Raw genomic sequence first — 57671 nt, 5'->3', positions numbered from 1 at the left:
GCCCATCGTATAGTGAACTGCCGGAGCAACATGAATTGCATAAAAAGGTGCAGTATCAAGCGTACGCATCCCTGTTTGACGTCCAAATTGGGCGTCTTTTTGATTTTCAACCGCGGTATTCCATTCAGTAATCGTTTCATTCAAAACTTGTGAGTCAATTTTAATTTGATCAGCTAACGCTTTAAGGGTATCAGCTTGCTTAACTAAACCAACACTTTGATAAAATTCAAGAGCTTTTACTCGCTGAAAAACTTTCTGGTCCAAAATGAGGAATGCATGTCCTGTTGGCTGAGCAATAATTGCATTTGAAACCTTTTTACGGGTAGTCAACTCGTTTACAAATCGTTTTCCATTATTATTCACCAAAATAGCGCCTTCCCCGCGAACCGTTTCGCCGATTAAATATGTATGCGGATTATCTTGTTGAACTGTAGGGTGAATTTGAACAAGGTTAAGTTGAATCAACTGCGCTCCCAAATTGTGAGCTAATTCAAGTCCATCTCCCGTTGCTCCCACTTGGTTAGTAGTTTTAAAATCTGCATACTGCGGTGCATAACGACTAATTAGTCTCCGCGAAGCTCCAAAACCACCAGTAGCTAAAATTACATTCTGACACTCAAAGTGTAGTTGCTGTTCATTTTGATTAACTAATATTTGATATCCTGCTTGGGTACGTTGAAGTTTAATTACTTTACAATCGGTTTTGATCTCAATTTTAGCCTTTTCGACCGCTGCTGCCAACTTTTTAACAAGATAAGCCCCAATTGGTGAGGTATCAGTTGGACGATGGGTCCGCGCACAACTCATCCCTCCAAGGGTAGTTAAATCCCCTAAGTCAATCCCATATTGTTTTAACCATTCAATTGCACTATTGGTATGAGTTGTAAAATAACGCAACAATTCAGGATCATTCATTTTCCCGCCCGCTTGGAAAGTTTCGTCATAAAACTGATCGGAACTATCAATTATTCCATTTTTAAGCTGCAAATCCGTTTCTGATGCATTCATTCCTGAAGATGCTCGCATTGAGTTACCGCCAATCTTTAGCATTTTTTCTAAAATCATAACCCGCTTCCCGATTTCATGGACTTGTAAAGCAGCCGTTAATCCCGCACACCCTGCTCCAATAATGATTGTTTCGACTTGGTCGTTCATATAAATTCCTCCTAAATAAAACAAAACGGCAATAGAACTGCCTATTCGGACAGCCCTATTGCCTTATGTTAATTTTCATTATTTTCATCAATTACATCAAGTGTTCTTTCAAGAACCCGCTTGAAAATTGCCAAATCTGAAGGTGAGACTTTTTTCTCAAGTCCATCTTGCAATTTTTGCCAAAACTCAGTGTTGTTATCCATCATTTCAACATACTTCTTCGTAACTGTAAGATGGTATACTCGCCGGTCCTGTTGATCAACTTTCTTTTCAATCAAACCCAGCCGCATTAATTTTTTTATGTGATAATTAGTGTTAGGTGTTGATTGATTTAACATTCTTGAAACTGCACCAATCGTTGTATTGTTTGATTGGTTGATAGCTTCAAGATAGTACATATCAATTGCACCCAATTTTTCAAATTCTTTATACTGATTTAAATGATTGTGAAGTTGAACTTTTTGTAATAAATCGATCATTGTTTTTTGCATTGACAACATAACTTAACACTTCCTATCTATTCTTATTCTCTCTTAAGTGACTATTTATTATACATCGGAGCTCAATCCTTTGTAAATAAACAAAACTACTGCCGAGATCAGACAGCTACTCATTTCTTGAAACATCTTAATTAAAAAATACTGTAAACAATCCGCCTCATTAATCTGCTATCCTAACCATTAGCGTCTCAATCAGCTTATCGTTAAATAGCAATTCGCTTCCTTCCACCTAGCTTTTCGACTGAGAGCAAGATAAACAATTACACTCCAATTCAGTTGGTGCATTCTTTGATTTTACTTTTAACGTTTCCTGCAAACGCGCAATATCATTTTGCGTCAGCGGAACCTCCTTAATCACTTCATCAAGAGTTTTTCCTACATGCATTTGACAAATTTTTCCTACAGAATCCATCAATTGATGTTCGATCGTCTCTTGTTCAGGGACATTTGGATAATATGTGAATGCTCGTCCATTTTTTTCAATCCGGACAATCTTTTTATCAGCAAGGCGGCGTAATAAAGTCTTTACAGTTGCTGTTTTCCATTGAAATTTAGCAGAAAGTAACTTCGTCAATTGGCGGCTTGTCGCGCTTTTCAACGTCCATAGTAACCGCATGATTTCCCACTCAGCATTACTAATTTCAACCTTTGCCGACATGCTTAACTACCCTTCTTTGTCCTAACTTTTTTACCTTAGATTCTACAATATAAGGCAATGGTTTGTAAACGATAACGTTCGTGGATTTTAAAGAGTCTTAAAACTTAAAATCAACAAAAATTGATCTAACATAGTATAATATAAATGTAATCGTTAACAACATTTTAGGAGGGATTTGCATGATTAAAAGCAAAGCTGTAATGATCGGTGCTGGAATCGCCAACATGGCTGCAGCGGTCTACTTAATTCAAGAAGGTCACTGGAACCCTGAAGATATTACTTTCTATGCGCTCGATAAGCATGGTTCAAATGATGGTTCAACCGCTTCAGAAGCTGCCACCGAATACTGGAATAAAAATCACCCTATGGAAAATACAAAGGGGTTTATTGCACGGGGCGGTCGGATGTTAAACTACCGGACATACGTTGATTTAATGGACTTACTAGACCGGATTCCATCAGTTACGGAACCTGGAATGACCGCCGCTGAAGATACCCGTGATTTTGATGCTCAACATCGGACTTATGATGTAGCGCGACTTCTTCAAGGCGGAAAAGGCATCGTCGATGGTCATAAATTAGGATTGAACAATACGGATCGGCTATTACTGACCAAGTTGATCTTAATGCGGGATGATGAAGAAACGAAACTTGATAACGTTTCAATTGCCGAATACTTCAAGGACGATCCCCACATTTTCCAAACTAATTTCTGGTACATGTGGGAAACAACCTTTGCATTCCGAACCCAATCATCTGCTCAAGAATTACGGCGCTATATGCACCAAATGATTTATGAATTCACCCAAATCGAACACCTCGTTGGGGTCAACCGGACACGTTACAACCAGTTTGAAAGTATCATGCTTCCGTTAATCAAATACCTTGAAGGCGCAGGGTGCAAATTTATAATGAACCGGCGGGTAACTGCCTTTGAATTTAAGGACACCAAGATGCAAGATGAAATTACGGTTACTGGGTTAAAGATGTTAAATACTGACAGCGGACTTGAAGAACACGTTGCCATTGATGATGAAACCGCCATCTTCTTTACCAACGGTTCAATTACTGATTCCGCAACGTTGGGTGACTACAATACGCCTGCTCCTGAAAATCCAGATTACGGCGCAGCTTCGTCGCTTTGGAAACAAGCAACTGAACACTTCTACAACCTTGGTAATCCAGATAAATTCTTTGCTGACCGAGACGCATCCGAATGGGTAAGTTTCACGTTGACAACGAAGGATCATACTTTGATCAATGAAATTACCCGGATCACCAACCAGGTTCCTGGAAATGCATTGAATTCATTTATTTCAACCGAACCGATTACCCCGTTAGGTCAAAAAGACGTTAACATGTCGATCGTGGTTCACCACCAGCCGCACTTCACAACGCAAAAGCCAAATGAAACGGTTATTTGGGGTTACTTCTTATATCCGCGGCGTGAAGGTGAATTTGTTCACAAGCAATACATCAAGATGACCGGGAAAGAAATGCTCGAAGAATTGCTTGGGCAACTTTCAAAAGTTGATCCTGGACCAACGAATATTATGAAGAAGAAAGATCAAATTCTTGAAAGCGTCATTAACTGTATTCCTGTATACATGCCATACGCTTCTGCCCTTTTCAACAACCGAGCAAAGACTGATCGGCCAAAGGTAATTCCAGACTTTTCAACAAACTTGGCATTCACCGGTGAATTTGTCGAACAACCATATCAAATGATCTTCACCGAAGAAAGTGCCGTTCGTTCTGGTGAAATTGCCGCCTTCCACTTTGCCGGTGTTCCTGACTCAAAGCTTGTTAAGACACCGCGATATGACCATGATCCGGTAACCTTAATGAAGGCTGCCAAGCGGATGTTCGATTAACATTTAAATCAATTTTGATATTTAAGAGGCCATGACTAAAGTCATGACCTCTTTTTTGGTTTTTTATTAAATTCGTTTTTTCTACTCGCTTTTTAACGCCAATTCAGGTACACTATCAATACTTTAGTAATGAAAGGATTTCTATGAACACAACAATCATTGATTTTATCAGTAATTATGGCTACTTTGCGGTGGCTATCTTAATTGCCGTTGAAAATATTTTTCCGCCGATTCCATCTGAGGTTATTTTAACTTTTAGTGGTTTTTTATCACTGTCAGCTCACTTGAATCTCGGAGGATTAATTATCGCATCAACGATTGGAGCGTTAATTGGCGCAATTATCCTTTATCTTTTAGGAAAATTAATTTCCTTTGAAAGATTAGAACAGCTGATCAATGGAAAATGGGGAAAAATTCTTCATTTTAAAATGGCACATCTTAAAAAGGCACAACATTTTTTTGAACAGCATGGAAGTTCAACTGCGTTTTGGGGAAGATTTCTTCCAGTTATTCGAAGTTTAATTTCGGTTCCTGCTGGAATGGCTGAATTTTCAATCAAGAAATTTTTGCTTTTTACCGCTGGTGGTTCTTTAATTTGGAATGCCGTTTTAATCTTGATTGGCAGATTTGCTGGCGCATCATGGGAAAACTTTTCTGTTTTGATTGAAAAATATAGTTTTATTTTGCTTTTACTTGTAATCATTATTATTGGATGTGGGTATTTAATTTATCGGCGAAAAACCAAAAGGAGCATTAAATGACATCATATGCAAAGAAAACATGCTGGCTGATCGTTGCTGCAATCTTCTTTATTCTCGGTATAATTGGAATTGTTTTACCAGTTATTCCTCAAATTCCATTTTTAATTATTGCGTTTTTCTGTTTATCTAAAGGCGCACCTAAATTCCATCGCTGGATTCGAGAACGTAATTTTTACCAAAAGTACATTTTAAAGTTTGAACGTAAATGTACTCAAATTATCGCGCAACATCCTTTTTTACAGCGAATTACGCAGCATTGGCATCATTAAATTTAATAATAATGAACTTTGAAAAAATTCAATGCTTCATTATTATTTTTTTATTATTTTGTCAATCTTTTTTACATTACAAGAAAATAACAATTCGTAAAAAACAGCGAAAATATCAAAAAAAATGGTATCATATTCGTTATGATACCTTTTGTTTAATTAATTTAAATATATGCAATTATTCTTATATCCATAAGGAGGAAAATTACTTTGTTAAAGAAATATGGCAAAGAATACTTCTTGGGAGCCATTATTACCTTAGGAATTGTTTATGGTGATATCGGAACATCCCCCTTGTATGTTATGAACGCTCTTATCGGCGATCAAGGCGGAGTAACACATGTAACTCCAAATTATATTATTGGCTGCTTATCATTAATTTTCTGGACGTTAATGATTATTACAACTATCAAATACGTCGTAATTGCAATGCGCGCCGATAACCACGGTGAAGGAGGAATTTTTGCTCTTTATGCTCTTGTAAAAAAAAGGGCTAAATGGCTGATTATTCCCGCTTTAATTGGAGGAGCTGCAATCCTTGCAGATGGGACATTAACCCCAGCCGTTACTGTTACAACCGCAATTGAAGGGCTAAAAGGATTTAAGTTTGGTAACGTCATTCCCGTTACTAATCAAAATGATGTTGTTTTGATTACAATCACAATCCTGCTGATCCTTTTTCTTGTTCAACGATTAGGAACTAGTTCAATTGGGAAAACCTTTGGAATCGTTATGGTATTCTGGTTCGGTTTTCTTGCTGTATTCGGGTTTGCTAATATGTGTAAGGATTTAACCGTTTTACGAGCACTAAACCCCATCTATGGATTGCAGGTTCTTTTCAGTCCTCACAATAAAATGGGTATTTTTATTTTAGGAAGTATTTTCTTGGCAACTACTGGGGCAGAAGCCTTATACTCAGATATGGGCCACGTTGGTCGGCGAAACGTTTATATTACCTGGCCATTTGTTTACCTGTCATTGATTTTAAACTACTTCGGTCAAGGTGCTTGGATTATTCACCAAATCAAACACCAAACCGTAACGTCAAACATCAATCCGTTTTATGATATGCTTCCGCACTCGGTTTACCTTGTCGGGGTTGTTATTGCAACCCTAGCTGCAATCATCGCTTCTCAAGCCTTGATCACCGGTTCATACACTTTAGTTGAAGAAGCAATTGGATTGAAGATTCTACCACGGTTAAAGGTTTACCACCCGAATGTGTTGAAGGGCCAAATCTACATCGGAGTTGTTAACTGGATTCTGTGTGCAATTACCTTAAGCATTGTCTTCTTCTTCAGAACATCTGAACACATGGAAGCAGCTTATGGATTAGCAATCACGTTAACAATGTTAATGACGACATTCTTGCTGTTTGAATACATTCGCGGACGATGGTCAACGCCGCTTGCATTAATGTGCCTACTGTTTTTCGGTTCGATCGAAACCATCTTCTTCATTTCAAGTTTAGTTAAATTTGTTCACGGTGGTTACGTAACAGCATTAATTACAGCCGTTCTGATCTTTATCATGGTTATCTGGTATTACGGTAACCGCGTTCGTGATGACTTAATGGATGCTACTGAAGAGGTTTGTTTAGATGATTACGTTGATCAACTTGTTGCCCTTTCACAAGATGAAAGTATTCCATTATATATGAGTAACTTAATCATGCTAGCTAAGGTTAAACCTAATCACAAGGTTAAACGAGAGATTCTATACTCGATTTTAGATAAACAACCTAAACGGGCCAAAGTATACTGGTTTGTAACAATCAATACTACAAATGAACCATATACTAACTACTATACGGTTGATATGATGGGGACCCGTAACGTTGTTAACTTACAACTTTACCTTGGATTCAAATCGAATCATAGTTTGAATCTTTACTTACGGCAAATCGTCAACGACTTGATGGACCAAGGAGTCATCGACGAACAACCACAAGAATACACCACAACTCCTGGCCGGAAAGTCGGCGACTTTGTCTTCGTTTTGATTCGGGAATTGCTTTCACCAAACACCAATCTTTCACCGTGGAAACGGTTCTTGATTTCATCACGGATCTGGTTACAGAACCATTCAACCAGTCCGGTTCAATGGTTCGGGCTTGAGTTTAGTGACGTGAAGGTTGAACGTGTTCCGCTTTACTTAAAGAAGCGGCAAATGCCGTTTGTTAACCAGCAAAAGATCATCAACGCTGAACTTCCAGATGAATCTGAAAAATAATTGTTTGAATGAATAAAAAAGCTTGCCAATCTTGGCAAGCTTTTTTTGATTGTTAAAATTACGGTTCCTGATAGTTTTGTGCAATTGTATTCCAATTGTCACTTCCAGGAGTTCCTTCTTGTAAGTATCCTTGAGCGTTGATTCGATACCATCCAATTGTCGGAGTAGATTCCGGATAAGCATGAATGCTCTTCATAAATGCACTTTGATGATTTTCTTGAACTTGAATTTCGACGCATCCCTGATCATCGGTACTTTGATTAAAAATAAATGCATCCTGATCAGCCGACGTCAACGGCGGTTCATTCGTATTATTCTTATTCCAGTCCGCCATGATATTAGCATACACCCACCTATTAACTTGATGGGTCGTCAAATTTTTGGTATCAACGTCCGGCATGGTTTGAACTGTCGTTTGTCTTTCTGAACTAGAACTTGCAACATTTGCAGACGTCGAAGCCGGCGACCTGGGCGCTTCCTTTGCAGTCGAGGAAACTTTTTTCTCCGTTTTAGAGGTATCCGAAGAAGATAACTTAGACGAATGTTTGCCCGTTGCTTGAGCAATTCCAAAAAGCACAAGAATTAAAATTAAAATAATTGCAATTACAAGATAGATTACTTTGCGCTTTTGTTTGCTATTCTTCTCCTTCGCAGCTTCCCGCGTCATCGGTTGATTTTCATCAGCTGTTAACTTAGCCCCACATTGTTTGCAAAACTGATTATGCGGTTGATTTTCAAACCCACACTGCGGACATTTTTTCATTGATCCATACTCCTTTATTTTTTATCTTGAGGTCCAACCCATCCGGCAATATCTTCTGGATGAAAATCATATGTTAATTTCTTTCCATATGCTTTTTCATACGCTGCTTTCTTTTGCTCATAATCCTGTTGCATCATACAGATACTATTTTCACGGGCTGATTGGTGTGGATCAGGATAAATCACCGGTAGAATATGCAATTTAGCTTTTACTCGATGAATTTTTCCTTTAGCGTTGGGTTCAAAGCTTTCAAGATCATGAAGCTCAACAAAGCAAGAAATAATTGGAGCTCCTGCCTGAGCCGCATAATAATATGTCCCGCGTTTAAATGGACGCGGTTTTCGATAATTAAACCACATTTCTTCTTCAGGATAAATTAAAATATAATTTCCAGCATTGATTGTTTGCTTTATTAATTTGGGAAAAGTTCGTCCTAAATACTCAATGCTCGTATTTAATGGAATAATGTCAACATTATTCAGCAAAAAACCCACTAAACCTTTCATTCCAAAATTAGTATCTTGGCTTACGATATACAATCTTTTATGAAGCTTTTGCGTCATCTTGCGAATAATCGTATTTTCCAACGGGTTAAAGTGATTGCTGGTAATTACCGCTCCTTTATGAGGATCAAGGCCCTTAAGGTTTTCCCAACCAACAATTTCCGTCTTAGTATTTTCAGCCCAGGTAACTGCCCGATAAATTGTTCGTGCAATTATATTTTCAACCTTTCCAAAAAAGGTTTTTCGGCGATCAAAGTATTTACTAATTAACTCAAGCCGTTGTTGATTTGTCATTTGCGGATCATCAACTTCAACCTTCTTGTTGAAGTTTCCGTCCTTAACATTTTGCTTGATATTTTCAATTACTTGATCCCGATTTGGAAAAATTAACATTTCTAATTCATTCTCCTTATCCAAATTTCGTTAGCGAATAACCTTATGATTTATTCACTCTTTGTCAACTCGGGGACAAGCTGTTGATATTCATTTAAAATATCATCATATGCGTGAATTCCCAAAACTTGATGAACCTGATTAACTTCCCATGGTTTGATTGTTTGGATCTTGAACAATGGGAAAAATTTAAAGCTTGTTGTGAAATGCTGAAAGACAGTATCTGCATGAAGTTTATGCTGTTCATTATATTTTCGTGGAACGATCCGTTTTTTTTCAGCCAATTTATTGAGGGCCGATTGGTCTGGCATAAACATCCAGTGATTTTCACAGCGTTTGCGAGCTCGTTCAAATAATCCTGTTTGGTGGATTTTTTTCATATTAAGTAGTAAAACCCCTGAATTGATATAATCCAAATGGGTGAGGCTATGATGAAAAAACCATCTTCCGTAGTAATCAAGTACGCCAACTAACTCAACGTTCTTAAGGTCTTGATAATAAAATTCCGTTGGATCCCGGTGACAAACTACGTCACTGTCTAAATATAACAATCGTTCAGGCAAATCAAGTTGATCGGCAAATAACCGCAGCATTGCATATGGAGTAAACCGCGTTTCCATATTTTTACGCGGCAATTGATTAGTAAACATTGATGTACAATCAAACCGCTTTACGAAACTTGCCGAATTTTGCCGTTGAACCACCTGATTAAGAAATACAATTGCCTGTTCAGAAATTGCATGGTAATCCTTTTTTACAGTATGAAGGTCCATTGTCATGATGTAAATATGAAGTTCTTCAGATACATGTTTCAGCAGTGACAAAATTGAAATCAGCAATCCATCCTGAATATTTTGATCACCGCAATATAAAAGATTCATCCCGTTATTGTCACTTTTCCTTTCGTTTCACATACTTAATATACTCAACATTGCTTAACATTGCCCTTTTCTTCATCATCACTTCAACATCATGCATTAATTTTTGTTGACGCGCTTTTCGTGCTAAAGTTTTATCAGGATAAAAAGGACCATCAATATAAGTAACCATTTGCGGACGTCTTCCCCATTTAGCAACTTGATATGTATTCGTCATTGTAAATGTTGGAGCATTTACTGTAACCGGAAAATGAAAGGCAGCTTCTGAAAACGGACGAATTTTTGAATAATACGGCCATACATGTGCTTCTGGATAAATCGTGATAAAATCGCCTCGATTAATATGATAATCAACTGCTTCAATAAGCTTTGGTAATTGATGAATATCACTTGGTATCGGTAATGCGCCACCATATGGTAAAAGCGGCCCCACTACCGGAACACCTAAATTTGCCTGAGCGCAAATCGCATAATACCGGCGTGCACCTCCAGCTAACATTGGCAAAAAAACATCACCAACTGGTTGTGTGTGATTAGCATAAATAAAATAGCCCTGGTTTCGGTAAGGCTTCAGGATATCTAAGTTTACAAATCGTTGTTTTAAAAAAAATTTGCAAAACCCATATCCAAAAACCTTCGCCAATACCGATACACTAGAAGCTATAGCCTTAAATCTCCAATCTGTTCGAATCCATTGATAGTTATCGCTAAGCCGATAACTTTGATCAGCATTTTCAACTAAATCTTGATTAAATTCAGTAAAATACTGAACTTTTTTCTTTATCAAATCCCGATCCCGTCCTTAAATTCAGCCTATTCTCCTTTTAAGTATGATACCCAAATTAGCAATAATCGTCAAACTAGCAGAGCCGGTTTATGCTATAATTAGCATGATTTTAGATTAGTAAATTAGAAATTCGAGGAATAAGATTGAAAAAGCAACAGTACATTAAATTAATCTCCCATAATGATTTGGATGGATTTGGAGCTCCGTTACTTCTAAAAGCGCTTCAGCCTGAATTATTTAGTAATGTGACGTTTGATTTAACGACATGCTCTGCCGGAAAACTTGATCAAAAACTTGAACATTTTTTCCGACAACCTGATATCCAAAAATATAGTGACATTTATATTATGGACATGACTCCTGATAATGATTATTCATTTCAGCAACTTGAACAGCACTTTGCTAACCACTGGTTAATTTTTGATCACCATGAAAGTGAGGAAGAACTCCGAAAGCAATACGCCAGCAACTGTATTCTTCCTTCTAATCCGGCAATTAATCCAAGTGCGGTCAGCTTAGTGTGGGACTGGGTCAGCAAACAGGTCAATTTTGCTAATGTTTCAACGGCGCGCCAGCAGGAATTACAAACAATTGTTGAACTCATTCGCGCATATGACACCTGGGATTGGCAAAATGATCCCAATATGTGCACTGCTGAACGCAAAGCCGCAGATGAATTAAATCAGCTTTTTTGGTTTTACCCTCTGAGCCAATCAGAATCGTTTGTTAGCACTGTTTATCAAATGGGATGGGAACAGTATCGAAATCAAAATACCCTATTGATCAATACTTTAAACGGTCGCCGTCAACGTTATCTTGATAAACATTTAAAAAACGTTATTGAATTTTCGATTGATGACCACTCATTTGGAGTAGTTTATGCAAGCGACTTTAAATCAGAAATTGCTCACGCCCTGCTTCAACAACATGATGTTGATGCCGCCTTGGTGATCGATGCTCATAGTGTATCACTTCGGAGCAATGGCAAACTTGACGTAGCTGAATTTGCGACCAAATATTTCAACGGCGGCGGCCATGCCGATTCAGCTGGGGGAACATTACCAATCAATCCCATTGAAACGGCTGAAAAAAAGGTTGTTGAAGCCGTCAAAGAACAAGCTCAAATCAATGCCGAAACGCAGAAACAAGAAAATAATGAAGTTGGCAATTTTGCAGATTCAATTGATGAAGAAACGGCTGCTAAACTTGCAACTTTATTCAAAAGCAAACACTAGGAGTTCAATATGATTAAAAAAATTATTCATGATCCGCACTTGTTATCACAACCATCATCGCCGGCAACTTCAGCTGATATTCAAGCAATCCAAGATTTAAAAGATACTTTTATTGCCAATGCTGATCAAGCTGCCGGACTGGCTGCGAATATGATTGGTATCCAGAAACGGATTATTGTTCTGGGATTAGGGAAACTTCCAGTAATGATGATCAATCCACAAATCATCACTCAAGATACTCCATATTCAACAACTGAAGGGTGTTTATCGCTTGACGGAGTTCGTCCTACTCAACGGTTTACTCATATAAAGGTTAAATTTCAAGACGAACAATTTAAATGGCAAACTCAAACTTTCAATGATTTATTTGCTGAAGTTATTCAACATGAAATCGACCATTGTAATGGTATTTTAATTTAATAGCAATCCAAAAAAGGCTGTCATAAATATGACAGCCTTTTTAGGATCCGTTGTTTAATTTGATTCTTGTTTCTTAGCCTTAGCCGCTGCTTTCTGCTGCTTTTCAAGCCGCCGAGCCATCAAGAATGTGGTGATCACAATGACACAAATAACAGCGACAGCGGAATACAATACGAGCATACATTCGGAAACAAAAATCTTCGCGTTGATACAGTATCCTATTCCAGCATGAACCTTCGCCAGCAGAACAAACAGCGCCAAGTCACTTCCAAACATTCCAAAGAATAACGTGTTAAAAGTCATTCCCATAATTTGCGAGCCAATATTGCTTCCGCTTTGATAAAGCTTTTTCTTGGTAATATCAGGGTTTTGATCAATAATTTCTTGCAACCCGCTTGAGATTGCAATCGCTGCTTCTGAAATGGCCCCCAATGTACTTAAAATCGCCGTTGAGATCGCCAATTTTTCAAAATTGATTCCAATCAACAGGTTGAATGCTTCAATTTCATCTGACTGTTCCGTTGAAAAGCCTTTGATCTGAGCCCAGTGATCCATGGGAACGATCATAATGATCATGACAACGAGGACAATGATCGTTGCTTCAAACGCAATGTTAGTTGAACGGTCATCGTTATTCCCCATGTAAATTGTTGTTGCTAAAATACAAATTCCAGCAAATAACGAAACTAATAACGGTGGAAAGCCACTTGAAATTAAAATCACAGTTACGAATAAAATTCCGAAGTTCAGCAAAACGCTAAAGAACGATGACGTTCCTTGCTTTCCGCCAAAAATCATCATTAAAACAGCTAATACGATTGTTAATGCTAAAATTGACGGCATTAATCAGCCCTCCTTCCGCTTAAGAAACGCGAACAGAGGAAACTGGCAGTCGGAATCACCAAGGTAATTCCGATCCCACTAATCAGCGCTTGAGCAACGCCAAGCCCCATCGCCCATGCAAAGGTGTAACCGTAAGTATTGCCTGTTCTAAAGTAAAGAACAGCAATTGCAAATGTTTCAGCAAAGAAAATCATTAACAGAACATTGATAAGCGGTCCCATGATCGCGTGGCCAACCCCTTGTCCTGATTTAAACAGCTGTTTAGCCGAAATTTTCGGTTGCGTCCGTTTGAGTTCAAACAATGTTGAAACAATATCGGTCGATGCATCCAGGACTGCCCCTAACAGCCCAATAACCGTTGCTGACAGGAAAAGTTGTTCTGGTTGCTGGGTCGCGTAATCAAGCGCTTCATAATGAATTCCGTTATTTCCTGTCAAATTCAAAATACCAATTCCGATCGCCATTGCCATCGTTGTTCCAATTATAATTGACAGGAATGAAACCAGCGTTTGCTTATTCCACCCGATAACAAGAATCAGTGACAACCCTGTAAATAACACCGCACTGATTGCAAACAACCAGAAGAAGTTCGTAAAATCAAAATCAACGTCCATTTGAACGAAAATCAAGAAAATCACAAAGTTAATTGCCACACTTAACAGTGCCCTTAATCCTTTTGTATGCATTGTGAGGTAAAGCAATCCAACAACTAGCCAAAGCATCATAATTAAATATGTATCCCGCTTATAGTGCGAAATAACAGCGGTCAACTTGCCGCCATCATGGTGCAACTTCAAGAAGACCTGTTGACCCTTAAAGTATTCCTGATCATACGCGCCTGACTTGGAGAATTGATTCTTCAAGTGAATGGTTTGCCCCTTGCGTGAGCCGTTAATAATTTTAAGGGTTAATGACTGCTCGGTCGTTTCGTCCTTATTTTCGTATGCGTCTTCAGTTTGAACCGGCTTGGCATTGGCAACCTTAATGACCTGTCCAATATCTTGCTTGTACAAAAACGCATCATGCGAAGTGAAGAAGTAAAGTACTAATCCACTTAATAAAAGAACAATTACCTCAATCAATGTTCTTTTTTTACTCATAAATATCACCTCGATGACAACCTCTAAGATAGCATTCATTTAAATAAAATAAAAGTGATATTCATGTTAAATTTTGAACACAAAAAAGAAGAATCCGTGAACCAGATTCTTCTTCCAATTTTCAAAGCTTTTTACTAATTTAATTTACTCCGATCAAGCAACGCTGCAGCAGCTTCATCAATGATGACCGTCACGTTTGGATGATTTTGCAAGACGCTTGCCGGGACATCCGTTGTAACAGGCCCTTGAACCATCTTTTGAATTGCTTCAGCCTTCTTGTCACCATATGCTTCTAACAAAATATGCTTAGCTGTCATAATCGAACCAATTCCCATTGAATATGCTTCTTTCGGAACATCTTCTTCGCGGTTAAAGAAGCGAGAATTTGCATCGATCGTTGATTGAGTTAACTTGATTTTATGCGTTGTTGAATCAAATGGTGTTCCTGGTTCGTTAAACCCAATATGACCATTCCGCCCGAGTCCTAACAATTGCAAATCAATTGGATTTTTTTCAATGATTTTGTCATACCGTGCTGTTTCAGCTGCAGCATCCATGTTCGTCCCGTCCGGAACATATGAGTGTTTAAACTTCTTGTACTTAAAAAGATGTTCATTCATAAAATAGTGGTAACTTTGATCGTTATCTGGCGTTAATCCGACATATTCATCCAAATTTACTGAAACACAATCTGAAAAGTCCAAATCGCTAGCAACAAGTTCTTCATAAGTTGTAATTGGCGTACTTCCAGTAGCTAAGCCAAATACTTTAGCTCCATTTTGCATTTCGTTTTCGTATAATTTGAGAGCTTCTTTTCCGCCTTCATTTTGATCCTTAACAATAATAACTTTCATCAAAATAACTCCCTTTCGTCCATTCGTTTGGTATAGTCCAATTATACAATGGACTATACCTTTTTTGCAACCGCTTTTTTAATTCATTTTAATTGATTCATCAACTTTGTTATCGGTTTCTTAATATGCTATGATAAAGACAAGAGGAAGCATTGGTTTGATGAAGGGAGCAATGAGTTATGAGTGAAGATGTATTTTTCAACCCCGGGCAATCAATTTCAAGTGATTTTGATTACAATAAGGCATATGTAGCCGCCCAAATTTATCATGAAAAAGTTAAAAAACCCGTCTTAGTTGTAAAGGAAGAAAAAGATAAACCTTATATTGTTTTTAATGAAGAAGCAGCAATTGAAGAAGAAAAACAAGAGAAACTTAAAAACGCTAAACAATATAAAGTTGTTGAGCGAATTGATGATTAAATGAAAAAATAATAAGGCTGTGACATAAAAGTCACAGCCTTATTTTATTATCTTTTAAATCAATTCATTTAATCCTTTTATTTTTACTACACTTCCAACAGGTAAAAATTTCTTCATATGTAGTATCGCCCTTAATTTATTTTTCTTCATCAATCACCAAGTTCATTAATTGACCAAATACAAATATTAAATCACTACATAAAAAATCTGCATTTTCTAAGGCATATAACCACATCTCTGTATTATTAGATATCTTTTCATAATCTTTAAGTGTTTTTTGACTATCCTGCGCAACACCATATGAAAACCATATTAAGATCAAAACATCCACAATAATACGTAAAAATCGATATTTTACATTAGCCATATTCATTATTAATATTAGCACTAAGCAAATTCCGCCGAATACTGTCATAAATTTAAAATTATTTAAATTATGCGTTGATAGTATTCCGTATATAAAATTTAAAATAAATACTATTCCTGTAACTAGCAGTATTTGGTAAATAAATAAATTATATATTCCCAAATATTTTAAGATACTACCAATTACTGCAGTCATCCCTGATAATCCCCATATATTAATTACTGTTAGTATAATCATTAAAGGAATTTCCCAAAGATGTTTTTTCTTGATGAGAGACATTAAACATGTTGCAATAAGTGAAGTTATTCCATATTTAATAGCTAAATATTTTCCTTCACCATCAAATAACATTGATAATTTAATAGCATTAAATGCTGTTAAATAACACTTAATAGCAATTAACAAATATACAAAACATATAAAATACGTTAGAGTAAAATAAAATGTTTTTTTCATCTTCCTATTCCTTATCAATAAATTTATCTGAAATGATACTTCATACAATTAATCTTACAGCTCCGTATCTGCAACAGTCCCTGCTCCTGGAACAATTGATTCGATGAATCATATCAACCAATCTTCCACCTTACATATTCCGTTACCCCTTTAACGCATTCCGCTCATCTTCCGTTACCTGAATAAAATCATCCCGGAATTGATGTGAAATCGTGGCTAATTGATTTTTGGCATTTTCAATTAACTGTTTATCCTCATTCGATTCCACCACGTTATCGTCTAGATCCACAATTGCTTTGACCTTATCCACATAGTCTTTTAAGTGCGAGTATAAAAATTCATTCATTTTCAATAACATCCGTGGTGAATCAATCAGTTCGTTGAAAATGGCATGAATAACTGCCAAATCCTTATCATAAGATTCTAACTTATGTTCCATGATAATCTTTACAGATTCTAAATATTGGTAATCTTTATAATATTTTCGCATTTCAGTTTTAAAAAATGATAATTCATCATTTGAAAGATGCGAAGCCCGTAATTTTTCTTCGTTAAAATGAAGTTTATCATTTGAAAAACCATTAACAATTTCTGAATATTTTCCAAGTTGTCGCAATTGAATAAAATATTTAATTCCTGCGATAACAACTCCTGTTACAAGCAATATAATGATCATTAATAACGACTTTTGATAATTCTGATTTTTAAGAATTTCCTGAAAACAAGTTGCCAAAACTCCTAAAATTGTTAATGTCGGTGCAATTAAAAAATACGATTGAAAAATGCTGAAAAATATTAAACTAATCAACACCGTTAACATGTAAACTGGTAAAAAGTTCCCTTCTGAAGAAGTTAGAAAAAATAAAATAAACAAAACAAATGCAACAATCATTCGAATGGGCCTAATGTTCTTAATCACATCCTTCACTTTGCATCCTCCTTTGCATATGTTGCTAATGAATCATCAGAAGTCAACGTTATTTTATTTTTCGATTTTGGTCGATGAATATCAACAAAACGGGTTCCATTGTTAAAATCAAGTGTTATTAAATCGTAAGGAAAAACAACCCCGCATATATCAAATTTATATGTTTGATTAGGCTTTAAATTATTTATTTCATTATCGTTTTCAACATTTTGAAATGGGGGTTGTGCTAATTTATCTTTTGAAATTGCGTCTCCAACCAAATTCGTTTCAGTTTCTCCTTTATTATCAAGAATTTTAATATTTGATGTTGAAATTTCTTGATATTGAAGCTTTTTCTGATCCCAGCCATTTGTATTAACCTCACAGTGGATTATTAAAAAACGAGCATGTTTATTTCCTGACGGTCGAGGATTTTTCACATACTGATATCCTGTAATCTTATATTCAATTCCATCGTTATCTTTAAAAGTTTCATTAAGAGGATGATTATTATAAAAGTCATCTGAGGCACTTAGCGGCTTTCCAGCTAACGTAATGATTAACAAAATTAATGATAACATTCCTAAAATTACTTTTTTCATTACTTAATTTCCTCTAATCTATTTGGATCAAACCTCAATACATACATTGGAAAGTCTGAATTTTTATTATCGGGCTTCCAATAAAGTCCAAAAGCATTGTATATAAGGTAATTACTCTTGTTTGTATCTTTAATATCAAAAACAATATTATAATTTGCACTCTTAGAATCCCTTGGTCCAAAAAGGCAATATCCATTTTCTCCTGTATTTAATTGATTGATAACCGGCATTGATTGCCCATCGATCTTAATTACGGTTGATGTCAACGGATCTTGAGTTCTATCAGAGTTATCTTCTTCAAGCTCATCGTTTCGATTAGCAATAAAACTCAGGGTATTAGATTCCATAAATGGATCTGTATCTAATGAAATATCACTTCTCTTATAATTAACACTGACATTAAAAATAGCAACCTCTTTATTTTTCAAAGTATGTGCCTTATATGCTTTATTAACTTTAAAATCAATCGCCTTAGTTGAATAAGTATGATTTAACTTAAGGTTTTGAAACTTTACATATTTTGTACTCTTATTCGATCCAATTAAACTAAAATTAGCAACCGAATCTTGGTTATTATTTCCAAAATAAGGTGAAGTATACACAACTAATGCTAAACCTGCAATTCCTATATATCCAATTAAACTTGATGAAAGTTTTAAAGAATCTTTTTCAACTTCATCAAGTTGGACTTTATTATCGTTAGTTGTCAATTCATTATACCGATCAATAAATTCTTCTGACTGATCCTTCTGTAACCGACTAGTAGTAACTTTCTTACTTCCACCATTAATAATTCGAACTTTATTTTGAACATTAAAGTAAAAAGCTTTTTGGTATTTAATTTTAAGCGTTTCACTTGAAACCGAAATCCGTAACATTGACAATGGAATGTAAATCATTTTTAAGCCAAAAAAAGAATTTAACCAAATTCCACGAAAATCCTCGTCAAATGCAAAAGCAATTCTACTTTTTTGTATCTTTATTAGCGTAAAAACTGTCCATCCAATAAAAGCCACAATTACTATAAAGAAGGAATTATTAATTGCACTTCGCCAATTTGGACTGGCATTAATAAACTTCCATAAAAATTGGGCAACTCCTAAAAGAAGGATACCAGCAACTACAATTATCCAAAAAGATGTATTTTGGAAAACTTCCCAAATCATTCTTGAATTTCTACGTAATTCTTTTTCCTTGTAATAAACTTCATTTTGATAAATTTTTTTCATTTCAACTTGCTCCGTTACCCCTTTAACGCATTCCGCTCATCTTCCGTTACCTGAATAAAATCATCCCGGAATTGATGTGAAATCGTGGCTAATTGATTTTTGGCATTTTCAATTAACTGTTTATCCTCATTCGATTCCACCACGTTATCGTCTAGATCCACAATTGCTTTGACCTTATCCACATAGTCTTTCAGATGCGAATATAAAAATTCATTCATTTTCAATAACATCCGTGGTGAATCAATCAGTTCATTGAAAATCGCATGGATCATTGTTAAATCCTTATCGTACGAATCAACTTTATGTTCCATCAAGTCTTTTACGGATTGGAGATATTGATAACTCTTATAGTATTTCCGCATTTCATTTTTGAAAAAGGAAAGTTCTTCAGCTGAAAGCTTCGATTCGCGTAGCTTCTCTTCATTAAAATGCAGCTTGTCATCTGATAAACTGTTAACAATTCCGGGATATTTTCTGAGCTTTCGAATCATAACAAGCCGGCGAGCGAAACATATCGTTCCTCCTATAATTAAGATAAAAATTGTCAACATAAAAGTGAGGATTAAAAAACCATCCCCTTCCTTGATTATTCGCGAACCAAAAACCATCATTGTGCTGATAATTGTTAATATTGGACCTACAATCATATATGATTCAAATGGACTAAAAAACAATAAACTCCCTATAACCGCCACCATATAAACGGGGAAAATTACTCCATCTGTGTTTAAAACAAAAGAAAGGATCAATAAAATTAATGCCGTTCCAATTTGAACCGGTCGAAAATTGTCAATCATGCGCCGCATTTATTTTCCCTCCTGTCCATAGTTTGCTAATACATCTTGGGAATCCATAACTACTCCATTAGAACTTTTAACTTGGTGAATCTTTATTTTTTCTCCATTAGAGCCATCATTTGGAGCAAATTTAAGTTCAATATCATCATAAGGGTACACGATACTGCATATATCAAATTCATACGTTTTATTTTCACTTATATGTGAAAGCGAATCTCGTACATAATTAAAAGGTGGCCGTTGAAGACGCTTTTTTGAAAATTCAACATTTATTCTTGTTGCTTCACTGTTATTATCGTAAACCTTTAAAAAATCGTTGCTTACATATGCATACTTAGCCTCATCACTATCTAAGTCATCTGTATTAATTTGACATTTTACTAGAAGAATGCGAGCGTGATCGTTTGATGATGGCAACGGGTCTTTAAGGTATTGATATCCTAGAATCTTAAACTCTATACTTTCATCACCAAATTTAACTTTATTTAACGGATGAAATGCATATATATCATTATTATTCACTTGGCTTTGACTACTACTTACATCAGTAGCGTCGATACTTCCAATTGAAAAAAACATCATTAAAACGGCTGAAAGTAAATAACATATCCTTTTCATTACTGTAAGGCCTCCAATTTTTGAGGATCAAATTTTAAAATATAAGATGGTCGATCATCGTCTTTATCATTAGGCTCAGAATCCAAATTAAATGCACTATAAATAAAATAATTTGATTTCTTAGGTTCTGAAAGATTAAACACAATGTTCATTGTTTTTTTATTAGTACCTTCACTTTCAAATGCCGGATCACAGTAATTTTGATCATCATTCATCTGATTAACAACTGGAGTTTCCTTGCCCCCAACCATAATAAACGTTGAATTCATTGGGTTATGAGCATAATCTGTCCCATCTGAAATAATATCTTTATCAGTTGTAATATAAAAATCATCTTTATCAAGATAATCATACTTATTTTTTGCTGATACTGTTACATTAAAAATTACAACTTGTTTATTTTGTGCCGTTTTAGCTCGATACCCTTTATTTATTACAAAATTAAATTTCTTAGTAGCATACACCTTATTAAATTTTAAATCATTGTATTTAATATATTCTGTACTTCTTGTTCCCGTGTCTGATGTATCATGATTAGAATCATCAGAACTTCCGCTGCCTGATCCTAAACCGCATATTAAAGTAAGCATCAATATTAATCCGGTAAATAACAAACCTTTTCCAAACATTGGTTCATATTTTACCAATACTGATGTTGCTTTTGCTTTTTGAGGAAGTTTGATATTTTTATCATGACTTGTTAATTGATTAAATTGTGCAACGAAATTTCTTAACTCATTCCTATTAACAGCAGTTACTCGCAGGCTTTCATTTCCTAGTGACCGCATTCTCAATTTACTTTTTTTGTTATAAAAAAATGCCTTTTGATATTTAAAAGTTATCATTCCATGAGTAAATTTAATTTCTAACATTGAAAAGGGAACATAAATCATCCGGCTTTGCCATCCCGAATTAATCCAAACCCCTTGGTCATTACTATCAATTGCAAAAGCAATTGCGTTCTGAGATTTCTTATATGAACAAGCTAACCCCCAAATTGTAAAAAAGACTGTAATCATTACACATATACCCAGGCATCGACTATACCATCCTTGATAGCTATCCACCCATTTAATCTGCATTTCAACTAATGCTGATACTAATCCCAATACAAAAACAAAAATTGAAATTCCTAACGCAAGAGTCGATTTATTTTCCTTTTCATAATGAACAACACTTTGATATTCTCTTTTCATCGCTTTATTGCTCCGTCTTTGAATCAGAAGGAATCAAAGCGGTTTTCAGATGGTCTTCCATTTGCGCTAATTCACCTTCAATTGCTTGGCGCTTTTGGGTTCCTTCACTTTGAATCTGCATTACTTCTTGAATTGTTGAGATTAAGTTTTCTTGAGTTTCTTTCAACGTATCGACATCTACTAAACCGCGTTGTGAAGCTTTGGCGACATCCACCGTTGATTCATGCAACATTTCACTATTCTTTTTCAATAATTCATTCGTGGTATTTGCGACTGCATCTTGTGCTTTAACTGCATCTTTTTGACTTAACAATGACAATGCAATTGCCACCTGATTTTTCCACAATGGAATTGCTGTTGTGATCGATGAGTGAATCTTTTCACTTAAAACTGAGTTATTATTTTGAATCAACCGGATCTGAGGAGCTTGCTGAATCGTAATTTCCCGCGTCAGCATTAAATCTGATAAGCGGTGATCTAACCGATCAGCTTGCGCTTTCATATCTTGAAGGTTTTGAACATCCATTTGATCTGCATTGCCAGCATCCACATTTGCTTGAAGCGCAGCCATTTCCTTATTCAATTCATCCCGCCGAATTTGACCGCCGACAATCAAGGTATTTAATTGTTGGAAATATTTTTGATTAGCTGTATACATTTCATCCAGCATATCGTTATTTTTCAACAAATCATTTTCTTGATTTTCAAGTTTGGTTGCGATTTTTCCGATTTGCGCACTGACTTCTTGATACTTCGCCGTCATTTCAAAAACGGAATCCTTAATTTTTTTGAATAGCCGGAAAATTTTCGGTTTCTTATCACCGGAAAGCTTTTCGGGGTCTGCACTGTTTAAGCTAGTAACTAAACTTTGAAGGGTATCGCCAATTTCACCGACTTCCTTGCTTTTGACATTACCAATCACTTCGTCAGTAAATTGCGACATTTTATCTTGAACTTCCTTACCGTAATCGGTAATTGCGTTTTGCCGTGAATCTTTTAACGCTACCGCATAGTTTTGTGCTTGAACTAACTGTTCCGGCGTTAATTTTGATTTAATCTTTAATAGGTCTTCATCTTTAACAGTCGTTGCAGTTGGTAAAGATTGACCTTGGGTTACTGTTAATGATTTGCCCTCATTATCCATATATAAATCTCCCTCTAATATCTTCATTAAAAATTCATAAAATTAACTAGTAAAAATTATATCTTAACTAAAATCTAGTTTTCAACACTTGATTAATCGTAATTAACTAAATATTAAAAATATAATAAAAAAGCCATGGACAAAATCCATGACCTTTGTTCGATAATATGAAGTAATATTAACGCTTTGAGAATTGTGAAGCCTTACGAGCTTTCTTAAGACCTGGTTTCCGACGTTCCTTCATCCGAGCGTCACGTGTTAATAAACCGCTCTTCTTTAATGCAGGACGGAAGTCTGGGTCAACTTGAAGTAAAGCACGTGCAATTCCGTGACGAGTTGCACCGGCTTGACCTGAGAAGCCACCGCCATTAACGTTAACTAAAACATCGTATTGACCTTCTGTTTCAGTAACCTTAAATGGAGCGATCATAACTTCACGTAAGTTTGCAAATGGAATGTATTCTTCTGCTGGTTTACCGTTCATCGTGATTTTTCCTGAACCAGGAACTAAACGAACACGAGCAACGGAATTTTTACGACGGCCTGTGCCTTGATATTGTACTTGAGCCAATTTAAAATTCCTCCTACTAGATTAAGTTTGTGATGTCTAATACTTCTGGTTGTTGTGCTTCATGCTTGTGTTCTGCACCACGGTATACATGCAACTTCTTAAGTTGTTGCTTACCTAAAGTACCCTTTGGAAGCATGCCGCGAACTGATAATTCGATTAATTTTTCTGGATCTTTTTCACGGTAATCACCAGCTGTGCGTGCCTTCAATCCACCTGGATGCAATGTGTGGTGGTAGTATACTTTCTTTTCGGCTTTCTTACCTGTTAATGCCACCTTATCAGCATTGATAACAATCACAAAGTCACCTGTATCAACGTTTGGTGTAAATTGTGGTTTGTTCTTACCACGTAAAACTGAAGCAACGACTGTAGATAAACGTCCCAAAGGAACATCTGTAGCATCTACGACATACCATTTACGTTCTACTTCACCTGGTTTTGCAATATATGTTGTACGCACGGTTAATTCCTCCATCTTTTATGCTTGTTTGACATACAATAGTTTTAACGGGGCTATTGTGGGGCAAACAATACCAAGTACTATATTACGATTAATCCCTTTATTAGTCAATATTTCAAGGAAATTTTATCTTTTAGTCGTAATAAACTTCTTTTAAATATAATCCTGAAGCCGGAGCGGTTTCCCGTGCCTCATTCCGGTCTTTGACTTCGTATAACCTTAAAAAATCATGCACCGGTCGTTTTCCCCGCCCAATTTCAAGCAGCGTGGCAACCATAATGCGAACTTGATTATATAAAAAGCCGCTTCCTGCAAATTCAAAGATCAATTCATTCTGAACTTCATCTCGCCGAACTGTCGCATCATAAATCGTCCGCACATGACTTTTAACGTTGCTGCCAGATGCACAAAAGCTTGTAAAATCGTGAGTTCCAATCACGTCTGGCAACGCAGCCTTAATTTTTTCAAGGTTGACTGGATATTTGTAATGCCCCGTATAATTACGTTTAAACGGGTCAACAAAATAGCTTTGACTAACACGATACATATACCGTTTGCCATGGGTTGTGAACCGAGCATGAAAATCATCCGGGACAATTTCGCAATCAACCACAACACAGTCTAACGGCAACATACTGTTCAATGCCTTCAACATGCTATCGGCACTCATTTCATGCGGGAAATCAAAATGAACGACTTGTCCCAATGCATGGACCCCGGAATCAGTTCGGCCAGAACCAAAAATCGGGATGAACTCGTCCTTTTTGCTCATCTTATTCACAGCCCGTTCAAGAACTGATTGCACTGTTCGTTGGTGGGGCTGAGATTGAAAACCGGCAAAATTCGTCCCGTCATATGCAATTGTAATTTTATATCTCTTCGTCATCTTAACCTCTCAATAATACTAGTCCGCCTGTCAACGCTAAGAATACAACGATTCCAATCGTATCGGCCAAATGCCAATGTTGTTGCCGATACTTTGTTCGGTTCGGTCCGCCTTGATAACCGCGAGCTTCCATTGCAACTGCCAAATCTTCAGCTCGTTTGATTGAATTGACAAATAACGGAATTAAAATTGGAATCAGCATTTTAGCCTGCTTAAATAGGTTCCCTTCACCAAAGTTTACCCCCCGCGCACGTTGGGCATTAATAATTTTTTGCGTTTCATCCATTAAGGTCGGAACAAACCTTAATGCAATTGAAATCATCAGCGCAATTTCATCAACGGGAACCCTGATTTTCCGTAACGGCGCCATCAAGGATTCAAGGCCGTCAGCAATTTCCAACGGAGTTGTTGTGACTGTCAGCAACGTTGACATCAACACAATCAAAACGATCCGACAAAAAATATAAATCGAATTGATAATTCCAAAACTCGTCAGTTTGAATGGCCCCCATTGCCAATAAACAGTTCCCCCGCTTGTGAAGAAAAGCTGCAGCAGGACTGTGATCAAAATTAATCCGATCAAAGGCCGGACTCCTTTGATAAAGAAACTCATTTTGATTTTTGAAAGCAGGACACATCCAAGGGTAAAAATTCCCAATAAAGCATATGTTTGCCAGTTATTACACAGGAAAACAATCACAATAAAGTACAAACTGAGAATCAATTTCGCCCGCGAATCCATCCGGTGAATTATAGAATCACCATCAATATACCTTCCAAGAATAATATTACTCATCTTTCGCTCCTACCTGATCACATTAATTCAGCTTTGTTACTAATTGCTGAGCCAGTTCATTAACATTTAACGGCAAAGCATCCCATTGCATTCCCTTTTGCATTAAGCGAGCTGCAAACTCCGCTGCCCGAGGTAATCCAAGGTGATGCTGATAAAGCCACTGTGGATCACTGAAAAATTCTTGCTTGCTTTGGGCGGCAATCAGTTTCCCGCGTTCAAGAGCAATTACTTGATCAGCATAATCAGCAACGTCATCCATATTATGAGTTACAATGAGAATCGTCATTTTTTCACTTTCGTGCAATTGCTTAAAAATTCGCATTGTTTCTCGTTTTCCGATTGGATCTAAGCCAATCAATGGTTCATCCAATACTAAAATCTGCGGTTCCATTGCTAAAATTCCCGCAAGCGCAACCCGGCGCATCTGCCCACCTGAAAGTTCAAACGGTGACCGTTCAAGCAATTGATCATCAAGTCCGACCAATTTTGCTTTTGCCCGTGCAAGGTCTTCAGCTTCTGATTCACTCTTACCAAAGTTTTTCGGAGCAAATGCAATATCTTTCAAAACCGTTTCTTCAAACAGTTGATTTTCAGAAAACTGAAACATTATTCCGACTTGGTGACGTAAATCATCAAGTTCTTTATTTTTCGTTTGCGGCGTGATCAGCTGATCATTAATATGAATTTCACCCGCCGTTGGTTTAAGCAGCCCGTTTAAATGCTGAATAAACGTTGATTTTCCGCTGCCAGTATGTCCAACAAGCGCCGTAAAACTTCCATCCACAATTTTAACCGAAATGTCATTAAGCGCCTGCTGTTCAAACGGAGTTCCTGCTTGATAAGTATAACTTACATGTTTGAATTCAATTGCCATAATTTTGCTACCATTTCTTTTTCGTCTAATATTTCATCATCTTTTAATTCAGCTAAACCATTCTCCTGAAGTTTAAACTTCAATTTTTCAACAAATGGTAAATCCAATCCTAAATCCATTAACTGATCACGATTTCGATAGACATCAGCCGGTCGACCTTGCATCCGAATTTTCCCTTGATCAAGAACAATGATTTGATCAGAAAAGACCGTCTCATCAATATCATGTGTAATCGCAATGACCGTAAAATGATATTGATCTTTAAGATGACGAATTAGTTGGATCAACTCCCGCCGCCCTTCAGGATCAAGCATACTGGTTGCTTCGTCTAAAATAATGATCTGCGGACGGATTGCTAAAATTCCGGCAATTGCGACCCGTTGCTTTTGTCCACCTGAAAGTCTTGAAGGTTCATGCTTAGCAAATTCCGTCATTCCGACCGCCTCAAGTGATTCACTGACCCGCTTGACCATTTCAGCATGACTGAGCTGCCGGTTTTCCAATCCAAAGGCAACATCATCTTCCACATTAGCGCCCACAAATTGATTATCAGGATTTTGAAAAACAACGCCAATCTGAGAGCGGATCTGCCATACATTTTGTTCATTGACTTCAAGTCCATCAACAGTAACTGTTCCTGACTGTGCTTCAATTAATCCGTCAATCAACCGTGCTAGCGTGCTTTTCCCGCTTCCGTTCCGTCCAATAACTGAAATCCACTGATCTTTCTCAATCTCGAGATTCAATGGTCCCAGTTTGAAGTCATCGTATTCATATGTTAAATCTTGAATTTGAATTAACGGCATTCTTCATTGTCCTCCGAAAATAATTACCTGTATTATATCATGAAAAACAAAAAAGGATTGGACATTCATCCAATCCTTCCAATTCACAACCATTTGAAAACAATATCTAACAAAAAAATCACTTTTTATAACGATTTTCGTACAATCATACTACTTAGGACTAGACTAGGTTTCCCACCATCGTAACGCCCGTTGTCGTTATAAAAGTGACACAAAATATAATTTATTTTAGTATTAGTAATTAAATTAGTCTACTAATTCAAGAACTGCCATCTTAGCAGCATCGCCACGCCGTTCTTGCATCTTGATGATCCGTGTGTAACCACCATTCCGATCTTTGAACCGTGGAGCTACTTCATCAAATAACTTTTGTAAAGCTGTTTGAACAACAATGTCATCGCCATCTTCCTTAACGTCTGCAACAACATCCATTAAGTAAGCTGCTGCACGCCGGCGTGATGCTAAATCACCTTTTTTACCTAAAGTGATCATCTTTTCAACTTGACGACGAACTTCTTTAGCACGTTGTTCTGTTGTAACAATCTTGCCGTTAACGATTACATCTGTTGTTAAGTTCCGTAACATTGATTTACGATGTCCGCTTGTGCGACCTAATTTCCGGTAAGCCATGAATAGTTTCCCTCCTTTAATTCTAATTAGTCATCATGACGTAATGAAAGACCTAAATCAGCAAGTTTTGACTTAACTTCTTCAAGTGACTTCCGGCCCAGATTCCGAACCTTCATCATGTCAGCTTCAGTCTTGTCAGTTAATTCTTGAACCGTATTGATTCCAGCACGCTTCAAGCAGTTGTATGAACGAACTGATAAGTCTAAGTCTTCAATTGTCATTTCGAGCATTTTTTCCTTGTGTGTTTCTTCTTTTTCAACCATGACTTCAGCATTCTTAGCTTCATCAGTCAAGTTAACGAAGATTGACAAGTGCTCTGTTAAAATCTTAGCTGATAAACTGATTGCTTCACTTGGAGTAATTGAACCGTTTGTCCATACATCCAATGTCAATTTATCATAATCATTCTTTTGACCAACACGTGTTTTTTCTACTTGGTAGTTTACACGTTCAATTGGGGTATAAATTGAGTCGATTGCTAAAACACCAATCGGCATATCATCTGCTTTAGCTTTGTTTTCTGTAGCAGAAACATATCCACGACCTTTATTAGCAGTCATTCGAACATGGAATGAAGCTCCTTCAGCAACTGTACAGATGTACAATTCTGGATTCAAAACTTCAACATCAGCACCGCAGTGAATATCGCCTGCTTTAACTTCTTTGGCACCTGTAACATCAATCTCGAGGATTTGAGGTTCTTCAGTGTTCATCTTTAAAGCAACCTTCTTCAAATTCAAAATGATGGTTGTAACGTCTTCCATGACACCTTCAATAGTTGAAAATTCATGTAAAACACCATCAATTTGAACATCAGTAATCGCTGCCCCTGGTAATGATGAAAGTAAAATTCTCCGTAAAGAATTTCCTAACGTAGTACCATAACCACGTTCCAACGGTTCGACAACAAATTTACCGTAGTCATTGTTTTCTTCAATTGTGTGAATCTTTGGTTTTTCGAATTCGATCATGCTATTTGTCTACCCCTTTCAAAACGTAACGTGTAATCTGGCAAAAACAAAATGAAGTTACCCTCAAAATGAATACGAATCCACATTAAACACGACGACGTTTTGGAGGACGGCATCCGTTATGAGGAACTGGTGTAACATCTTTAATTGATGTAACTTCCAAACCAGTTGTTTGAAGAGCACGAATTGCTGCTTCACGACCTGAACCAGGACCTTTAACTGAAACTTCAACAGTCTTCATTCCGTGATCCATTGCACCCTTAGCTGCAGCTTCTGAAGCCATTTGAGCAGCAAATGGAGTTGACTTCCGTGAACCCTTGAAACCTAATGCACCTGCTGATGACCATGCAACGGCATTACCGTGAACATCAGTAATCATAACAAGTGTATTGTTGAATGTTGAGTGAATGTGTGCAACACCCGTTTCAATATTCTTCTTTACACGACGCTTACGTGATTTCTTAACAGCCATGAACGTTTTCCCTCCTTCTAATTATTATTTCTTCTTCCCTGCAATTGAAATTGCTGGGCCTTTGCGTGTCCGCGCATTGTTCTTGGTGTTTTGACCACGAACAGGCAAGTGGCGACGGTGACGCATGCCACGGTAAGAGCCGATTTCTGAGAGACGCTTGATGTTCATTGATACTTCACGGCGAAGATCACCTTCAACCTTGTAGTTATCAACTTCGGCACGAATCTTATCTTCTTGGTCAGGAGTTAAGTCGCGTACACGAACGTCTTCTGAAACACCAGCAGCAGCAAGGATCTTCTTTGCCGTTGTATTACCGATTCCATAAATGTAAGTTAATCCGATTACGATACGCTTGTCACGTGGTAAATCGATACCTGCAATACGAGCCATTACAATTACACCTCCTTAAAAATTAACCTTGACGTTGTTTGTGCTTTGGATTGCTGCAAATAACCATAACGCGACCTTTACGCTTGATAACTTTGCAGTGTTCGCACATTGGTTTAACTGATGGTCTTACTTTCATGAATCATACCTCCTATAAATTACTGAAGTACAATCTATTTAAAGCGATAGGTAATGCGACCCTTAGTCAAATCGTAAGGGGACATTTCAACGGTAACCCGATCCCCAGGTAAAATACGAATATAGTGCATACGAATCTTACCGGAAACGTGAGCTAAAATTTCGTGTCCATTTTCGAGTTCAACTTTGAACATCGCATTTGGCAACGTTTCTTTGATCGTACCTTCAATTTCAATCACATCATCTTTCGCCACGCAAAAGTACCTCCTTAATATGGTTTGAAAACTTTAAACGAAAACAGTTATTTTCGCTGATCCAGTAGCTTTTGCGGCAAACTAGACCTATTGAAAAGATAAACCTGAATTATGATACCACACGCAAATTCAAAATGCAATACGTTATGGCTTATAATCCAGGTTTTCTGCTTATTATTTAATTGAGTCTAAAACTTTCTTAATATCAGCAAACACATCATCGATTGCTTGATTCCCATTTACTTCATGTAAAATTCCTTTTTCACGGTAGAAATCTAACAATGGAGTATTCATCTTGATGTTAACGTCTAACCGATTCTTAACGGTTTCTGGCTTATCATCGTCCCGTTGGAAGAATTCATGACCGCCACAACGATCACAAGTACCTTCAACCTTTGTTGGGTTGAACAATTTGTTGTAAGTTGCGCCACAATTCTTACAAATGTAACGGGCGGTTAACCGTTCCATTAATGAATCAGGATCAACCTTAATGTTAATCACACAGTTAAGTGGTTTACCTAATTCAGCCCCAAACTTATCCAACGCTTCAGCTTGTGCCATGTTACGCGGAAAACCATCTAACATGTAACCATCATTCACATCATCTTCGCTCAAACGATCCTTGACGATTCCATTGGTAACTTCGTCTGGAACCAATTCACCTTTATCAATATATTTCTTAGCTTCAAGGCCCATTGCAGTTCCATTTTGCATTGCAGCCCGGAAAATATCACCCGTTGAAATGTGCGGAATATGATATTCATCAATGATCTTTTCAGCTTGAGTACCTTTTCCTGCACCAGGAAGACCCATTAACATTAAATTTAATGCCATTTAAATTTCTCCTTTAAATAAATTCACTAACGTATTATAACCCAATTTTTTTAAAGATAAAAGTTTATCATAAATAAAAAAGATGAGACAAAACGTAAAAAACAAGCGTGGTGAAAGCAGAAAAACAAACGAATTGCGGCAACATAAATTCGGAGGTTTTCAAACTTCACTAGCTTCGCGTCGCAGCTCATTTGTTTTGGAACCCGATTATACAGATATAGCAAAGAGACTGTGACTTATGTCACAGTCTCTTTTAATAACTAACTTAACTACTCACGAATAAATCCAACATATTCGCGTTTCATCATCATACCTTCAATTTGCCGCATTGTTTCAAGGGTTACCCCTACAACAATCAGCAAACTAGTACCACCTAAACCGATTGATTCATTCAATCCCCAAACGCTTGATGCGACTAAAGGAATCAACGAAACGAAACCTAAGAAAAGTGAACCAACAGTACTTAATCTCATCAATAAACGAGATACATACTTTTCAGTTTCTTTTCCTGGCCAAACAGATGGAATGTAACTTCCTTGCTTTTGTAAGTTTTCTGATAACTTCTCAGGGTTAACTTGAACAAAGGCATAGAAAAACGTAAACAGAATAATTAAAGCTGTATACAAAATCATTCCCGGTACTGTCTGCATATTGAAAATATTCGACAATGTTTGATACCATCCATCACCTGAATGAGTCCGTGTGAAGGCCATCAAGATAGTTTGAATTGTTGCAATAAACGAACTGGCAAAGATAACAGGAATAACTCCAGCAACGTTAACTTTTAATGGTAAGTATGAGCTTTCTGAAGAACCTGCAACCCGTCTTGTGTATTGAATCGGAATTTTATAGTTAGCCTGTTGAACATACGTAACAAATGTCACGATCACAAGAATGACTAATAATAAGACTACGCAATACAAAACTGAATGCCAAAGTTGCGATTTACTTACATGAGCAAATTCTTCTTGAAAAATTTGCTTGATCCCAACTGGAACCCGGGCAAGAATTCCAGCCATAATAATGATTGAAATTCCATTTCCGATTCCCCGATCGGTAATCATATCACCTAACCAAGTGGCAAACATTGTACCAGCTGTTAAAATCACACCAATACATACGTAAGTTTGAACACTTGGATTTTGAACTAAGTGAAGACTACTCAAAGCGTTGAAACCAGCTGTAATCCCGATTGATTGTACAAACGCAAGCACAATTGTTAAATAACGGGTAACCTGATTCAATTTACGCCGTCCAACTTCACCTTGCTTACTCCACTCTACAAATTTCGGAACAATATCCATTTGCAAAAGTTGAACAACAATTTGGGCGGTAATGTATGGTGAAACCCCCATCGCTAAAATTGAATAGTTGGTCAGACCGCCACCACTGAAAGTATTTAACATACTAATTAACCCTGAAGATGCAACGCTAGCTAATGCTTTGGCATTGATCCCAGGGACAGTAATGTATGTGCCTAAACGAAATACAATCAAGACACCCAATGTGAATAAGATTTTCCTTCGAATTTCTTTATCAGCAAGGGCGTTCTTCATTGTCTTAAGCATCTATTACATCACCTCGGCTTGACCGCCTGCTGCTTCGATGGCACTCTTAGCTGATGCTGAGAATTTGTTAGCCTTAACCGTTAACTTCTTCTTTAATTCACCATTACCTAAGATCTTGATACCATCTTTTTCATTCTTAACGATACCTGATTCAACCAACAATGCTGGTGTAACTTCTGTACCGTCTTCAAATTTGTTTAATTTTTCAATGTTTACAACTGCATATTCAATGCGGTTGATATTCTTAAAACCACGCTTTGGCATCCGCCGGAATAATGGCATTTGGCCACCTTCAAATCCTAAACGAACTTTACCACGTGCTTTTTGACCTTTTTGACCACGACCTGCAGTCTTCCCGTTACCTGAAGAAGTTCCACGGCCAACACGATTTCTTACTTGACGTGAACCTTCTGCTGGTTTTAATTCATTTAACTTCATTAGGTTCGGCACCTCCCTCTAACTAAATATTGACTATTTAGCCAATTCAACGTCCACTAAATGATTGATTTTCCGAATTGCTCCACGCATTGCAACGTTATCTGGAACAATAACAGAACTGTGAACACGACCAAGGCCTAAGCCTTTAACGATTTCGCGTTGTTTTTGAGGACGTCCAATGACTGAACGAACTAAAGTAACTTTCAATTGAGCCATAATCCAAGTCCTCCTTATTCTGCTAAGTGTTGAACTGATACTCCACGTAATGAAGCAACTTGTTCAGCACTCTTTAATTGTGATAAACCATCCATTGCTGCACGAACAACGTTGATTGGTGTGTTAGAACCTAATGACTTACTTGTAATATCACCAATACCTGCAAGTTCCATAACGGCACGAACCGCACCACCTGCAGCAACCCCAGAACCAGCTTCTGCTGGCTTCAACATAATGCGGCTACCGCTGTATTGACCGAGAACTTCGTGAGGAATAGTTGTTCCAACAACAGGAACTTCGATTAAGTTCTTACGAGCAGCGTCAACAGCCTTGCGGATTGCTTCTGGGACTTCTTGAGCCTTACCAGTTCCAAAACCTACATGACCATTGTGATCGCCAACGATTACTAAAGCGGCGAAACGTAACCGACGTCCACCTTTTACAACTTTAGTAATCCGGTTAATAGCAACGACACGATCTTCTAAATCTAATTGAGCTGGATCAATAAAAGCCATAAACGTTATTTCCTCCTTCTATTAAAAGTCTAAGCCATTTTCGCGAGCAGCTTCTGCTAAAGCTTCAACACGTCCATGGTAGAGGTATCCACCACGGTCAAATACAACTTCTTTGATACCTTTTTCTACAGCACGTTTAGCAACGACTTCACCAACTGAAGCAGCTTGTTCAGTCTTCGTGTTGCCACTTACTTCGCTGTCTAATGTAGAGGCACTAACTAGCGTCACACCCGCTACGTCATCAATTACTTGAGCGTAGATGTTTTTGTTTGAACGATAAACATTTAAGCGTGGGCACTCAGCAGTACCAGAGATTTTATTGCGAACACGCATATGACGTCTTTGGCGTGTTTTGTTTTTGTCTGGTTTAGAAATCACGATTTTCACCTCTTAATTTTGTTTAACAGCCTATGCTGCATTATTTACCAGTCTTACCTTCCTTACGACGTACATATTCGTCAACATAACGAATACCTTTACCTTTGTAAGGTTCTGGAGCACGGACAGCACGGATCCGTGCAGCCATGTCACCAACAACTTCCTTGTTGATTCCTGAAACAATGATTGATGTTGCTGAAGGAGTCTCAAACTTAACATCATCATTTTGTTCAAATTCAACAGGATGTGAGTAACCAACATTCAATACAAGTGTGTTACCCTTCATTTGTGCACGGTAACCAACCCCGCGAAGTTCAAGTTCCTTCTTGAAACCTTCCGTAACTCCAATAACCATGTTATTGAAATTTGCACGTGTTGTTCCGTGAAGTGCTTTTGTCTTATTATCATCTGATGGACGATCAAACGTAACTGTTGTCCCATCAATCTTCATTGAAATTTTATCAGAAAATTCACGTGTTAATTCACCCTTAGGACCTTTAACAGTAACCATCTTACCGTCTTGTTTTACTTCAACGCCTGCAGGTAATTCAACAACCTTATATCCAATACGACTCACGAGCCAGACACCTCCTTACTCTTTAAAATATTACCAGATATAAGCGATTACTTCGCCACCGATTTTCTTAGCACGGGCATCTTTATCTGTCATAACACCTTCAGATGTTGACAAAATAGCGATTCCTAAGCCGTTAAGAACCTTTGGCACAGCATCAGCTTTAACGTATGAACGTAAACCAGGTTTTGAAATTCGACGAATCCCTGAGATTACGCGTTCACCATTTTTACCATATTTCAAGAATACACGGATAATGCCTTGTTTGTTATCTTCGATAAATTCATAATCACGAATAAAACCTTCGTTCTTAAGAATTTCAGCAATACTCCGCTTAATTTTTGATGCAGGTACTTCTAATGATTCGTGCTTTGCCATGTTAGCATTACGAATACGTGTTAAGAAGTCTGCAATTGGATCAGTCATTGCCATATTATTTTGCCTCCTTACTTACTTTATTATGGATTACCAGCTAGCCTTTTTCATGCCAGGGATTTGACCCTTATGAGCAAGTTCACGAAGGCAGATACGACATAACTTAAATTTACGATATACAGAATGTGGACGGCCACAACGTTCGCAACGAGTATATTCTTGTGTTGAGAACTTAGCAGCACGTTTATTCTTTGCAATTTGTGACTTTTTAGCCAATGTGAAACCCCCTTACTACTTAGCGAATGGCATTCCTAATTGAGTTAATAATTCTTTTGATTCTTCGTCTGTGTTAGCAGTTGTTACGATTACAATGTCCATTCCACGAACCTTGTTAACATTATCGAAATCAATTTCTGGGAAGATTAATTGTTCCTTGATTCCAAGCGTGTAGTTTCCACGACCATCAAACGCACGTTTGCTGATTCCATGGAAGTCACGAACACGTGGTAATGAAACTGAGATCAATTTGTCTAAGAATTCGTACATCCGTTGACCACGTAATGTAACCTTGCAACCAATTGCGTTACCTTCACGTAAACGGAAACCAGCGATTGATTTCTTAGCACGTGTGATAACTGGTTTTTGACCAGCAATCAAAGTTAATTCTTCAACTGCTTCGTCTAAGTTTTTAGCGTTACTTACAGCATCACCAACACCCATGTTGATAACGATCTTATCAATCTTTGGTGCTTGCATTACTGATGTATAATTGAATTTTTCCATCATTGATGGAACGATTTCTTTATCATACTTTTCTTTTAAGCGATTTTCCATGAAGAAAGTATCCTCCTTCCTTTATTACAATGTTTTACCTGTCTTTTTAGAAACACGTACTTTCTTGCCATCTTCAATCTTGAAGCCAACCCGTGTTGGTTCATTGTTTGAAGGATCGATAAGCATAACGTTAGAAACATGAATCGGTGCTTCAACTTCAACAATTCCACCATTTGGATTTGCGTTAGTTGGTTTTTGGTGCTTCTTAACGATGTTTACGCCTTTAACGATTACACGTTCTTTTGAAGGAAATACTTTTTCAACTGTACCTTCTTTGCCTTTATCTTTACCGGCGATTACTTTAACTTTATCATTCTTTTTGATGAACATATTGCTTGTGCACCTCCTTATCAACTAATGGTTCATTATAATACTTCAGGTGCTAAGGAAACGATCTTCATGAAGTTTCCATCACGTAATTCACGGGCGATTGGTCCGAAAATACGTGTACCTTTAGGTGACTTATCATCACTAATGATTACTGCAGCATTTTCATCAAATTTGATGTATGAGCCATCAGCACGGTGTACGCCAGACTTTGTACGAACAACAACAGCTTTTACAACATCGCCTTTTTTGACAACGCCACCTGGTGTTGCTTGTTTAACAGTAGCAACAATGATGTCACCGATATTAGCAGTCTTAACACGAGAACCACCTAAGATCTTGATTACTAAGAGTTCACGTGCTCCTGAGTTATCAGCGACTTTTAAACGACTTTCTTGTTGGATCACAGTAAGTGTCCTCCTTTCGCTATTAGATAATTAGTAGAATACGAATTAGTTCTTTGGGTTATTCATTAAAGAATAACTGCTTTTTCAACAATTTCTAATAAACGGAAACGTTTTGTAGCTGACAATGGACGTGTTTCCATAATCTTTACGATATCGCCAACTTTTGCTTCGTTGTTTTCGTCGTGAGCTTTGAATTTCTTTGTGTATTTAACACGCTTACCGTAAACCTTGTGGTTAACATAAGTTTCAACAGCAACCGTGATTGTTTTATCCATTTTATCTGAGACCACACGTCCTTGATAAACTTTACGGTGATTACGAGTTTCACTCATGCGAAATTAGCCTCCTTTTCGTATTCTTATTTGTTTAATTCTGCTTGACGTAATGCAGTTTTAATACGTGCAATGTTCTTACGAACTGCTTTTAACCGAGCAGTGTTTTCCAATTGACCGGTAGCTAATTGGAAGCGTAAGTTAAATAATTCTTCTTTATATTGCTTTTCTTTTTCAAGCATTTCAGCAGTGGTTAATTCATTAATTTCTTTAGCCTTCATTTGATTCGCCACCTACTTCCTCACGTTTTACAAACTTAGTCTTCACTGGGAGCTTGTGGGAAGCTAAACGGAAAGCTTCACGAGCAACTTCTTCAGAAACGCCAGCAATTTCAAACATGACCTTGCCACGCTTTACTGGAGCAACCCAGCCTTCTGGTGTACCTTTCCCAGAACCCATACGAACACCAATAGCTTTAGCAGTATATGATTTGTGAGGGAAAATCTTAATCCAAACTTTTCCGCCACGCTTCATATAACGAGTCATCGCAATACGAGCAGCTTCGATTTGACGGTTTGTGATCCAGTGTGATTCAGTTGCTTGTAAACCAAATTCACCAAATGTAACTGTCTTGCCACCCTTAGCTTCGCCACGCATGTGACCACGGAATTCACGACGGTGCTTTACACGTTTTGGTACTAACATAGATTATTTCCCTCCTTTACTATTGTTTTTCTTTGTTGGTAATACTTCACCACGGTAGATCCATACCTTAACACCTAATTGACCATATGTTGTAGAAGCTTCTACCCATGCATAGTCAATATCAGCGCGTAATGTATGCAAAGGAACTGTTCCGTCTGAGAAGTGTTCAACCCGTGACATATCTGCCCCGTTTAAACGACCTGCAACTTGAACTTTGATACCCTTTGCACCTGCACGCATTGTACGTTGCATTGCTTGCTTCATTGCACGACGGAATGCAATCCGGTTTTCCAATTGTTGTGCAATGTTTTCGCCAACTAACTTAGCATCTAAGTCTGGTTTCTTGATTTCAACAATGTTAATGTGTACGCGTTTACCAGTTAACTTGTTTAATTCTTGACGTAACTTTTCAACTTCTGATCCACCTTTACCGATAACCATTCCTGGCTTAGCAGTATGAATTGAAATGTTAACACGCTTTGCAGCACGTTCAATTTCAATAGTTGAGACAGAAGCGTTGGCTAATTTATTTTCGATGAATTTACGGATTCGTAAGTCTTCGTGTAAATCTGTTGCAAAATCTTTTTCAGCGTACCATTTTGCATCCCAGTCACGAATGATACCGACACGTAATCCGGTTGGATTAACTTTTTGACCCACGCGTTATCCCTCCTTATTTAGCAGATACCACAATCGTAATGTGGCTTGTACGTTTGTTGATTGGAGAAGCAGAACCTTTAGCACGAGGACGGAACCGTTTCAAAGTTGGTCCTTCGTTAACATAAGCTTCGCTTACATATAAATCTTCAACATCTAAATCAAAATTGTTTTCTGCGTTTGCGATTGCAGAATTAAGAACTTTTTCAATTAAGTAAGCACCTTTTCTTGGTGTAAATTTCAAGATGCCCAATGCGTCAGCAACTTTTTTGCCACGGATAAGGTCGATCACAAGACGTGCTTTACGTGCAGGGATACGGACCATTCGAGCGGTTGCCTTTGCTGATGTAACTTGTTCAGCCATGCTTTATCCTCCCTTATTATCTTACGCCTGTCTTCTTGTCGTCTCCGCCGTGACCATGGAATGTTCGTGTTGGAACAAATTCACCTAATTTATGTCCAACCATATCTTCTTGAATGTAAACTGGCACGTGCTTGCGGCCATCATATACAGCAATCGTATAGCCGATAAAGCTAGGGAAGATTGTTGAACGGCGTGACCATGTCTTAATTACTGATTTTTTTTCTTGATCAGCTTGTGCTTCAACCTTTTTCATCAAATGTTTATCGACGAAAGGTCCTTTTTTCAAACTCCGACTCAATGTTTGTCCTCCTTTCAGATAATTACCTTATAGGCAATTATTTCTTGTGACGTGAACGAACGATAAATTTGTTTGATTTTGCCTTCTTTGAACGAGTCTTAAGACCAGTTGTCTTCTTACCCCATGGTGATAATGGTGATGGACGACCAACTGGAGCTTTACCTTCACCACCACCATGAGGGTGATCGTTAGGGTTCATTACAGAACCACGTGATTGAGGCCGCTTACCCATCCAACGTGAACGTCCGGCTTTACCAATATTGATCAATTCGTGTTGTTCGTTACCTACGGCACCAATTGTTGCCCGGCATGAAATTAAGATCATCCGTGTTTCGCCTGATGTCAAACGAACAATGGCATACTTGCCTTCCTTACCAAGTAATTGTGCTGATGTACCAGCTGAACGAACTAATTGTCCACCTTTACCTGGCTTTAATTCGATATTGTGGATAACTGTACCAACAGGAATGTTTTCCAATGGAAGTGCGTTACCAACCTTAATATCTGCATCCTTACCTGATTGAACCTTTTGGCCTACTTCGAGGCCCTTAGGAGCAAGGATATATGATTTTGTACCATCAGCATAAACTAACAATGCAATGTTTGCTGAACGGTTTGGATCATATTCAATTGCTTTTACTGTTGCAGGAACATTATCTTTGTTCCGCTTAAAATCAATCACACGGTACTTACGTTTGTGACCGCCACCACGGTGACGAACTGTAATGTGACCATATGAATTCCGGCCAGCTGTCTTGCTTTTTGAAACAAGTAATGACTTTTCTGGTGTTGTCTTTGTAATTTCAGCAAAGTCTGAACCAGTCATATTCCGGCGACCGTTAGAAGTTGGTTTATATTTCTTGATCCCCACTGTGTTTTCCTCCTATTACTTAATATTATTATTCTTCGTCGAATAATTTAATTTCTTTTGAATCTGATGTTAATGTAACGATTGCTTTGCGGCGCTTCTTTGTGTAGCCTTCATAACGACCCATGCGCTTCTTTTTACCCTTAACATTCATAATGTTAACCTTAGCAACCTTAACATCAAAGATGTCTTCAACCGCACTCTTGACTTGTGTCTTTGTCGCACGTGTATCAACATCAAATGTATAGCGTTTATCGTCCATATCAGCCATTGAAGCTTCTGTAATAACTGGACGTAAAATTACATCGCGTGATTCCATTATGCAAGAACCTCCTCTACTTGAGAAAGAGCTCCTTTAGTGATGACCATCTTATCGTTGTTGATAACATCTAAGACGTTCAAACCTTTAGCTGGGATAACAGTAACATTCTTTAAATTCCGTGCAGCTAAAGCAGCGTTTGCATTGTCATCTTCAAGAACTACTAATACCTTTGAATTAACATCTAAGTTGCTTAAAACTTCTGCAAATGCTTTTGTTCTTGGTTGTTCGAATTTTAATTCGTTAACAACAACTAAGCCTTCATCTAATACCTTTTGTGAAAGTACTGATTTAATAGCTAAGCGACGAACTTTGCGTGGAAGTTTGTAAGCGTATGAACGAGGTGTTGGTCCGAATACGGTACCACCGCCTACCCATTGTGGTGAACGGATTGAACCTTGACGGGCACGACCTGTACCCTTTTGACGCCATGGCTTCTTACCACCGCCACGTACGGCACTTCTGTTCTTTACAGCGTGTGTACCTTGACGCATTGAAGCACGTTGCATCAATACAGCATCAAAAATTACGCTGTCGTTTGGTTCGATACCAAAAACTGTGTCGTTTAATGAAACTTCACCGTTCTTGCTACCGTCTTGGTTGAATAATGTAACCTTTGGCATGTAAGTTTCCTCCCTTCATCTAATTATTTCACTGTACTTTTAATAGTAACAAATGACTTGTTTGCGCCTGGAATGTTACCTTTGATTAAAAGTACACCATTTTCTGTATCAGCTTTAACGATTTCCAAGTTTTGGATTGTAACTCGTTTGCCACCCATGCGACCAGGTAATACCTTACCAGGGAATACACGGTTAATAATTGAACCCATTGAACCTGGACGACGGTGATAACGAGAACCGTGTGCCATAGGTCCGCGACTTTGGCCCCAACGTTTGATGTTACCTTGGAAACCGTGTCCCTTTGAAGTACCTGTTACATCTACAAATTCGCCAGCTTCGAAAATATCAGCTTTGATTTCGTCACCAACGTTATATTCTCCAAGCTCTACACCGCGAATTTCACGAACGAAGCGCTTAGGAGCAGTTTTAGCTTTTGCTGCATGACCTTTAGCAGGTTTGTTAGCCTTAACTTCACGTTGGTCATCAAAACCTAATTGAATTGCTTCGTAACCATCATTTTCCATTGTCTTAACTTGCATAACGACGTTTGAGCCAACTTCAACAACAGTTACAGGTACTAATTCCCCATCTTCAGTAAAGACTTGTGTCATACCTACCTTTTTTCCTAAGATTCCTTTTGTGGTCATGAGTACACCTCCAATTTAACTAATTTAAAATTATAATTTGATTTCGATATCTACACCTGATGGTAAATCAAGTTTCATCAATGAATCAACTGTCTTTGGTGTAGGATTTACAATATCGATTAAACGCTTGTGAGTGCGCATTTCGAATTGTTCACGTGAATCCTTATATTTGTGTGGTGAACGGATAACCGTGTATAACGTCCGTTCTGTTGGCAAAGGAATCGGGCCTGAGATTTGGGCACCTGTTCTCTTTGCTGTTTCAACAATCTTATCAGCAGATTGATCTAAAATACGATGTTCGTATGCTTTTAAACGAATACGAATTTTTTGTTTTGCCATGATGTTCCCTCCTTCGTCTATTTTTAAAATAAGACTAGCTCCGTGAAAATTACCGATTCACTCGTGGCAAAGCGGCCGGGTGTGTCGCAACCTTTCACATCTTAGCTTATTTATAAACACAGAACAAAATACTTACGAAATCGCAAGTACCTTAATAGTTTATTACAATGTATACGAAAAAGCAAGAATTTTTCTGATTTCCATTTTACTATAAGAATTCCTTTACCTATTATAAGGCAAAAATAAAAAGCCATGCTTTTGCATGACTTTTTACTATTCAATTATTAACCAGCGTTACCGCCGTTCTTTTTAATAATTTCTTCTTGAATTGACTTCGGAACTGGTTCATAGTGATCCATTGTCATTGTGAATGTTCCACGACCTTGTGTTGCTGAACGTAATGTTGTTGCGTAACCAAACATTTCAGCCAATGGTACATAAGCATTAACAACTTCTGAACCGCCACGCGCTTCCATTCCGTCAACTCGACCACGACGAGCTGTAACGTGTCCCATAACATCACCCAAGTTGTCTTCAGGACATACGATTTCAACCTTCATGATTGGTTCAAGGATAACTGCGCCCGCCTTAGCTGCAGCGTTCTTCAATGCTAATGATGCAGCAACTTTGAAGGCTGCTTCACTTGAGTCAACTTCGTGGTAACTACCATCATATAACTTCGCCTTAACGTCGATCAACGGATAACCAGCCAAGACACCGTTTTGCATAGCTTCCTTCAAGCCTTGTTCAACTGAAGGAATGTATTCACGAGGAACAACCCCACCAACGATGGCATCTTCGAATTCAAAGCCTTTACCCTCTTCATTTGGTGTGAATTCGATCCAAACATCACCATATTGACCTTTACCACCTGATTGACGAACAAACTTACCTTGAGCAGATACTTGCTTTGTAAATGTTTCACGGTAAGCAACTTGTGGTTCGCCGACTTTAGCTTCGACGTGGAATTCACGCTTCATCCGGTCAACGATGATATCCAAGTGCAATTCACCCATTCCGGCAATCAATGTTTCACCAGTTTCTTGGTTTGTTTCAGCCTTGAATGATGGGTCTTCTTCAGCAAGCTTTTGCAAAGCAACATCCATCTTATCTTGGTCAGCTTTTGACTTCGGTTCAACTGAAACTTGGATAACCGGATCTGGGAATTCCATTGATTCAAGAATCAATGGGTGATCTGGGTCTGTTAATGAGTCCCCAGTTGTTGTATCTTTCAAACCAATTGCGGCTGCAATATCACCTGAGAATACTTCTGGGATTTCTGTACGGTGATTTGAGTGCATTTGCAATAAACGACCGACACGTTCACGCTTGCCCTTTGTAGCGTTCAATACGTATGAGCCAGCTTCCAAAGTACCTGTGTAAACCCGTAAGTATGTTAAACGACCAACAAATGGGTCAGTTGCAATCTTAAATGCTAAACCGGCAAATGGCTTTGAGTCATCAGCAATCAAGTCAACTTCTTCACCTGTATCAGGATCTGTAGCTGTATATGGTTTAACATCTAATGGTGATGGTAAGTAATCATTAACCCCATCAAGCATCATTTGAACACCTTTGTTCTTAAATGCTGAACCAGCAAATACTGGGAAGAGGTCTAATGCTAATGTTCCACGACGAATTGCTGCGCGAAGTTCATCGTTTGAAATTTCTTCACCGCCAAGATATTTTTCCATGATTTCATCATCAACATCAGCGATTTGTTCGATCATTTCTTCACGACGCTTTTCAGCTTCTTCGCGATATTCTTCTGGGATATCAACTGTATCCCACTTTGAACCTAACTTATCTTCATCATAAAGGTCAGCCTTCATTTCGATTAAGTCGATAACCCCTTCGAATTCATCTTCAGCACCGATTGGCATTTGAACTGGCAATGGGTTTGCTTGAAGACGATCGCGAATTGTATCTACTGAATAATCGAAGTTAGCACCGATCTTATCCATCTTGTTAACGAAGACGATCCGTGGAACTCCGTATGTATTTGCTTGGCGCCATACGTTTTCAGTTTGTGGTTCTACCCCTGATTGGGCATCCAAAACAACAACGGCCCCGTCTAAGACACGAAGTGAACGTTCAACTTCGATTGTGAAGTCAACGTGCCCTGGGGTATCAATGATGTTGATTCGGTGATCTTTCCATTGAGCTGTTGTAGCAGCTGATGTGATTGTGATCCCACGTTCTTGTTCTTGTTCCATCCAGTCCATTTGTGAAGCACCATCATGTGTTTCACCAATTTTGTGAATTTTACCTGTATAGTAAAGAATACGTTCTGTTGTAGTTGTTTTACCAGCATCGATGTGAGCTACGATCCCGATATTACGTGTTTTTTCCAAAGGGAATTCACGTTTATTAGCCATGGAATTATTCTCTCCTTCCAATTATTAAATCAATTGAATTTTCAAAAAAATGACTATTATAGGATAAAAGAATCTATAACAGCCATTCCACAAAATATTACCAACGATAGTGTGCGAATGCACGGTTTGCATCAGCCATCTTGTGTGTATCTTCACGTTTCTTAACAGAAGCACCAGTATTGTTAGCTGCATCCATAATTTCTTTTGCTAAACGTTCAGACATTGTGTGTTCACCACGAAGACGAGCGTAGTTTACAATCCAACGTAAACCTAATGTACGACGACGGTCTGGACGTACTTCGATCGGAACTTGGTAGTTAGAACCACCAATCCGGCGGGCCTTAACTTCCAAAACAGGCATAACGTTTTCCATTGCTTGTTCAAAGACTTCCAATGGATCCTTGCCAGTCTTTTCTTTGATCATATCAAATGCTTCGTATAAAATCTTTGAAGCTGTACCACGCTTACCATCTAACATAAGGTGGTTAATTAAACTTGTAACCAATTGTGAATGATAAATTGGATCTTCAGGTACTTCGCGTTTTGCTGCAGGACCTTTTCTTGGCATATGCTCTACCTCCTAAAATAAGTATTGATTATTTCTTCTTAGGCTTCTTTGCACCATATTTTGAACGGCTTTGCATCCGGCCTTCAACACCAGCTGTATCCAAAGCGCCACGGATAACATGGTAACGAACACCAGGCAAGTCTTTTACACGGCCACCACGAATCAAAACAACGCTGTGTTCTTGCAAGTTGTGACCAATACCTGGAATGTAAGCTGTAACTTCGATCAAGTTTGACAAACGTACACGAGCGTACTTCCGCAAAGCTGAGTTAGGCTTCTTTGGTGTCATCGTACCAACACGAGTTGCAACCCCACGCTTTTGTGGAGCTGGATTGTTTGTTTGAACTTTTTTGTAACTGTTGTACCCAAAGTTTAAAGCTGGGGAATTAGATTTTGAACCTTTAGACTTACGACCTTTACGAACTAATTGGTTAATTGTAGGCATCTAAAGCTTCCTCCTTCCTTAATTGTCATTTTTCTAGTACACACACCCAGGAGTTTCTTTTTTAATTATAAAAAAACTCGGCGTGAGATATTACTGTGCTAAACAGTTCTCATAAAGCACCTTTTTTAATTTATCACAGAGCATTTTTGATGTCAATTCAATTTCAAAAATAATTTTAAATTTCGTAATTATATTTAGGAGGAATTATATGTTAATTATTGCTTTTATTTTAGGAGCCGCATGCGTTTCGTTCGCAATGTGCCAGGCAATTCGTTTCGTCGATCAAACATTGACTGCTCAGCAATCTATTTGTGATCATTGTCATCAGCATCTTAAATGGTGGCAATTGATTCCGATTTTTGGATACTTATTCCAGGCTGGAAAATGTATTAATTGTCATTTTCCAATTTCAATTGCGTATCCGATTGGTGAATTTCTCGGCGGGATATTTTTTGTTCATCTATTTTTATTCTTTTCAGTGTGGCCTGCAATTCAATTTTGTCTCTTGTTAACTTGGCTTTTAATTTTAGCATTGGAAGACTTTTTCACCAAAACTGTCTCTCTTAAGTTTTTACTTGGCGGCGGTAGTGGTGTGCTCTTAATTTTTATTGATCGAATTTTCAAGATTCATCTAATTCAAATCGAATTGTGGATCATCATCTGTGGAAGCCTCGCAATTTTATCACTTAACAATTACTTTGGATGGGCTGACACCTGTTTAATAGGTTTATTTAGTATTTTATTTACACCCGTTACCCTTGCAATAATCATCTTAATCGCTTCTTGCGGAGCTTTCTTTGCGTTAAAATTTTCAAATCAAACCATCCTGCCTTTTATTCCCTGGCTTTTGATTGGTGTGATAATAATTTTAAGTCTCAATCCGTTGTTTCCTTTACAATTCAGTCCGTTTTAATTATTTCAGCAAAATAAAAAAATGGTAATCTCTAACGAGATTACCATTTTTAAATATTCATTATTTTTGGTTTGGCAATTCAGTACTTTCTTCAACCCCGATTTGCTTGGCAACATCTGAAATTGAATAAACATTGTCAGTTGCAAGTCCTGTTTCTTCTGGCTGAATATCATGATACTTCTTCATTCCAGTACCAGCAGGAATTGTCTTTCCAATAATAACATTTTCTTTCAAACCAACTAATGGATCATTTTTCCCACGAATTGCCGCATCAGTCAATACCCGCGTTGTTTCTTGGAATGATGCTGCAGATAAGAAACTATTCGTTTCCAAAGCAGCCTTTGTAATTCCAAGAAGAACTGGACGGGATGTTGCAGGAATTCCACCCTTTACAAGGGTTTCAACATTACGATCCATGAACTCACTTGTATCCATTAATGTTCCTGGAAGCATTGATGTGTCACCAGGATCCATGATGCGAACTTTTTGAAGCATTTGTCGAGTCATGATTTCAACGTGCTTATCTGAAATATCTACCCCTTGCATCCGGTAAACCTTTTGGATTTCATGTAAGATGTAGTTTTCTGTTGATAAGACATCGCGAACCTTGATCAATTCCTTCGGATCGATTGAACCAACTGTCAATGGATCACCACGGTGGACTGAGTCGCCTTCCTTAACCTTCAATACTGAAGTGAATGGCAAGTCATATGTCCGAGTATCAGTTTCACCCGCAACCGTAACAACCTTTGTTCTTTCAGCTGGGTTTTCTTCAACCGTATCAACAACCCCAGTAACTTCACTGATGATTGCACGTCCTTTAGGATTTCGTGCCTCAAATAATTCTTGAACACGAGGAAGCCCTTGAGTAATATCACCGTCGCCGGCAACCCCACCTTGGTGGAAGTTCCGCATTGTTAATTGCGTACCTGGTTCACCGATTGATTGAGCAGCAACCGTTCCGACTGCTTCCCCAACTTCAACCTCATCGCCAGTTGCCAAGTTCCGGCCGTAGCAACGAACACATACCCCGTGACGCGTGTTACATGTAAATGCTGAGCGGATTGTTACCTTTTCAACACCTGCATCAACGACCTTTTGAGCCATTTCTTCGTCAACTAATGTGTTTGCTGGAACAATTACTTCACCAGTTTCCGGATTCTTAACCGTCTTCATTGTGTACCGGCCTAAGATCCGGTCATACAATGGTTCGATCATTTCGTTACCTTCTTTGATAGCGTAAACGTCTAATCCACGGTCTGTTCCACAGTCTTCTTCACGAACAATGACATCTTGAGCAACATCAACTAAACGCCGGGTCAAGTATCCTGAGTTCGCAGTCTTCAAAGCCGTATCAGTCATTCCTTTACGAGCACCGTGTGAAGAAATGAACATCTCCAAAACAGAAAGTCCTTCACGGAAGTTTGAAACAACTGGCAATTCCATGGTCTTTCCATTAGGAGCAGCCATCAAACCACGCATTCCTGATAACTGAGTAAAGTTAGAAATGTTACCACGCGCACCTGAGTCACTCATCATTTGGATTGGGTTAGAAGGATCCATGTTTTCAACCAACTTCATTTGGATGTCATCTTTGGCCTTATTCCAAATTGCAATGACCCGGTTATAACGTTCGTCTTCAGTAATCAACCCACGCCGGAATTGTTTCTTAACAACTTCAACGTTCTTCCGTGCTTCGGCAATAATTTCTGGTTTTTCCTTCAAAACAGTAACGTCAGCAATCCCAACCGTTAATCCTGACTTCGTTGATTCGAAGTAGCCAAGATCCTTCATTCGGTCAAGTAATTCTGAGGCTGCTGTTACTTTGTATTCCTTGTAAACTTGGGCAATGATATCTGATAAGAAGCCTGACTTAAACGGTCCGATCAAATCTTGTTTCTTCAAGAATTCATGAATATCTTCGCCTGGTTCCAAGAAATATTTGTCTGGAATATGACCTTGCAAGTTTTCTTGCGTTGGTTCATTCAAGTATACAAAGTCATCTGGCAAGATTTCGTTAAAGATTGCCTTTCCAACAGTTGTTACTAAAATTCGTTCCTTTTGCCACTCAGTAAATGGCTTACCTTTTGCAGCTAGTGATGATGTTTGTAAACCAATCCGTGTATGCAAGTGAACATAGTTGTTTTGGTATGCTGTCCGAGCTTCGTTAACGTCCTTAAAGATCATTCCTTCGCCTTCACGATCTTTTTCTTCAAGGGTAATGTAGTAGTTCCCAATAGTCATATCCTGTGATGGTGAGATGATCGGCTTTCCATCCTTTGGTGCCAAAATATGGTGAGCAGCAAGCATCAGCAACCGTGCTTCAGCTTGAGCTTCATCAGATAATGGAACGTGGATCGCCATCTGATCCCCATCAAAGTCAGCATTATAAGCTTCACAAGCTAATGGGTGCAACCGCATTGCTTTTCCGTCAACCAAAACTGGTTCAAAGGCTTGAATTCCTAAACGGTGAAGTGTAGGGGCCCGGTTAAGCAATACTGGGTGACCCTTGATAACATCATCTAAAACATCCCAAATATCTTCATCGCGGCGGTCAATCTTCCGCTTAGCATTCTTGATATTTGATGCCATATCACGTTTAACAAGTTCACGCATCATAAATGGTTTGAACAATTCCAAAGCCATTTCATGCGGAATTCCCATTTGAGTCAACTTCAATTTTGGCCCAACATCAATAACTGAACGACCAGAATAGTCAACACGTTTTCCAAGTAAGTTTTGACGGAATCGTCCTTGCTTACCCTTTAACATGTGTGAAAGTGACTTCAACGGACGGTTCCCTGGTCCAGTTACTGGACGACCCCGCCGACCGTTATCAATCAAGGCGTCAACAGCTTCTTGCAACATCCGCTTTTCGTTTTGAACGATAATTCCAGGAGCATTTAAGTCCAATAACCGTTTTAACCGGTTATTCCGGTTAATAACCCGGCGGTACAAATCGTTCAAATCAGATGTAGCAAACCGGCCACCTTCAAGTTGAACCATCGGCCGTAAATCAGGTGGGATAACTGGGATTGCATCCATAACCATCCATTCAGGTTCATTACCTGAGTCAAGGAATGCTTCCAAAATATCCAACCGCCGAACAGCGCGGGTCCGCTTTTGACCTGTTGCATCACGCAATTCTTCCTTTAATTCATCGCATTCTCTTTGAAGGTCAACATCCCGCAATAAAGTCCGGATAGCTTCAGCACCCATTCCGGCCTTAAATGCGTCTTTTCCGTATTCGTCTACCTTTTCACGGTATTCCGCTTCGGTCAAAAGTTGCTTCTTTTCAAGTGGGGTTTCACCTGGGTCAGTAACAACATATGATGCAAAGTAGATGATTTCTTCCAAAGCGCGAGGACTCATGTCTAAGACTAAGCCCATCCGACTTGGAATTCCTTTGAAGTACCAAATGTGAGTTACAGGAGCAGCTAATTCAATGTGCCCCATCCGTTCACGCCGAACCTTTGCTTGAGTAACTTCAACGCCACAACGGTCACAAACTACGCCTTTGTAACGAATCCGTTTGTACTTTCCGCAGGCACATTCCCAGTCTTTTGTAGGTCCGAAAATCCGTTCATCAAAAAGACCGTCTTTTTCAGGCTTCAATGTACGATAGTTGATGGTTTCCGGCTTCTTAACTTCACCATATGACCAGCTCCGAATCTTGTCTGATGAAGCTAATCCAATTTGCATACTATCGAATTTATTGACATCGATCAAAGGACCGACCTCCCTTTCATTTTTTTCTTTCAGTTTTTGTTAACAAATAATTACTTATTATCGTCTTTCCGTTCGTCAGGATTCCGATCTTCTTCCTGCTTCATTACGTCTTGAGCTTGTTTGTTTTCTTCTTTTTCTTTAAGCTTTGCAACTGCATCAACATTAATTACGCTGTCGTCATCGTCGTCAATATCGCGCAATTCAATTTCGTTCTTATCAGCATCAAGAACCTTCATATCAAGACCTAAAGCTTGAAGTTCTTTAACAAGAACACGGAATGATTCTGGAACACCTGGTTGTGGAATCGGTTCACCCTTAACGATTGCTTCATATGTCTTAACACGGCCAACAACGTCGTCCGACTTGTATGTTAAGATTTCTTGCAATGTGTAAGCAGCACCATAAGCTTCCAAGGCCCAAACTTCCATTTCACCGAAACGCTGGCCCCCAAATTGAGCTTTCCCACCAAGTGGTTGTTGAGTAACTAATGAGTAAGGCCCGATTGAACGTGAGTGAATCTTATCATCAACCATGTGTGCCAGTTTCATGTAATACATAACCCCAACAGCAATTCGGTTGTCGAATGGTTCACCTGTCCGACCATCATAAAGGATACTCTTTCCATCGCCTGGCAAACCAGCTTCCTTAAAGGCATCCCAAATATCTTCATCACGTGCACCATCGAAAACAGGCGTTGCAACGTGAATTCCTAATTTCCGTGCAGCCATTCCTAAGTGCAAATCAAGAACTTGTCCGATGTTCATCCGTGACGGCACACCCATTGGTGACAACATGATGTCAATTGGAGTTCCATCAGGCATAAATGGCATATCTTCTTCTGGGATAACAACTGAAACCGTCCCTTTGTTACCGTGACGACCAGCCATCTTATCACCAACTTGTAACTTCCGCTTTTGAGCAATGAATACCCGAACCATTTGGTTAACTCCAGGTGCTAATTCATCGCCGGCTTCACGGGTGTATACCTTAACTTCACGAACAATTCCGCCACCGCCATGAGGAACCCGAAGTGAGGTATCCCGGACTTCACGTGCTTTTTCACCAAAGATTGCATGCAATAACCGTTCTTCAGCTGATAATTCAGTAACTCCCTTTGGGGTTACCTTACCAACTAAAATATCACCGTCATGAACTTCAGCACCGACCCGAACGATTCCGAATTCATCCAAGTCTTTCAAAGCATCTTCACCGACGTTTGGAATTTCACGCGTGATTTCTTCCGGTCCAAGTTTCGTATCCCGGGCTTCTGATTCGTGAGCTTCAATGTGAATTGAAGTATAAACATCTTCCTTAACCAACCGTTCATTGATGGCAATCGCATCTTCGAAGTTATAGCCATCCCATGTCATGAAGGCAATCAATGGATTTTGACCCAAGGCTAATTCACCTTGTTCCATTGCAGGACCGTCAGCCAATACTTCATCCGCCTTAACATGTTCGCCAACGCGGACGATTGGTGTTTGGTTGTAGTTCTTCCCACTGTTTGAACGGTGGAACTTCATCAACTTGTAAGTATCAAGCGTTCCATCTTCACGCCGAACACGAACTTCACAAGCATCAACGTATTCAACAACCCCATCATGTTCGCAAATCAAAGCGTCACCTGAGTCGTGAGCAGCTTTGTATTCAATTCCGGTTCCAACTAATGGAGCATGTGGTTGAATCAACGGGACAGCTTGCCGTTGCATGTTGGCCCCCATCAAGGCACGGTTTGAATCATCGTTTTCCAAGAATGGGATACATGCTGTCGCAACCGCAACTACTTGCTTAGGTGAAACATCCATGTAGTCAACCTTGTCGATTGAAACTTCAATGTTGTCATCTTTGTGACGTGCCATAACAACGTCATCAACAAATGAACCATCATCATTCAACGGTGAGTTAGCTTGAGCAACAACATAGTTATCTTCTTCATCGGCAGCTAAGTAATCGATTTTATCTGTAACCTTGTGTGTTTCCCATGAAACGCGCCGGTACGGTGTTTCGATAAAGCCATACTTGTTAACCCGAGCATATGATGAAAGGTTGTTGATCAACCCAATGTTTGGACCTTCAGGCGTTTCAATTGGGCACATCCGGCCATAGTGAGTATAGTGAACGTCACGAACTTCATATCCGGCACGGTCACGTGTCAAGCCACCAGGTCCTAAGGCTGATAACCGCCGCTTGTGTTCCAAACTACCTAATGGGTTTGTTTGGTCCATAAATTGTGAAAGTTGTGAACTACCAAAGAATTCCTTGATTGAAGCAACAACTGGTCGAATGTTGATCAATTGTTGTGGGGTAACGGTTGATGTATCTTGGATTGACATCCGTTCACGCACAACCCGTTCCATCCGCGCAAGTCCGATTCGGAATTGATTTTGAAGTAATTCACCAACTGAACGAATCCGCCGGTTACCCAAGTGATCAATATCATCAGTTGAACCAAAACCTTCTTGTAAGTTAAAGAAGTAGTTCATTGAAGCGATAATATCTGCTGGAGTAATGTGCTTGTACTTCAAGTCGATGTTGCCATTGCCGATCATGTTAATAACTTTTTCAGGGTCATTAGCTGAGTAGACCTTGATTACTTGAAGGGTCATTGGATCTTGAACGACCCCTTCTTCTGAAGGTTGGTATGTAACCGTCTTAAAGTCTTCCCGATCTAAGTATGGAGCAAGCTTGTCCATAACCTTCTTATCAATTACGTCACCTTTATTAACAATGATTTCGCCTGTATCAGGATCAGCCAATGTTTCAGCAACCGTTGTATTCAGCAAACGAGTCTTCAAGCTTAACTTCTTGTTAATCTTGTAGCGACCGACAGGTGCCAAATCATAACGTTTGGGATCAAAGAAACGTGCTGTCAACAAGCTTCTTGAAGAATCAGCCGTCTTTGGTTCACCTGGACGTAGCCGTTCGTAAATATCCTTTAATGATTCTTCAACCCGTGAATCTTCAGTGTTCTTATGAACATCTTTTTCAAGGGTTAACATTAATGAATCAGTTTCACCCATCATGTCGATGATTTCTGAATCTGATCCGTATCCCAATGCCCGAATTAATTCAGTCATTGGAATCTTCCGTGTCCGGTCGATCCGGACATATGCAACATTCTTTGAGTCAGTTTCATATTCTAACCATGCACCTCGGTTAGGAATAACCGTTGTTCCATAAATGTTGCGACCGTTCTTATCTAATTCTGAAGAGTAGTATACCCCTGGTGAACGGACAAGTTGTGAAACAATAACCCGTTCTGCCCCGTTAATAATGAAGGTTCCTTGCTTTGTCATTAATGGGAAGTCGCCAAAGAAGACGTCTTGGGATTTAATTTCACCAGTTTCATGATTGGTTAACCGTAAAGTAACGTGTAATGGTGCAGAATAGTTTGCATCATGTTCACGTGCTTCATCAACGGTATACTTTGGTTCTAATAATTGGTAATCGACAAATTCCAAAGATAATGTACCGGCAAAGTCATCGATCGGCATAATATCTTCAAACATTTCCCGAAGGCCTTCATCTAAGAACCAGTTGTAGGAATCTGTTTGGATCTCGATCAAATTTGGTAAATCAAGCACTTCTTTGATTCGAGAATAACTTCTGCGTACACGATGCTTACCGTATTTTACTAAGTGTCCTGCCAAGTTGTTCACCTCTCCAAAAATTTTGTAAATCGCGAATATTACAATTTGTTTACAATTCCAAAAATAATGCTTTTTTTCGGCTTTTTTGGCAAAAAAAAACCAAAAACAGATTCGTTGAAATTTTCAAACTACACTATTTTTGTTTCACCTACCAGTGTGGACAATAGATCACACTGGACTTTCGATCTACAATTATACTTTAACATTATACTAATGTTTCATCTATCAGTCAACCTTCATTTCTTTAAAAATCAGTCATTTGCGTTATATAATAGATAACACTAACTAAGTTTGGGAGAAAACAATATGAAAAAAAAGCAAATCAATCAAAATAAAATCCATTCATACGTTGGACTACTCGAAGAACAAACTCATGAAAAAATGATGGAGCACCTTAAAGCTTTTAATGACGGTGTCATTGCCATCATCATTACAATTCTGGCATTAGAAATCCCTGTACCGCATTCGCAAACCGCTTATCCTGCATTTATTAAATCGATTTCCATCTTCCTGATCAGTTTCTTTGTAATTGGAAATTTTTGGTACCATCTAACTTTATTACTCAGTAATATCAAACAGGCACCTAAAAGGGTCATCATCGTTGATCTAATGTACCTTGCAGATCTAACTTTATTGCCAGTTTTGACCTCATGGATCATCGAAAAGCCCAGCGTTTTAGCTGTTGTAAATTACGGAATCGTTTATTTAATTGCACAACTTGTACGAATGTGGCTCCGTCATATTATTTTTTCAATTCATATTTCATCTACACTACCTGCTGAACGAGCAACAATCATCGAAGAACACACCAGCCGCCAAATGCGGCTGCGAACGATTCTATTGTTTATTTTAAATGGCAGTCTAATTGCACTAGCAATGCTTAATCCTAAATTAACGATTTACGCCTACTTAGCTTTGCCTATCTTAGACTTCTTTCTTCCAAGTCATAACCCAACAATTAAAAAATAAAGCGATGATATAAATCATCGCTTTATTTTTTTACTTTCAATGTAATTTTTCCTTTTTGCGATCCAATTATTACCTTTGAAGCTGAATTCAGTTCGCCTGAAAGTAATGCTTCACTCAACCGATCTTCCACTTCAGTTTGAAGTGCTCGCCGTAATGGTCGTGCCCCGTATTCAGGATTATACCCCTTCTTTGCAATCGTATCGATCGCAGCTGGGGTAATTTTTAAGTTGACACCTTGAACAGCAACCCGCTTAATTACCTTTTGCGCCATCAGTTTTACAATTTGGTGCAATTCATCCTTCGAAAGTGAATGGAAGACTAAGACATCATCAATTCGATTTAAAAATTCTGGACGGAATGTCCGCTTCAACCGCTGATGAATCTTTTGCGACATTGCACGGTACTCATTTTCTGGAGTAGCTGCTCCAAAGCCAACTTCTTTTTCATCGCGCAGATCCGTTGCTCCTAAGTTCGACGTCATAATGATAATCGTATTGCGAAAATCAATTTTCCGTCCTTTCGAGTCCGTCAAAAAACCATCATCTAAAACTTGCAAAAGCAAATTGAAAATATCCGGATGAGCTTTTTCAACTTCATCAAGTAAAACAACTGAATACGGATTTTCCCGTACCTTATCGGTCAACTGACCTCCTTCATCATGCCCAACATATCCCGGAGGAGCACCAACTAACCGACTTGATGCAAACTTCTCCATGTATTCGCTCATATCGATTCGAATCATTGAATCTTCTGAACCAAATACTGAAGCCGCAAGGGCCTTTGCTAATTCAGTCTTTCCAACTCCCGTCGGTCCTAAGAACATAAACGATCCAATTGGTCGATGCGGATCTGCCAATCCACTACGTGACCGGCGAATTGCCTTCGCAATTGAACTGATTGCTTCATTTTGACCGATTACCCGTTGATGCAATGTTTTTTCAAGATTCAATAAGCGTTCACTTTCAGTCTTTGAAATCTGCGTGACTGGAACGTTTGTCCATTCAGAAATAATCGTTGCGACATCTTCAGAGGTAACCTTAACTTTTTGACGATCTTCATCGTTTGCTTGTTCTTCATATTGCTTAAGTTGCTTTTGATTGTGTTCATATTCCTTTTGGGCTGACACTAAATCATCCATATGACGGGTCGTTAAATCAAAATCAATTTTTCGTTTTAACTTCTTTTGCTGAAGTCGCAACTGGCCAATTTGGCTTTCATTATTTTGATTATCCCGCAGATGAGCCCGCACCGCAGCTTCATCAAGAACATCAATTGCTTTATCTGGTAAGAAACGATCTGGAATGTAACGTTTGCTTAAGTTGATTGCTGCCTGAATAACTTCATCTGAAATCAACACATGGTGAAACTCTTCATATTCGACCCGTAAATTTGAAATAATTTCAAACGCTTCATTTTTTGAAGGTTCTTCAACTTTAACCGTTGCAAACCGACGTTCTAACGCGGCATCCTTTTCAATATATTTATGGTATTCGTCAAGGGTCGTCGCCCCTAATAATTGAATTTCGCCCCGTGCAAGAGCCGGTTTCATAATATTCGAAGCGTCAATTGCTCCTTCAGCACCTCCAGCTCCAACCATTGTATGCATTTCATCGACAAATAAAATAATATCGCCAGCATCTTTGATTTCGCGAAGAATCTTTTTTACACGATCTTCAAATTCCCCTCGGTATTTAGTCCCTGCAACTAAGGTTCCCATATCGAGCGAAACAATTCTTTTATCAGCTAATTCGTTTGGAACTTCACCATCAGCAATTCGTTGGGCGAGCCCTTCTGCAATTGCCGTTTTCCCAACTCCCGGTTCTCCTAATAAGACCGGATTGTTTTTGGACCGCCGCATTAAAATTTCAATTACCCGATTAATTTCCTTTTCCCGTCCTGAAATCGGATCAATTTCCTCATTTCGAGCCATTTTAGTAAGGTCACGTCCAAGCTCCTCGATCAATGATTTTTTCTTCCGCGGATTTTCCGCTTCTTTGCGAATCCTACTTAATTCTGATGGAGCAAATCCTAATTGGAGCAACGTTGTCCGTTTTACATTTGCAACGTCAATATCCAAGTTTTTCAAAATCCGAACGGCAAGGGAATCCGGAGCTGCAAGAAGCGCTAATAATAAATGCTCGGTTCCAATTTTGTCAGATTTTAGTAACCCTGCAATTCTTTTTGCCAGTTTAAAAGTTGCCTTTAATCCTGGAGTATAACCGCCTTTAGTTTCGATGTTCCCACCATTCTCATGGTTACCAATGCGTTCCATTTCATTTAAGATCTCATTAGACAATAAACCTTCTGAAGATAAAACAACGGCTGCAATACTTGGAGTTGAATTTGCTAATCCCCAAAGAAGATCGGCTGTTCCTAATTGCCGTTTTTGATCACCAATGCTCAATGAGTTGATGTATTTCAATGCTCGTTGCGATGCTGCGGTAAAATCGTAGTTTTCCATTTATATCAGCTCCTCCTATTCTTTACACCTTAATCGATTTAATATACTGATCAAAATCCGTGCCCGAACCTGATCTTCAACTTTTTTATCTGCAAACGAAAGTGTATTACTATCGATTGCAGCCAAAATTAAATTTGCTTCTTTTTTAGTCAAAACTTTATCTTCATATAAACTTTGAATGATTTGAAGGCCTTTACGGGCATTAATGTGATCGCCAATGTAATCAATCAAATCGTCAATTACATTTACATTATTGATCAAATTAACTTTAGCGATTCGAATATAACCGCCCCCACCTCGTTTACTCTCAACAAGGTATCCATTTTGGATATTAAATCGGGTTTTAATCACATAATTAATCTGTGAGGGAACAACATCAAATTGTTCTGCAATTTCAGATCGTTTAATTTCAATCTGCTTTGAATCTGCAAGGATTTCTTTTAAGTAGCTTTCAATAATATCTGAAATATTTCGATTTTGCATTGAATCGCCTCCATTATTTGACTAACATTGACTTTTATTATACTTGATGACAATAGTAAATTGCAAAAATACTTAACATAACAAAAAAGGATGGACCTTGAAAGGACCATCCTCTTTACATTATCGGGAAAACAGGATTTGAACCTGCGACCCCTACGTCCCGAACGTAGTGCTCTACCAAACTGAGCTACTTCCCGGTACTATTATCTTTGTTTTGATAGTAAAAAAGTCATCACCGATCAGCGATGACTTCTACTATCGGGAAAACAGGATTCGAACCTGCGACCCCTTGGTCCCAAACCAAGTGCTCTA

At 38.4% G+C, this 57671-nt stretch carries 69 protein-coding genes and 1 tRNA gene (1 of these 70 running past the window's edge); 9 read left to right on the top strand and 61 right to left on the bottom strand.

Annotation, left to right across the window (positions count from 1 at the left end; genetic code table 11):
- The 3 genes from FC64_RS01655 to FC64_RS01645 all read right to left on the bottom strand — a co-directional run.
- On the bottom strand, positions 1 to 1155 hold the 5' portion of the coding sequence (locus FC64_RS01655; RefSeq protein WP_057906245.1) for a flavocytochrome c. 180 nt of this gene lie to the left of the window's left edge; only the first 1155 of its 1335 coding nucleotides appear in the window; its start codon is at positions 1153 to 1155; the stop codon falls past the left edge of the window.
- 68 nt (positions 1156 to 1223) lie between these two features.
- Entirely contained in the window at positions 1224 to 1655 is a 432-nt protein-coding gene (locus FC64_RS01650) for a MarR family winged helix-turn-helix transcriptional regulator (protein ID WP_057906244.1), read from the bottom strand.
- 229 nt (positions 1656 to 1884) lie between these two features.
- Complete coding sequence (locus tag FC64_RS01645; protein ID WP_057906243.1) at positions 1885 to 2313, bottom strand: CopY/TcrY family copper transport repressor; 429 nt, start codon at positions 2311 to 2313, stop codon at positions 1885 to 1887.
- A gap of 179 nt (positions 2314 to 2492) precedes the next feature.
- On the opposite strand from FC64_RS01645, the gene FC64_RS01640 reads away from it, so the two are divergent.
- The 4 genes from FC64_RS01640 to FC64_RS01625 all read left to right on the top strand — a co-directional run bounded on the left by FC64_RS01640 (position 2493) and on the right by FC64_RS01625 (position 7449).
- Positions 2493 to 4187, top strand: coding sequence for an oleate hydratase (locus FC64_RS01640; RefSeq protein ID WP_057906242.1), 1695 nt, complete (start codon positions 2493 to 2495; stop codon positions 4185 to 4187).
- 143 nt (positions 4188 to 4330) lie between these two features.
- Complete coding sequence (locus tag FC64_RS01635; RefSeq protein WP_057906241.1) at positions 4331 to 4948, top strand: DedA family protein; 618 nt, start codon at positions 4331 to 4333, stop codon at positions 4946 to 4948.
- Positions 4945 to 5217, top strand: coding sequence for a DUF454 family protein (locus FC64_RS01630; protein ID WP_057906240.1), 273 nt, complete (start codon positions 4945 to 4947; stop codon positions 5215 to 5217). The genes FC64_RS01635 and FC64_RS01630 overlap by 4 nt, the downstream gene beginning before the upstream one ends.
- A 210-nt stretch (positions 5218 to 5427) precedes the next feature.
- A complete protein-coding gene (locus FC64_RS01625; protein ID WP_057906239.1) occupies positions 5428 to 7449 on the top strand; it encodes a KUP/HAK/KT family potassium transporter in 2022 nt (673 codons plus the stop codon).
- A gap of 58 nt (positions 7450 to 7507) precedes the next feature.
- Here FC64_RS01625 and FC64_RS01620 read toward each other — a convergent pair whose 3' ends face one another.
- From FC64_RS01620 to FC64_RS01605, 4 genes are read right to left on the bottom strand one after another with little or no spacing between them, the layout of a single operon-like run.
- Complete coding sequence (locus FC64_RS01620) at positions 7508 to 8212, bottom strand: zinc-ribbon domain-containing protein (RefSeq protein ID WP_057906238.1); 705 nt, start codon at positions 8210 to 8212, stop codon at positions 7508 to 7510.
- 14 nt (positions 8213 to 8226) lie between these two features.
- Entirely contained in the window at positions 8227 to 9108 is an 882-nt protein-coding gene (locus FC64_RS01615; RefSeq protein WP_057906237.1) for a lysophospholipid acyltransferase family protein, read from the bottom strand.
- Between the two features lie 50 nt (positions 9109 to 9158).
- Positions 9159 to 9989 (bottom strand): glycosyltransferase, encoded by an 831-nt coding sequence (locus tag FC64_RS01610; RefSeq protein WP_057906236.1) that lies wholly within the window; start codon positions 9987 to 9989, stop codon positions 9159 to 9161.
- 10 nt (positions 9990 to 9999) lie between these two features.
- Complete coding sequence (locus tag FC64_RS01605; protein ID WP_057906235.1) at positions 10000 to 10773, bottom strand: 1-acyl-sn-glycerol-3-phosphate acyltransferase; 774 nt, start codon at positions 10771 to 10773, stop codon at positions 10000 to 10002.
- 143 nt (positions 10774 to 10916) lie between these two features.
- Between FC64_RS01605 and FC64_RS01600 the strand changes: the two genes are divergently transcribed.
- Together FC64_RS01600 and FC64_RS01595 are read left to right on the top strand one after the other, a co-directional pair.
- Positions 10917 to 12008, top strand: a complete 1092-nt coding sequence (locus tag FC64_RS01600) for a DHHA1 domain-containing protein (protein ID WP_057906234.1) — start codon at positions 10917 to 10919, stop codon at positions 12006 to 12008.
- A gap of 9 nt (positions 12009 to 12017) precedes the next feature.
- Positions 12018 to 12428, top strand: coding sequence for a peptide deformylase (locus FC64_RS01595; protein WP_057906233.1), 411 nt, complete (start codon positions 12018 to 12020; stop codon positions 12426 to 12428).
- 54 nt (positions 12429 to 12482) lie between these two features.
- On the opposite strand, the gene FC64_RS01590 is transcribed toward FC64_RS01595, so the two are convergent.
- From FC64_RS01590 to nagB, 3 genes are all read right to left on the bottom strand, one after another.
- Positions 12483 to 13271, bottom strand: coding sequence for a YibE/F family protein (locus tag FC64_RS01590; RefSeq protein WP_057906232.1), 789 nt, complete (start codon positions 13269 to 13271; stop codon positions 12483 to 12485).
- The gene (locus FC64_RS01585) at positions 13271 to 14371 is read right to left on the bottom strand and encodes a YibE/F family protein (protein WP_057906231.1); all 1101 of its coding nucleotides are present in this window, start codon (positions 14369 to 14371) and stop codon (positions 13271 to 13273) included. Before FC64_RS01585 ends, FC64_RS01590 begins: the two co-directional genes overlap by 1 nt.
- 134 nt (positions 14372 to 14505) lie before the next feature.
- Positions 14506 to 15225 carry a glucosamine-6-phosphate deaminase gene (gene nagB, locus FC64_RS01580; protein ID WP_057906230.1) on the bottom strand — a complete coding sequence of 240 codons (720 nt, stop codon included), beginning with the start codon at positions 15223 to 15225 and terminating at the stop codon, positions 14506 to 14508.
- 179 nt (positions 15226 to 15404) lie between these two features.
- Between nagB and FC64_RS01575 the strand changes: the two genes are divergently transcribed.
- Positions 15405 to 15644, top strand: coding sequence for a hypothetical protein (locus FC64_RS01575; protein WP_057906229.1), 240 nt, complete (start codon positions 15405 to 15407; stop codon positions 15642 to 15644).
- Positions 15645 to 15780: 136 nt separating this feature from the next.
- On the opposite strand, the gene FC64_RS01570 is transcribed toward FC64_RS01575, so the two are convergent.
- The 46 genes from FC64_RS01570 to rpsL form a co-directional block, all read right to left on the bottom strand.
- Positions 15781 to 16467, bottom strand: a complete 687-nt coding sequence (locus FC64_RS01570) for a hypothetical protein (protein WP_057906228.1) — start codon at positions 16465 to 16467, stop codon at positions 15781 to 15783.
- 142 nt (positions 16468 to 16609) lie between these two features.
- Positions 16610 to 17395 carry a 5-bromo-4-chloroindolyl phosphate hydrolysis family protein gene (locus FC64_RS01565; protein WP_057906227.1) on the bottom strand — a complete coding sequence of 262 codons (786 nt, stop codon included), beginning with the start codon at positions 17393 to 17395 and terminating at the stop codon, positions 16610 to 16612.
- Positions 17392 to 17976, bottom strand: a complete 585-nt coding sequence (locus FC64_RS01560; protein ID WP_057906226.1) for a hypothetical protein — start codon at positions 17974 to 17976, stop codon at positions 17392 to 17394. The genes FC64_RS01565 and FC64_RS01560 overlap by 4 nt, the downstream gene beginning before the upstream one ends.
- Positions 17976 to 19205, bottom strand: coding sequence for a hypothetical protein (locus tag FC64_RS01555; RefSeq protein ID WP_057906225.1), 1230 nt, complete (start codon positions 19203 to 19205; stop codon positions 17976 to 17978). The genes FC64_RS01560 and FC64_RS01555 overlap by 1 nt, the downstream gene beginning before the upstream one ends.
- 14 nt (positions 19206 to 19219) lie before the next feature.
- Positions 19220 to 20011, bottom strand: coding sequence for a 5-bromo-4-chloroindolyl phosphate hydrolysis family protein (locus FC64_RS01550; RefSeq protein ID WP_057906224.1), 792 nt, complete (start codon positions 20009 to 20011; stop codon positions 19220 to 19222).
- Positions 20012 to 20620, bottom strand: a complete 609-nt coding sequence (locus FC64_RS01545; RefSeq protein WP_057906223.1) for a hypothetical protein — start codon at positions 20618 to 20620, stop codon at positions 20012 to 20014.
- The gene (locus FC64_RS01540; protein ID WP_057906222.1) at positions 20620 to 21816 is read right to left on the bottom strand and encodes a hypothetical protein; all 1197 of its coding nucleotides are present in this window, start codon (positions 21814 to 21816) and stop codon (positions 20620 to 20622) included. Before FC64_RS01540 ends, FC64_RS01545 begins: the two co-directional genes overlap by 1 nt.
- 4 nt (positions 21817 to 21820) lie before the next feature.
- Positions 21821 to 22960, bottom strand: a complete 1140-nt coding sequence (locus FC64_RS01535) for a toxic anion resistance protein (protein WP_057906221.1) — start codon at positions 22958 to 22960, stop codon at positions 21821 to 21823.
- 178 nt (positions 22961 to 23138) lie between these two features.
- On the bottom strand, positions 23139 to 23531 hold the full coding sequence (rpsI, locus tag FC64_RS01530) for a 30S ribosomal protein S9 (RefSeq protein WP_057826658.1): 393 nt from the start codon (positions 23529 to 23531) through the stop codon (positions 23139 to 23141).
- 16 nt (positions 23532 to 23547) lie between these two features.
- Complete coding sequence (gene rplM / locus FC64_RS01525) at positions 23548 to 23991, bottom strand: 50S ribosomal protein L13 (RefSeq protein ID WP_057826657.1); 444 nt, start codon at positions 23989 to 23991, stop codon at positions 23548 to 23550.
- Positions 23992 to 24124: 133 nt separating this feature from the next.
- On the bottom strand, positions 24125 to 24877 hold the full coding sequence (gene truA, locus FC64_RS01520) for a tRNA pseudouridine(38-40) synthase TruA (protein WP_057906220.1): 753 nt from the start codon (positions 24875 to 24877) through the stop codon (positions 24125 to 24127).
- A gap of 1 nt (position 24878) precedes the next feature.
- Positions 24879 to 25673: an energy-coupling factor transporter transmembrane component T family protein gene (locus FC64_RS01515; RefSeq protein WP_057906219.1), complete on the bottom strand. Its 795-nt coding sequence runs from the start codon at positions 25671 to 25673 to the stop codon at positions 24879 to 24881.
- 22 nt (positions 25674 to 25695) lie between these two features.
- Positions 25696 to 26547 carry an energy-coupling factor transporter ATPase gene (locus tag FC64_RS01510; protein WP_057906218.1) on the bottom strand — a complete coding sequence of 284 codons (852 nt, stop codon included), beginning with the start codon at positions 26545 to 26547 and terminating at the stop codon, positions 25696 to 25698.
- Positions 26523 to 27353, bottom strand: a complete 831-nt coding sequence (locus tag FC64_RS01505; protein WP_057906217.1) for an energy-coupling factor transporter ATPase — start codon at positions 27351 to 27353, stop codon at positions 26523 to 26525. The genes FC64_RS01510 and FC64_RS01505 overlap by 25 nt, the downstream gene beginning before the upstream one ends.
- A gap of 246 nt (positions 27354 to 27599) precedes the next feature.
- Complete coding sequence (gene rplQ / locus FC64_RS01500; protein ID WP_057906216.1) at positions 27600 to 27983, bottom strand: 50S ribosomal protein L17; 384 nt, start codon at positions 27981 to 27983, stop codon at positions 27600 to 27602.
- A 26-nt stretch (positions 27984 to 28009) separates the two neighbouring features.
- The gene (locus tag FC64_RS01495; protein WP_057906215.1) at positions 28010 to 28954 is read right to left on the bottom strand and encodes a DNA-directed RNA polymerase subunit alpha; all 945 of its coding nucleotides are present in this window, start codon (positions 28952 to 28954) and stop codon (positions 28010 to 28012) included.
- An 85-nt stretch (positions 28955 to 29039) separates the two neighbouring features.
- Positions 29040 to 29426, bottom strand: a complete 387-nt coding sequence (gene rpsK / locus FC64_RS01490) for a 30S ribosomal protein S11 (RefSeq protein WP_057826650.1) — start codon at positions 29424 to 29426, stop codon at positions 29040 to 29042.
- A gap of 24 nt (positions 29427 to 29450) precedes the next feature.
- Positions 29451 to 29816: a 30S ribosomal protein S13 gene (gene rpsM / locus FC64_RS01485; RefSeq protein WP_057826649.1), complete on the bottom strand. Its 366-nt coding sequence runs from the start codon at positions 29814 to 29816 to the stop codon at positions 29451 to 29453.
- 22 nt (positions 29817 to 29838) lie between these two features.
- Positions 29839 to 29952 (bottom strand): 50S ribosomal protein L36, encoded by a 114-nt coding sequence (gene rpmJ, locus FC64_RS01480; RefSeq protein ID WP_003689393.1) that lies wholly within the window; start codon positions 29950 to 29952, stop codon positions 29839 to 29841.
- 34 nt (positions 29953 to 29986) lie between these two features.
- The gene (infA, locus tag FC64_RS01475) at positions 29987 to 30205 is read right to left on the bottom strand and encodes a translation initiation factor IF-1 (protein WP_003692975.1); all 219 of its coding nucleotides are present in this window, start codon (positions 30203 to 30205) and stop codon (positions 29987 to 29989) included.
- 174 nt (positions 30206 to 30379) lie between these two features.
- Complete coding sequence (locus FC64_RS01470; protein WP_057906214.1) at positions 30380 to 31039, bottom strand: adenylate kinase; 660 nt, start codon at positions 31037 to 31039, stop codon at positions 30380 to 30382.
- Positions 31040 to 31308: 269 nt separating this feature from the next.
- Positions 31309 to 32607: a preprotein translocase subunit SecY gene (secY, locus tag FC64_RS01465; RefSeq protein ID WP_057906213.1), complete on the bottom strand. Its 1299-nt coding sequence runs from the start codon at positions 32605 to 32607 to the stop codon at positions 31309 to 31311.
- 3 nt (positions 32608 to 32610) lie between these two features.
- The gene (gene rplO / locus FC64_RS01460) at positions 32611 to 33045 is read right to left on the bottom strand and encodes a 50S ribosomal protein L15 (protein WP_057906212.1); all 435 of its coding nucleotides are present in this window, start codon (positions 33043 to 33045) and stop codon (positions 32611 to 32613) included.
- Between the two features lie 33 nt (positions 33046 to 33078).
- A complete protein-coding gene (rpmD, locus tag FC64_RS01455) occupies positions 33079 to 33261 on the bottom strand; it encodes a 50S ribosomal protein L30 (protein WP_057826645.1) in 183 nt (60 codons plus the stop codon).
- 14 nt (positions 33262 to 33275) lie between these two features.
- Positions 33276 to 33776 (bottom strand): 30S ribosomal protein S5, encoded by a 501-nt coding sequence (gene rpsE / locus FC64_RS01450; RefSeq protein ID WP_057906211.1) that lies wholly within the window; start codon positions 33774 to 33776, stop codon positions 33276 to 33278.
- Between the two features lie 21 nt (positions 33777 to 33797).
- On the bottom strand, positions 33798 to 34163 hold the full coding sequence (rplR, locus tag FC64_RS01445) for a 50S ribosomal protein L18 (RefSeq protein ID WP_057826643.1): 366 nt from the start codon (positions 34161 to 34163) through the stop codon (positions 33798 to 33800).
- A 31-nt stretch (positions 34164 to 34194) separates the two neighbouring features.
- Entirely contained in the window at positions 34195 to 34731 is a 537-nt protein-coding gene (gene rplF, locus FC64_RS01440) for a 50S ribosomal protein L6 (protein WP_057906210.1), read from the bottom strand.
- 30 nt (positions 34732 to 34761) lie between these two features.
- The gene (gene rpsH, locus FC64_RS01435) at positions 34762 to 35160 is read right to left on the bottom strand and encodes a 30S ribosomal protein S8 (protein ID WP_057826641.1); all 399 of its coding nucleotides are present in this window, start codon (positions 35158 to 35160) and stop codon (positions 34762 to 34764) included.
- 33 nt (positions 35161 to 35193) lie between these two features.
- Positions 35194 to 35379 carry a type Z 30S ribosomal protein S14 gene (locus FC64_RS07290; RefSeq protein ID WP_081035599.1) on the bottom strand — a complete coding sequence of 62 codons (186 nt, stop codon included), beginning with the start codon at positions 35377 to 35379 and terminating at the stop codon, positions 35194 to 35196.
- Between the two features lie 15 nt (positions 35380 to 35394).
- Positions 35395 to 35937, bottom strand: coding sequence for a 50S ribosomal protein L5 (gene rplE, locus FC64_RS01430; protein WP_057826640.1), 543 nt, complete (start codon positions 35935 to 35937; stop codon positions 35395 to 35397).
- Between the two features lie 24 nt (positions 35938 to 35961).
- Positions 35962 to 36267, bottom strand: coding sequence for a 50S ribosomal protein L24 (gene rplX, locus FC64_RS01425; RefSeq protein ID WP_057826639.1), 306 nt, complete (start codon positions 36265 to 36267; stop codon positions 35962 to 35964).
- A 35-nt stretch (positions 36268 to 36302) separates the two neighbouring features.
- Positions 36303 to 36671, bottom strand: coding sequence for a 50S ribosomal protein L14 (gene rplN / locus FC64_RS01420; protein WP_057826638.1), 369 nt, complete (start codon positions 36669 to 36671; stop codon positions 36303 to 36305).
- Between the two features lie 65 nt (positions 36672 to 36736).
- Positions 36737 to 37003, bottom strand: a complete 267-nt coding sequence (gene rpsQ / locus FC64_RS01415) for a 30S ribosomal protein S17 (protein ID WP_057826637.1) — start codon at positions 37001 to 37003, stop codon at positions 36737 to 36739.
- Positions 37004 to 37029: 26 nt separating this feature from the next.
- Entirely contained in the window at positions 37030 to 37224 is a 195-nt protein-coding gene (gene rpmC / locus FC64_RS01410; protein ID WP_057826636.1) for a 50S ribosomal protein L29, read from the bottom strand.
- Complete coding sequence (gene rplP, locus FC64_RS01405; protein WP_057906209.1) at positions 37214 to 37648, bottom strand: 50S ribosomal protein L16; 435 nt, start codon at positions 37646 to 37648, stop codon at positions 37214 to 37216. The genes rpmC and rplP overlap by 11 nt, the downstream gene beginning before the upstream one ends.
- A 3-nt stretch (positions 37649 to 37651) precedes the next feature.
- Positions 37652 to 38308, bottom strand: a complete 657-nt coding sequence (rpsC, locus tag FC64_RS01400) for a 30S ribosomal protein S3 (protein ID WP_057826634.1) — start codon at positions 38306 to 38308, stop codon at positions 37652 to 37654.
- Between the two features lie 13 nt (positions 38309 to 38321).
- Entirely contained in the window at positions 38322 to 38669 is a 348-nt protein-coding gene (gene rplV, locus FC64_RS01395; protein WP_057826633.1) for a 50S ribosomal protein L22, read from the bottom strand.
- A 16-nt stretch (positions 38670 to 38685) separates the two neighbouring features.
- The gene (rpsS, locus tag FC64_RS01390) at positions 38686 to 38967 is read right to left on the bottom strand and encodes a 30S ribosomal protein S19 (RefSeq protein ID WP_057906208.1); all 282 of its coding nucleotides are present in this window, start codon (positions 38965 to 38967) and stop codon (positions 38686 to 38688) included.
- 37 nt (positions 38968 to 39004) lie between these two features.
- On the bottom strand, positions 39005 to 39838 hold the full coding sequence (gene rplB, locus FC64_RS01385) for a 50S ribosomal protein L2 (RefSeq protein ID WP_057826631.1): 834 nt from the start codon (positions 39836 to 39838) through the stop codon (positions 39005 to 39007).
- A 28-nt stretch (positions 39839 to 39866) separates the two neighbouring features.
- Positions 39867 to 40154 (bottom strand): 50S ribosomal protein L23, encoded by a 288-nt coding sequence (rplW, locus tag FC64_RS01380; protein WP_057906207.1) that lies wholly within the window; start codon positions 40152 to 40154, stop codon positions 39867 to 39869.
- Positions 40154 to 40777 (bottom strand): 50S ribosomal protein L4, encoded by a 624-nt coding sequence (gene rplD / locus FC64_RS01375; RefSeq protein WP_057826629.1) that lies wholly within the window; start codon positions 40775 to 40777, stop codon positions 40154 to 40156. Before rplD ends, rplW begins: the two co-directional genes overlap by 1 nt.
- Positions 40778 to 40800: 23 nt before the next feature.
- Positions 40801 to 41424 carry a 50S ribosomal protein L3 gene (gene rplC, locus FC64_RS01370; protein WP_057906206.1) on the bottom strand — a complete coding sequence of 208 codons (624 nt, stop codon included), beginning with the start codon at positions 41422 to 41424 and terminating at the stop codon, positions 40801 to 40803.
- Positions 41425 to 41454: 30 nt separating this feature from the next.
- Positions 41455 to 41763 (bottom strand): 30S ribosomal protein S10, encoded by a 309-nt coding sequence (gene rpsJ, locus FC64_RS01365; RefSeq protein ID WP_023859562.1) that lies wholly within the window; start codon positions 41761 to 41763, stop codon positions 41455 to 41457.
- A 284-nt stretch (positions 41764 to 42047) separates the two neighbouring features.
- A complete protein-coding gene (gene fusA, locus FC64_RS01360; RefSeq protein WP_057906205.1) occupies positions 42048 to 44141 on the bottom strand; it encodes an elongation factor G in 2094 nt (697 codons plus the stop codon).
- Positions 44142 to 44238: 97 nt separating this feature from the next.
- Positions 44239 to 44709 carry a 30S ribosomal protein S7 gene (gene rpsG / locus FC64_RS01355; protein WP_057826625.1) on the bottom strand — a complete coding sequence of 157 codons (471 nt, stop codon included), beginning with the start codon at positions 44707 to 44709 and terminating at the stop codon, positions 44239 to 44241.
- 28 nt (positions 44710 to 44737) lie between these two features.
- Entirely contained in the window at positions 44738 to 45154 is a 417-nt protein-coding gene (gene rpsL / locus FC64_RS01350) for a 30S ribosomal protein S12 (RefSeq protein ID WP_057906204.1), read from the bottom strand.
- Positions 45155 to 45362: 208 nt separating this feature from the next.
- Here rpsL and FC64_RS01345 point away from each other — a divergent pair, with 208 nt between their 5' ends.
- Positions 45363 to 46067, top strand: coding sequence for a prepilin peptidase (locus FC64_RS01345; RefSeq protein WP_057906203.1), 705 nt, complete (start codon positions 45363 to 45365; stop codon positions 46065 to 46067).
- 60 nt (positions 46068 to 46127) lie between these two features.
- On the opposite strand, the gene rpoC is transcribed toward FC64_RS01345, so the two are convergent.
- Positions 46128 to 49796 (bottom strand): DNA-directed RNA polymerase subunit beta', encoded by a 3669-nt coding sequence (gene rpoC / locus FC64_RS01340; RefSeq protein WP_057906202.1) that lies wholly within the window; start codon positions 49794 to 49796, stop codon positions 46128 to 46130.
- A gap of 50 nt (positions 49797 to 49846) precedes the next feature.
- Positions 49847 to 53455 carry a DNA-directed RNA polymerase subunit beta gene (gene rpoB / locus FC64_RS01335; protein WP_202987232.1) on the bottom strand — a complete coding sequence of 1203 codons (3609 nt, stop codon included), beginning with the start codon at positions 53453 to 53455 and terminating at the stop codon, positions 49847 to 49849.
- A gap of 297 nt (positions 53456 to 53752) precedes the next feature.
- Here rpoB and FC64_RS01330 point away from each other — a divergent pair, with 297 nt between their 5' ends.
- Positions 53753 to 54415: a TMEM175 family protein gene (locus tag FC64_RS01330; protein ID WP_057906200.1), complete on the top strand. Its 663-nt coding sequence runs from the start codon at positions 53753 to 53755 to the stop codon at positions 54413 to 54415.
- A 22-nt stretch (positions 54416 to 54437) separates the two neighbouring features.
- On the opposite strand, the gene FC64_RS01325 is transcribed toward FC64_RS01330, so the two are convergent.
- From FC64_RS01325 to FC64_RS01315, 3 genes are all read right to left on the bottom strand, one after another.
- The gene (locus tag FC64_RS01325; RefSeq protein WP_057906199.1) at positions 54438 to 56876 is read right to left on the bottom strand and encodes an ATP-dependent Clp protease ATP-binding subunit; all 2439 of its coding nucleotides are present in this window, start codon (positions 56874 to 56876) and stop codon (positions 54438 to 54440) included.
- 15 nt (positions 56877 to 56891) lie between these two features.
- Positions 56892 to 57359, bottom strand: a complete 468-nt coding sequence (locus FC64_RS01320; RefSeq protein ID WP_057906198.1) for a CtsR family transcriptional regulator — start codon at positions 57357 to 57359, stop codon at positions 56892 to 56894.
- A gap of 123 nt (positions 57360 to 57482) precedes the next feature.
- Positions 57483 to 57556 (bottom strand) — tRNA-Pro (locus FC64_RS01315).
- Positions 57557 to 57671: the final 115 nt, after the last annotated feature.

It is taken from the genome of Ligilactobacillus araffinosus DSM 20653, assembly GCF_001435375.1.
GTDB classification, from domain to species: Bacteria; Bacillota; Bacilli; order Lactobacillales; family Lactobacillaceae; genus Ligilactobacillus; species Ligilactobacillus araffinosus.
This window is presented reverse-complemented; position numbering and strand designations above follow the sequence as displayed.

Excerpts from the sequence above, each read along its gene's own strand:
- FC64_RS01650 (WP_057906244.1), bottom strand. The coding sequence starts at position 1,655 with ATGTTGTCAATGCAAAAAACAATGATCGATTTATTACAAAAAGTTCAA.
- FC64_RS01645 (WP_057906243.1), bottom strand. The coding sequence starts at position 2,313 with ATGTCGGCAAAGGTTGAAATTAGTAATGCTGAGTGGGAAATCATGCGG.
- FC64_RS01640 (WP_057906242.1), top strand. The coding sequence starts at position 2,493 with ATGATTAAAAGCAAAGCTGTAATGATCGGTGCTGGAATCGCCAACATG.
- FC64_RS01635 (WP_057906241.1), top strand. The coding sequence starts at position 4,331 with ATGAACACAACAATCATTGATTTTATCAGTAATTATGGCTACTTTGCG.
- FC64_RS01630 (WP_057906240.1), top strand. The coding sequence starts at position 4,945 with ATGACATCATATGCAAAGAAAACATGCTGGCTGATCGTTGCTGCAATC.
- FC64_RS01620 (WP_057906238.1), bottom strand. The coding sequence starts at position 8,212 with ATGAAAAAATGTCCGCAGTGTGGGTTTGAAAATCAACCGCATAATCAG.
- FC64_RS01615 (WP_057906237.1), bottom strand. The coding sequence starts at position 9,108 with ATGTTAATTTTTCCAAATCGGGATCAAGTAATTGAAAATATCAAGCAA.
- FC64_RS01610 (WP_057906236.1), bottom strand. The coding sequence starts at position 9,989 with ATGAATCTTTTATATTGCGGTGATCAAAATATTCAGGATGGATTGCTG.
- FC64_RS01595 (WP_057906233.1), top strand. The coding sequence starts at position 12,018 with ATGATTAAAAAAATTATTCATGATCCGCACTTGTTATCACAACCATCA.
- FC64_RS01590 (WP_057906232.1), bottom strand. The coding sequence starts at position 13,271 with ATGCCGTCAATTTTAGCATTAACAATCGTATTAGCTGTTTTAATGATG.
- FC64_RS01585 (WP_057906231.1), bottom strand. The coding sequence starts at position 14,371 with ATGAGTAAAAAAAGAACATTGATTGAGGTAATTGTTCTTTTATTAAGT.
- nagB (WP_057906230.1), bottom strand. The coding sequence starts at position 15,225 with ATGAAAGTTATTATTGTTAAGGATCAAAATGAAGGCGGAAAAGAAGCT.
- FC64_RS01575 (WP_057906229.1), top strand. The coding sequence starts at position 15,405 with ATGAGTGAAGATGTATTTTTCAACCCCGGGCAATCAATTTCAAGTGAT.
- FC64_RS01570 (WP_057906228.1), bottom strand. The coding sequence starts at position 16,467 with ATGAAAAAAACATTTTATTTTACTCTAACGTATTTTATATGTTTTGTA.
- FC64_RS01560 (WP_057906226.1), bottom strand. The coding sequence starts at position 17,976 with ATGAAAAAAGTAATTTTAGGAATGTTATCATTAATTTTGTTAATCATT.
- FC64_RS01555 (WP_057906225.1), bottom strand. The coding sequence starts at position 19,205 with ATGAAAAAAATTTATCAAAATGAAGTTTATTACAAGGAAAAAGAATTA.
- FC64_RS01550 (WP_057906224.1), bottom strand. The coding sequence starts at position 20,011 with ATGCGGCGCATGATTGACAATTTTCGACCGGTTCAAATTGGAACGGCA.
- FC64_RS01545 (WP_057906223.1), bottom strand. The coding sequence starts at position 20,620 with ATGAAAAGGATATGTTATTTACTTTCAGCCGTTTTAATGATGTTTTTT.
- FC64_RS01540 (WP_057906222.1), bottom strand. The coding sequence starts at position 21,816 with ATGAAAAGAGAATATCAAAGTGTTGTTCATTATGAAAAGGAAAATAAA.
- FC64_RS01535 (WP_057906221.1), bottom strand. The coding sequence starts at position 22,960 with ATGGATAATGAGGGCAAATCATTAACAGTAACCCAAGGTCAATCTTTA.
- truA (WP_057906220.1), bottom strand. The coding sequence starts at position 24,877 with ATGACGAAGAGATATAAAATTACAATTGCATATGACGGGACGAATTTT.
- FC64_RS01515 (WP_057906219.1), bottom strand. The coding sequence starts at position 25,673 with ATGAGTAATATTATTCTTGGAAGGTATATTGATGGTGATTCTATAATT.
- FC64_RS01510 (WP_057906218.1), bottom strand. The coding sequence starts at position 26,547 with ATGGCAATTGAATTCAAACATGTAAGTTATACTTATCAAGCAGGAACT.
- FC64_RS01505 (WP_057906217.1), bottom strand. The coding sequence starts at position 27,353 with ATGCCGTTAATTCAAATTCAAGATTTAACATATGAATACGATGACTTC.
- rplQ (WP_057906216.1), bottom strand. The coding sequence starts at position 27,983 with ATGGCTTACCGGAAATTAGGTCGCACAAGCGGACATCGTAAATCAATG.
- FC64_RS01495 (WP_057906215.1), bottom strand. The coding sequence starts at position 28,954 with ATGATCGAATTCGAAAAACCAAAGATTCACACAATTGAAGAAAACAAT.
- rpsK (WP_057826650.1), bottom strand. The coding sequence starts at position 29,426 with ATGGCTGTTAAGAAATCACGTAAGCGTCGTGTAAAGAAGAATATTGAA.
- rpsM (WP_057826649.1), bottom strand. The coding sequence starts at position 29,816 with ATGGCTCGTATTGCAGGTATCGATTTACCACGTGACAAGCGTATCGTA.
- rpmJ (WP_003689393.1), bottom strand. The coding sequence starts at position 29,952 with ATGAAAGTAAGACCATCAGTTAAACCAATGTGCGAACACTGCAAAGTT.
- FC64_RS01470 (WP_057906214.1), bottom strand. The coding sequence starts at position 31,039 with ATGGCATTAAATTTAATGTTAATGGGTCTTCCTGGTGCAGGAAAAGGT.
- secY (WP_057906213.1), bottom strand. The coding sequence starts at position 32,607 with ATGCTTAAGACAATGAAGAACGCCCTTGCTGATAAAGAAATTCGAAGG.
- rplO (WP_057906212.1), bottom strand. The coding sequence starts at position 33,045 with ATGAAGTTAAATGAATTAAAACCAGCAGAAGGTTCACGTCAAGTAAGA.
- rpmD (WP_057826645.1), bottom strand. The coding sequence starts at position 33,261 with ATGGCTCAATTGAAAGTTACTTTAGTTCGTTCAGTCATTGGACGTCCT.
- rpsE (WP_057906211.1), bottom strand. The coding sequence starts at position 33,776 with ATGGCTTTTATTGATCCAGCTCAATTAGATTTAGAAGATCGTGTCGTT.
- rpsH (WP_057826641.1), bottom strand. The coding sequence starts at position 35,160 with ATGGCAATGACTGATCCAATTGCAGACTTCTTAACACGTATTCGTAAT.
- rplE (WP_057826640.1), bottom strand. The coding sequence starts at position 35,937 with ATGGAAAATCGCTTAAAAGAAAAGTATGATAAAGAAATCGTTCCATCA.
- rplX (WP_057826639.1), bottom strand. The coding sequence starts at position 36,267 with ATGTTCATCAAAAAGAATGATAAAGTTAAAGTAATCGCCGGTAAAGAT.
- rpsQ (WP_057826637.1), bottom strand. The coding sequence starts at position 37,003 with ATGAGTGAAACTCGTAATCACCGTAAAGTTTATCAAGGACGTGTGGTC.
- rpmC (WP_057826636.1), bottom strand. The coding sequence starts at position 37,224 with ATGAAGGCTAAAGAAATTAATGAATTAACCACTGCTGAAATGCTTGAA.
- rplP (WP_057906209.1), bottom strand. The coding sequence starts at position 37,648 with ATGTTAGTACCAAAACGTGTAAAGCACCGTCGTGAATTCCGTGGTCAC.
- rplV (WP_057826633.1), bottom strand. The coding sequence starts at position 38,669 with ATGGCTGAACAAGTTACATCAGCAAAGGCAACCGCTCGAATGGTCCGT.
- rplW (WP_057906207.1), bottom strand. The coding sequence starts at position 40,154 with ATGGAATCACGCGATGTAATTTTACGTCCAGTTATTACAGAAGCTTCA.
- rplD (WP_057826629.1), bottom strand. The coding sequence starts at position 40,777 with ATGCCAAAGGTTACATTATTCAACCAAGACGGTAGCAAGAACGGTGAA.
- rplC (WP_057906206.1), bottom strand. The coding sequence starts at position 41,424 with ATGACCACAAAAGGAATCTTAGGAAAAAAGGTAGGTATGACACAAGTC.
- rpsJ (WP_023859562.1), bottom strand. The coding sequence starts at position 41,763 with ATGGCAAAACAAAAAATTCGTATTCGTTTAAAAGCATACGAACATCGT.
- fusA (WP_057906205.1), bottom strand. The coding sequence starts at position 44,141 with ATGGCTAATAAACGTGAATTCCCTTTGGAAAAAACACGTAATATCGGG.
- rpsG (WP_057826625.1), bottom strand. The coding sequence starts at position 44,709 with ATGCCAAGAAAAGGTCCTGCAGCAAAACGCGAAGTACCTGAAGATCCA.
- rpsL (WP_057906204.1), bottom strand. The coding sequence starts at position 45,154 with ATGCCTACAATTAACCAATTAGTTCGTAAAGGTCGTAAGTCTAAAGGT.
- FC64_RS01345 (WP_057906203.1), top strand. The coding sequence starts at position 45,363 with ATGTTAATTATTGCTTTTATTTTAGGAGCCGCATGCGTTTCGTTCGCA.
- FC64_RS01330 (WP_057906200.1), top strand. The coding sequence starts at position 53,753 with ATGAAAAAAAAGCAAATCAATCAAAATAAAATCCATTCATACGTTGGA.
- FC64_RS01325 (WP_057906199.1), bottom strand. The coding sequence starts at position 56,876 with ATGGAAAACTACGATTTTACCGCAGCATCGCAACGAGCATTGAAATAC.
- FC64_RS01320 (WP_057906198.1), bottom strand. The coding sequence starts at position 57,359 with ATGCAAAATCGAAATATTTCAGATATTATTGAAAGCTACTTAAAAGAA.